Below are 57,671 nucleotides of genomic sequence, written 5' to 3' on the forward strand. Positions count from 1 at the left end.
CTGTTGCTGTCAAGTGGTTATTTTCAGATGTTTTCAAAGTTTCCTTTGTAACATCAACCACTTGCGCTTTCGATCTCTCGTTAGCGGGAGGCGAATTCTACAGCGTTACACGCTGCTGTCAACACCTCATTTCCTGCTTCGATGACTTGAAGCTGACACTGCCGAAGAACCATCCAACTCATTGAAACTCAAGGAGTTTTCCGTTTCGACTGCGCCGGAAGTGGGCGAATTATAGGCCGTTGGAATTCTGAGTCAAGGACTAATTCAGATTCAGGCCACCGATACCGGTTTCTTCTTATATAGACGAGGAATTCGACGCATCACTGCAGGTATGCGCAGCAGCATCAGACATATACCTATAGAGGCATAGATCGACCATTCCTTGAGGTCAGCCCGCACAATCCAGAGCATATGCAGCAAACCAAGCCCCAAAACCACATAGACCAGACGATGGAGCTTCTTCCAGCGCACACCCAAACGCCTCTGGCTGTAGCGATTTGAAGTCACCGCCAATACCAGCAAACACAGAAACCCCAGACTCCCGACAATAATGTAAGGCCGCTTGCGCAATTCCACGCCCAGCTGCGACCAGTCGAACCCCAACACGAAGGTCAAATAGGCACACAGGTGCAAGACTACATACGCAAAACACCACAAACCCAATTGACGGCGCACTGCAATCCAGCCTGCCCAGCCAGTGAGCTTCTGCATCGGCGTCATGCATAGCGTCACCAACAGCAGAATCAGCGTCCCCAATCCAAGCCGATCGACCAGCACCTTCCCCGGATCAGGCCCCAAAGCCAAACTCCAGGCTTCATACAGCCAAAACAGGGGCCAGACAGCAGCAGCAATAAAGACACTTACACGCCACAGACCTAGTCGCATCAGTAGTTCTTCCTGAGGTCGAGACCGGTATATAAAGAAGCAACTTCATCGGCATACCCGTTGAACATCCGGGTATCACGCACATTCGGACTAAACAGGCTGCTCGGCAAACGCCGCTCACGCGCCTGAGTCCAGCGCGGATGATCGACTTGCGGATTCACATTGGCATAGAAACCGTATTCATCAGCAGCAATGCTTTGCCATGTGGTCTTTGGCTGCTCTTCGACCAGACTGATCCGCACAATCGACTTAACGCTTTTGAAGCCATACTTCCAGGGCACCACCAAACGCAGCGGTGCGCCATTTTGATTGGGCAACTCGCGCCCATACATGCCCACCGCCAGTATCGCCAACGGATTCATCGCCTCATCCAGCCGCAAGCCTTCAACATAGGGCCAGTCAATCAACGCAAATCCCGAGCGCTGCCCCGGCATGACCTTTGGATCCTGCAAGGTTTCAAAACGTATGTATTTGGCTTTGGAGGTCGGCTCCACTTGCTTGAGCAATGCAGAGATTGGAAAACCGATCCACGGGATCACCATTGACCACGCTTCAACGCAGCGTAATCGGTAAATCCGCTCCTCCAACTGATAAGGCTTCATAAAATCTTCAAGGGCGTATCGCCCAGGCTTGCCCACCTCGCCATCCACCACCACCGTCCAGGGCTCTGTTTTCAAAGCGCCCGCGTTCTGAGCAGGATCTCCCTTGTCAGTGCCGAACTCGTAAAAGTTGTTGTAGTGGGTTGCATCCTTGAATGGCGTGATCGCCTCGTCCTTGACCGTGATTGCCTGCCACTTGGTCTGCGGCAGCTTCTCGGCAAACCAGCCCGGCGCCTTGCCCGGTTCTACACCGGCATAGCGGCCTGCATCATCTGCATTCGCCCAGCGCGGAATTGCACCCACAGCCAATCCGGCAAGGGAGCTACCCAGTAGTGCACGACGGGACAAATAGAAGGGTTCAGGCGTAACGTCCGACTCTTTGCAGTCGGACGCTTTAGGCAGCTTGATGAGCATGACAACTCCGTAGTATTGGAGGACTGATGCACCAATAGACTACGGAGTTCGGGAGAAATTACATCACTCTGCTGCTTTGTTACGGCGCAGACGCAACAAATACTGGATCGGCCCCGAGGCCGCATAGGCCAGGAAAGCCAGCAACAAGATGCGCGGCGGATCGCTGAACACAACAGCGAATACCAGGACTACAGCCAGGATCGCAACAAAAGGAACGCGCCCTTTCAAATCCAGCTCTTTAAAGCTGTTGTACTTGATGTTACTGACCATCAGCATGCCCGCGGCAGCTACCAGCAAGGCCACCAGGAACGACATTTTCGAACCCTGGATTCCGTAATCGCTGAACGCCCAGACAATACCCGCGACCACACCCGCCGCAGCCGGACTTGCCAGACCAATGAAGTAACGCTTGTCAGCCGTTCCAACCTGCGTGTTGAAACGCGCCAGACGCAACGCGGCACCAGCTACATAGATGAAGGCGACCATCCAGCCGACCTTGCCCATATCCCCCAGCGCCCAACCAAAAGCCAGCAAGGCAGGAGCAACACCAAAGGCAACCATGTCGGACAAGGAGTCGTATTCGGCCCCAAACGCACTTTCGGTATTCGTCATACGGGCCACACGGCCATCAAGACCATCCAGCACCATCGCTACAAAAATCGCGATAGCGGCAAAAGCAAAATACTTGCTGGCACCAGCAGCATCACCTGCACTCATTGCGCTTTGAGCGCTCATGGAGTTGATGATGGAATAAAAGCCGGCGAAAAGGTTCGCCGTAGTGAACAGGTTCGGCAGCAGATAGATACCACGATGCCGGACTTTGCGACCTTCAGCGTCATGCCCTTCTTCGACATGCTCATCGATAGGCAGCAGGCTATCGGCGTCAGAAGCCTGTTTTGGCTCTTCGGGACGTTCGCTCATGGACATTACCTTGCAACGATATGGAAAGTTTCAGTAGAGGCTTGCAGACCGAGACCGACCCGCAAACTATCCTGCTTTATACCAGAAGCCGCCGCTTAAACGAAAAAACGCGGCCTAGGCCGCGTTTTCTCTATAGGTTTTTTGCTTAGTTCTTGTCTTTGTCGACGATTTTGTTCGCGCCGATCCAAGGCATCATCGAGCGCAATTGGCCACCGATGACTTCGATACCATGGGCAGCGTTGTTACGACGCTTGGCGGTCATCGACGGGTAGCCAGTAGCACCCTCGCTGATGAACATCTTGGCATATTCACCATCCTGAATGCGCTTCAGAGCGTTGCGCATTGCCTGACGGGATTCAGCGTTGATGATTTCCGGGCCAGTGACGTACTCGCCGTACTCGGCGTTGTTGGAGATCGAGTAGTTCATGTTGGCGATACCGCCTTCGTACATGAGGTCAACGATCAACTTCAACTCGTGCAAGCACTCGAAGTAAGCCATTTCCGGGGCATAGCCCGCTTCAACCAGGGTTTCAAAGCCGGCCTTGACCAGCTCGACAGTACCGCCACACAGAACCGCCTGCTCACCGAACAGGTCGGTTTCAGTCTCGTCCTTGAAGGTCGTTTCGATGATGCCGGTACGACCGCCACCCACGCCCGCGGCGTAAGACAGTGCAACGTTTTTGGCGTTGCCGGATGCGTCCTGGTAGATCGCGATCAGGTCGGGAATACCGCCGCCCTTGACGAACTCGGAGCGCACAGTATGGCCCGGTGCTTTTGGCGCAATCATGATCACGTCAAGGTCAGCACGCGGAACAACCTGGTTGTAGTGGATCGCGAAGCCGTGGGAGAAGGCCAGTGTTGCGCCCTTCTTGATGTTCGGCTCGATTTCGTCCTTGTACAGCGCCGACTGGAACTCGTCCGGGGTCAGGATCATGACCAGGTCGGCAGCAGCAACAGCGCTGGCAACGTCAGTAACTTTCAGGCCATGAGCTTCGGCCTTGGCCACAGTGGCCGAACCTTTACGCAGACCAACAGTAACGTCTACGCCGGAGTCTTTCAGGTTGCACGCCTGGGCGTGACCCTGGGAGCCGTAACCGATAATGGCTACTTTCTTGCCCTGGATGATCGAAAGGTCGCAGTCTTTGTCGTAATAAACTTTCATGATTTTCCCTTATATCCAGGCCATTCAGGCCATTTACTAATTGTTAGTTATTAGATGCTGAGTACTTTGTCGCCGCGAGCGATGCCCGTGACGCCACTACGAACCGTTTCCAGGATCGACGCGGTACCAATCGACTGAATGAAGCTGTCGAGCTTGTCACTTGTACCGGTCAATTGCACGGTATACACACTGGCGCTGACATCAACGATCTGGCCACGGAAAATATCCGTAGTACGTTTAATCTCTGCGCGCTGTGCACCGGTAGCCTTGATCTTGACCAGCATCAACTCACGCTCGATGTGAGCGCTCTCCGACAGATCGACCAGCTTGACCACTTCGATCAGCTTGTTCAGGTTCTTGGTGATTTGTTCGATGACTTCATCGTGACCGACAGTGGTCAGCGTCAGACGCGACAAGGTCGGGTCTTCAGTCGGCGCCACGGTCAGGCTTTCGATGTTGTAGTTACGTTGCGAGAACAGACCGACAACGCGAGACAGGGCACCGGGTTCGTTTTCAAGAAGCAGGGAAATAATGTGCCGCATGATTAAGTACGCTCCGTCTTGCTCAGCCACATGTCGCGCATGGAGCCGTCTTTGATCTGCATCGGGTAAACGTGCTCACTGGTATCGACCTGGATATCCAGGAACACCAGGCGATCTTTCATGGCGAAGGCTTCTTCCATCTTCGGCTTCAGATCTTTCAGATCAGTGATGCGGATCCCCACATGCCCATACGCTTCAGCCAGCTTGACGAAGTCAGGCAGCGATTCCATATAGGAGTGCGAGTGGCGACTGCCGTAGTTCATGTCCTGCCACTGACGAACCATGCCAAGAACGCCATTGTTCAGGCTGATGATTTTTACTGGCAGGTCATACTGCAGGCAAGTCGACAATTCCTGAATGTTCATCTGAATACTGCCCTCGCCTGTCACGCAAGCAACGTCAGCGTCAGGAAAACTCAGTTTCACACCCATGGCTGCCGGGAAGCCGAACCCCATCGTGCCCAGGCCGCCGGAGTTGATCCAGCGATTAGGCTTGTTGAAGCGGTAATACTGAGCAGCGAACATCTGGTGCTGACCCACATCGGACGTTACATAAGCGTCGCCCTTGGTGACTTCGCAGAGCATTTCGATCACAGCTTGTGGCTTGATCTTGCTGCCGTCGCCCTTGTCATAAGGGAACAAACCTTTATCACCGCGCCACTCGTCGATCTGTTTCCACCAGCTGTTAACCGCTTCAGCATCCGGTTTCTCGCCAATGTCCTTGAGGATCGCGACCATTTCGCTCATCACGCTCTCCACCGGACCTACAATCGGCACGTCTGCCTTGATGGTCTTGGAGATGGATGCCGGATCGATATCCACATGGATGATCTTGGCGTTCGGGCAGAACTTGGAAGGGCCGTTGATGACACGGTCGTCAAAGCGCGCACCCACTGCCAGAATCACGTCAGCGTTATGCATCGCCATGTTGGCCGTGTAGCTGCCATGCATGCCGAGCATGCCGACGAACTGACGATCAGTGCCAGGGTATGCACCCAAGCCCATCAGCGTGTTGGTCACCGGCACATTGAGCATTTTGGCCAGTTCGGTCAAAGGTGCCGAACCGCCGCCCAGGATAACGCCGCCGCCTGCGTACAGAATCGGACGCTTGGCCGCCAGAAGCATCTCGGCTGCCTTGCGGATTTGCCCCGAGTGCCCGCGCACTGCCGGGCTGTAAGAACGCAATTTGGCTTTTTTCGGGAAAACGTATTCAAACTTTTCAGCCGGATTGGTCATATCTTTAGGGATATCGACCACGACCGGGCCAGGACGGCCGGATTGTGCGAGGTAGAACGCCTTTTTCATGACCTCCGGGATTTCCGAAGCATGCTTGATCATAAAGCTGTGCTTCACGATGGGCCGGGAGATACCGATCATGTCGGTTTCCTGGAAGGCATCGGTTCCGACCATGGTGCTGGGCACCTGACCGGAAATGATCACCATCGGGATGGAGTCCATGTAGGCGGTTGCAATACCGGTAATGGCGTTGGTCGCACCCGGCCCGGAAGTCACCAGTACTACACCGGCTTTACCGGTAGCACGGGCATAGCCGTCAGCCATATGGGTTGCCGCCTGTTCGTGGCGAACCAGGATGTGGGTAACGTCCGGCTCTTTGAACAGCGCGTCGTATACGTGAAGGAGAGCACCGCCCGGGTACCCGTAGATATATTTGACACCTTCGTCGCGCAAAAAGCGGACGAGCATCTCACCGCCAGATAAAAGCTCCACGTTGTTCACCTCTAAAACGCCAGAATACCGTCCACAAAAATGCGAACGGGTCTTAATAGGTTTACTTTTCAGCAGAGCATGAGCGACGGTGGTCGCCGACTACGTCAGCACTGACTGAGCAAGTATTGGGAGCGCCCCAAATGTTGCGGGGTTTTCCCACCCAGCGCGAGGTAACGCGTTGCGGGTGTAACAAGTCGGCGCGGGTGTGCGCCTCATGATCTGCTGAGAGAGCCTGCTTCTGGCAGTCCCTCTACAGCGGACTTTCGATTCTTCTGTTTCAGCCCCCCCAAGTCAAGCAGTAATTGCGCTTTTTTCCATCAAAGCGCATGAGAACGTAGAAGAATCTGGCTTGAGGAGGGATAAAACTCGCCTGAATGGCGCAAAGTGGTAGAAATATGCGCAAGACTGCCGAAAAAGTCGGCAGTCAGGCAATTAACCAGCGCTGACAATCAGTTGGTCGAACTTTTTCAGCGCTGAGCGCAGACCCAGACTCTCTTGCGGCCTGTCGGCATAAACCATCTCGGCCATCTCCAGAATCCCCGACACCTTTGGCAGTGGCAGATCCTGCTCCAGGATTTGTTTCATCCTTGTCAGGAAAATCCACTGCAACCACTGATGAAAGTCCAGGGTATCAACGGAAAATGGCTCAACGCTGCTCAAGGCTTCGGAGCCGGGGGACACTTCATCCCACCAGCCCTGCAAGCGCAATTCACGTTCAATAATCAGCAACTGGTCGGCAATCGACGCGAAACGTGGATCCATCAGAGACTCACCTTGGCTTTTTGACGGGCCAGTGCCGCGCCAGCCGCGTCGCCCTGCTTCTCACGGGCCTGGGCAATCAAGCCCCACAGGCTTGCCTGCAAGTCCGGACGTCCATTGGCAAAGGTCAGACCGCGACGGGCAAACTGCTCTGCCTGAGCGGCATCGCCCTGGGCCATACGGACCTGGGCCAGACGATAAAGCACCTGCGGTTCACGCGGCGCCACACGTTGCGCCCGCTCCAGACTCGACGAAGCGCCATTGAGGTCACCACTGGCCTGCTGCTGCTGAGCAGTGGTCAGCAGCGCCAATACCGGGCCATCCAGCTGCTCATCGGCAGCCAGTGCGCCACTGCTGGACGGAATACCGGAAGGAACGCCGCTCGGGATGATCGGTGCCGGGGCACTGTACGCAGTGTTTGGCGTATAGCTGCCAGTACTGATGGGCGCGGCAGCCGGGCCCGGGGTAATAGGCCCCGGAGTAAAGGGCTGGCTGCTGATCGGTGTCGAGACGCTAGCCCCGCCACCCGGGATCATTACCACCACGCCCGAATCCTCGGTAATCGTCCGCGGTTGCGCAGCCCGTTGCGCAGTAGCCTGTGGATAATTATTCGCCGTACGCTGGGACGAAACACGCTCGCTGTTCGATACCGGCACACCGGAGTCGACCACAGGGATCGAACCCTGTGGCACGCTGGCGCAACCATTGAGCAAAGCCAGGGCTGAAACAGCCGGAATCCACCACTTATTCACGTCAAACCCTCTTTGCTTAATTCAACCAGCCTTTGACCCAATCCATCACGGCATCGCCCGTCGCAGGCGCCTGGGCGCCACAACTGGCCCCCGCAGGTGGCTCACTGCCGCGAATATACGGCATCTGCACCGCGCCCGGGCAGCTGGCATCAGAGCCCTGCCCCGTATGCGGATCGATCCAGGCCTGAACAATGTTATCGGGCTGCGGCATGTCCAGCGGCAACGGATCGGCTTTATTCATAAAGCTGGTCCATACCTGCAAGGCGCCAGTGGCTCCGGTGAACGGCGTCTTGCCATTGTCATCGCGCCCCAGCCAGACCACTGCCAGCAAATCCTGGCTAAAGCCTGCAAACCAGCTGTCACGGGAATCGTTACTGGTACCGGTCTTGCCCGCCAGCGCCAGGCTTCGAGGCAGCACGTTATAAACCGAGCGCCCCGTACCTTCGCGCATGACATGTTGCATTGCATTCTGGATCAGGTAGATCGAACCCGGATCGAAGCGCTGCTGGATCTGAAACGGATAGCGTTTGAGCGGCTCACCTTCTGCCGTCAGGACACTGCGGATCCCGCGCATAGGCGTATTGAAGCCGCCGTTGGCCAGCGTCTGATACATCGTCGCCACTTCCATCGGACTCAGCGCGCCAGCTCCCAGCAACATGGACGGGAAAGCCGGAAACTCGCGTTCGACGCCAAGTCGCGCCAGGGTCTTGAGCACATTAGGCACGCCAACTTCCTGACCCAACCGGACTGTGCCCAGGTTGTAGGAGTTCATCATCGATTGATACAGAAAAACCGTCCCGTGAGAGCGACGGTCATAGTTCTGCGGCTTCCATACCTGCCCATCCGCCCCCTTGATCGACAGCGGATCATCCGACAGCCAACTGGTCAGGGTGTACTGGCTAGGCCGCTCAAGGGCAGTGAGGTATACCGCCGGCTTGATTAGCGAGCCAATGGGACGCACAGCATCCAGCGCGCGGTTAAAGCCCGCGTAGCCAGGTACGCGACTGCCAATAAGTGCCTGAACTTCGCCGGTTTCCGGATTGGTCACCACCATCGCCGCTTCGACTTCATCCGAGCCTTTACGCCCGGTAAGGCGTTTGAAGGTCTCACCGACGGCAGCTTCCGACTTCATTTGCAGGATCGGGTCGAAGCTGGTGAAAATGCGCAGCCCCTCTTCGGTCAAGTCTTCGTCGCGATAATCCTCGCGCAGCTGACGCTTGACCAAATCCAGGAAGCCCGGGAATGAACTGTCTGCAAGGCTGCCGCGTTTGGTCACGCCCAGTGGCATTTTCTTGGCTGCAGCCACCTGTTCAGCTGTCGCCACGCCCTGCTGTTCCAGCAGGTCGAGCACCAGATTGCGCCGCTCCAGCGCACGCTCAGGGTAACGACGCGGGTTATAGGCTGAAGGCCCTTTGACCATCCCCACCAACAAGGCCACTTGATGCAACTTGAGCTCGGCCAGCGGCTGGCTGAAGAAGAACTGACTGGCCAGACCAAAGCCGTGCACTGCGCGCTGTCCGTCCTGACCGACGAATACTTCGTTCAGATACGCTTCCAGAATCTCACGCTTGTCGTAGTGCAACTCCAGCAGCAGCGCCATCATGGCTTCGGTCAGTTTACGACTCAGGCTGCGCTCGTTGGTCAGGTAGAAGTTTTTGACCAGCTGTTGAGTCAGGGTACTTCCGCCCTGACGCATTTGACCGGATGACGTGTTCACCCACATCGCACGGGCGATCGATTTCGGCGACACACCAAAGTGATGATAGAAGTCCCGATCTTCCACGGTTACCAGTGTATCGAGCAGGAACGGTGGCACTTGATCAATATTGATCAGGATACGATCTTCAAGATTCTTCGGATAAAGGCCGCCAATCAGCAATGGTTCAAGGCGCACCACAGGCAACTTGGAACCGTTGGTCGCCGAAAGCCCGGCAACGTAGTCGCCAGAGAACCGCACCCGAACCTGCTGGGCTTGCTCGGTTCCTTCATAAAACTGGAACCCGCGCGTGTTGAGATCAACCGTATTGCCGTTAACCGCAGCAATACCGGGGCCACTGACCGCGCTTTCGCGGCGATAGCCCAGTGCATCGAGCTCTGTGAGGAAGTCGGTCTTGCTCAGCTTCTGGCCGACGAACAGCTCCAGCGGGCGGGCATAAACCTTGGCCGGAATGGTCCAGCGCTTGCCGGAGAACTTCTCCTGCACGACAGCATCGAGGTACATGGCAAAACCTGCCAGCACCACCAGGCCAACCAGACTGAGCTTGAGAGCCCAGCCCAGCCAAGGGCGCAGGCCGCCAGAAGGACGTTTTTTACGGGAACGAGGAGATCGGGTACGAGTCATGGCGCGAGATTATACGCACTTTGTTCATGTTCAACATGCGCAGCCCGGCGGTTTGCACTACCGCTGTCAGCAGCCATAATGGCGACCATTAATTTTCTAAACCTTGAAGGATCAACCGTGAGCCAGAACCTGATTGCCGCCCTGAAGAACCCGGACCTCTACCCGCATGAAGTCGATGGATTTCAGGTTATCGAGACGCACATCTCCTGGGTCATCCTCACCGGACCTTATGCCTACAAGATGAAAAAACCGGTCAATTTCGGCTTTCTTGATTTCACCGAGCTCAGCGCCCGCGAGCACTTCTGTAATGAAGAGCTGCGTCTTAACCAGCGCCTGACTGAAGGCCTGTACCTCGACGTACTGCCGATTACCGGTACCCCTGAAGCCCCCGTCCTGGGAGGCGAAGGTCCGGCGCTGGAATACGTGCTGAAAATGCGCCAGTTCCCGCAAAGCCAGTTGCTCAGCACATTGCAAGCCAATAGCGAACTGACTGCTGCCCATATCGACGAAATGGCCCAACAGATCGCCCGCTTCCACAGCCAGGCGCCTCTGGTTCCCCAGGAACACTACCAGGGCACGCCAGAAGCAGTGATGGATCCGGTTCGCCAGAATTTCGAGCAGATTCGCCCATTCCTTTCAGACAAAGCTGACTTGCTGCAGCTGGACGCGCTACAAGCCTGGGCAGAGGCAAGCTTCACCCGCCTGAAACCGCTCTTCGAACAGCGCAAGACCGAAGGCTTTATCCGTGAATGCCACGGTGATATTCACCTGGGCAACGCCACCATCATTGATGGCAAGGTCGTGATCTTCGACTGCATTGAATTCAATGAGCCCTTCCGCTTTACCGATGTGTATGCCGATACCGCTTTTTTGGCGATGGACCTTGAGGACCGTGGCCTGAAGTCCCTGGCTCGACGTTTTGTCAGCCAGTATCTGGAATTGACCGGCGACTACCAGGGGCTTGAGCTGCTGAACTTCTACAAAGCCTACCGCGCACTGGTTCGTGCCAAAGTCAGCCTGTTCAGCATGCCTGCCGAAGCCAGCCCGGTTCAACGCAAAGCCACGCTGCAGCAATATCGCAAGTACGCCAACCTGGCGGAAAGCTACAGCACGATTCCTTCTCGCTTCCTGACTATTACCCACGGCGTATCCGCTGTAGGCAAAAGCTCTGTGGCCATGCGTCTGGTCGAGTCCCTGGGGGCTATTCGTTTACGTTCTGACGTTGTGCGCAAGCAACTGTTCGGCCAGCAAACCGCCGAAAATGCGGTAGGCGACGGTATTTACAACGCAGACGCCAGCGTTGCGACCTACAACAAGCTCCACGAACTGGCCGGGACCGTGCTGCGGGCAGGTTTCCCCGTGGTCATTGACGCCACCTATCTCAAGCGCGAGCAGCGCGATGCCGCCGCCAAAGTGGCAGAGGCCACCGGCGTGCCATGCCTGATCCTCGATTGCACCGCGCCGGACGCAGTGATCGAAGGCTGGCTGGCACATCGTAAAAGCATTGGTACCGACCCCTCCGACGCGACCCTGGAAGTGGTCAAGGCACAACAAGCCAGCCGCGAGGCATTGAGCGCTGATGAAATTCTGCGCAGCAAGCGGGTTGAAACCCACAACAGCAAAAGCCTCGACACTCTGATTGCTGACATCCGTCAGCGCCTGCCAGGCCTGTAACTGCTCGGGCGTGCCGTGCATCCATAAAGGTTTCACGGCACGCCAGTAGTGGCACTATAGTGTCACCCAATTCCTGCAGGAGGCACCCTGATGAGCCGCCCTACATTGCTGAGTTCGGCGCTCTATGCGCTGCTCCACGAAGATGACATCGACGGCTTCAACCAGCAGCGACCTGCCGGTCCTGTCGACATGCGCGGCGGAGACTTTCGCGGACTGGATTTACGCGAGCTGAATGCCGATGCCGTGGATTTTACCGATGGCTACTTCCGTTCAGCCGACCTGCGCGGCCTGGATTTGCGTAACGCCTGTATTGAAGGGGCCAGCCTGGCGCACGCACAAATTTCGGGGGCGTACTTTCCGGTAGAACTGACGGCAGATGAGATTCTGATGTCAGTTAAGCTCGGCACCCGCCTGCGCTATCGCACCAGGTAAAGCAAATACGACACCTGCCTCTGGCCCTATCACAGCTGTCGACCGGGCAAGTCCATTCGATTCAAACGCTCTGCCCTCTGCCTCACAAGTCGGTGCAGACATTCCTTTAGCGCAATCCGTACGCCTCGTCTCTGGCTGCTAGTTCCAAAAACGACTATAGAACGGCGATTTTTCCGCCTAGCGCTACACTCTGTAGGAATCGTTTCGTCCCGTAAACGCTGAGCTCACGCCGTCGCAAGGAGGGCTGATGAACGATGAACTCCAGCATTTGAAAAATCTTGGAAAAACGTCGTCGCAATGGCTACACGCAGTGGGCATTCACAACGCTTCGGATTTGAAGCGCTTGGGTGCTGCCAATGCTTATCGGGCGGTCAAGGCCCGGGGCTTCAGAGCCTCAAAAGTGCTGCTGTACGCAATAGAAGGGGCATTACAGGATGTTCACTGGAACGATATTCCCGCAGAACGCAAAGAGGCGCTGAATCGGCAGGTGGAGCTTTTATCGGCTGGCAACAAAGGCTGAAACGACCATTTACAAAGACTTCCAGAAAAGCCAATAAACAGTTGTTGACATGGAAATGAGAATTGTTATGATTACGCCATCTGGTCGCGAGACCAGTCGATCTTCTGAAAGGCCCTTGGTTCGGACTCTCAGAAAATCTCCTCATCAGGCTAATCACGGTTATTTGACCCGGCTCTTGCCGGGTCTTTTTTTGCCTGTAAAAAAGCGCCTGGCCAGGCTCCTGACGCCCTCTGTCAACGGGCAATAATGACCGGGTGCCCAAGCTCGGGGTGTGGCTGCACAAGCACTTCCAGACCGAATACGGCCTTGAGCAACTCGGGCTGCAACACCACCTGCGGGCAATCCAGCGCACGCGGCCGCCCCTGTTCGAGCAAAAGCAGACGGTCGCAATAACGCGCGGCCAGATTCAAGTCATGCAGGATGATCAACACTGCCGCGCCGCGATCGGCAAAGGCACGAATCGCCTTCAACGTCGTGTGTTGATGCAAGGGGTCGAGCATTGAGGTCGGCTCATCGAGCAACAGCGTCTGGCCGCTTTGCCCCGGCCATAATTGCGCCAGCACCCGTGCCAGATGTACCCGCTGGCGCTCCCCTCCCGATAACGCCAGATAACTGCGCCCCGTCAAATGCTCAACATCCGCGGCGTGCAAGGCGGCCAGAATAATCTCGGTGTCACGAACGCGCCCGGTCTGATGTGGCAATCGGCCCATGCCCACCACCTCTTCGACACGAAAAGCAAAATCCAGGGTCGAGGTTTGCGGTAACACGGCAAGGCGCTGTGCCCGCTCTGCGCCCTTCCATTGACTCAAGTGCTGCCGGTCCAGCCAGACCTGCCCGGCGGTTGGCGCCAGCTCACCACACAACGCCGCCAGCAATGTGCTTTTACCTGCACCATTGGGCCCTAGCACCCCCAGCACTTCGCCCGGACGCACATCAAGGGTGACATCAGCCAGGACAACTTTTTGAGCGCGATGAATCTGCAAACCTTCTGTGCGCAGCATCAGTGGCGGCCCCGCAGCAGTAGATAAAGAAAGAAAGGAGCCCCGAGAAACGCAGTCACAATCCCGATTGGCAGCTCTGCGGGGGCCATGGCCAGCCGGGCGATCAGGTCGGCGAATAACAGCAGTGTCGCTCCCGCCAGCACGGACGCAGGCAATAGAACCCGATGATCGGGGCCGGCCAGCAATCGCACCAGGTGCGGCACCACCAACCCGATAAAGCCGATCATGCCTGCCGCGGCGACCGCAGCACCGACCCCAAGGGCCGTGCAAAACACCAGTTCGCGCTTCAGGCCTTCAACATTGATCCCCAAATGACTGGCTTCAGACTCGCCAAGCAACAATGCATTGAGCGCACTGGCCCGGCGCGGCAGCCACAAGGCAACACCCAGGGTGACAAACAATAATGGCCATAGCCGCGTGTAACTGGCGCCATTGAGGCTGCCCAGATTCCAGAATGTCAGCGTACGCAACGTCGCATCATCGGCCAGATAGGTGAACAGCCCTACCGCAGAGCCCGCCAGCGCCGTCAGCGCGATACCCGCCAGCAACATGACCGCAACATTGGTCTGACCGTTGCGCCGTCCCAGCCGGTACACCAGCGCCGTAACCCCCAGACCTCCCAGAAACGCGCACAGCGACAACAGATACGGCGCAAAAAATTCCGGCAGGCCGCCAAAAGCAGCACCACCGACAATCGCGATCGCCGCCCCCAGCGCCGCCCCACTGGAAACACCGACCAAACCGGGATCAGCCAGCGGGTTACGAAACAGCCCCTGCATGGCCACACCCGACAGCGCCAGCACTCCGCCAACCGCCAGCCCCAATAACGTCCGGGGTAGACGGATCTGCCCCAGAATCAACTCGGCCTGCTCCAGCCCCTCGCCTTGAACCGGTAGGCCGACCAATCGCAGTGCGGCCCGTAAAGTGTCAAATAACGGCAGGCTCACAGGCCCCAGCGCCAGCGATAACCAGATCGCCAACAAACACAACGCACTCAGGCCAATGAACAAGGTGCGAGGCTTGACCAGTGTCCTCATGGATTAACTGCACCTTCAGGGTAAAACTCAGCCGTCAGCTGCTTCAAACTGGCCGGCAGACGCGGCCCAAGGCCGCCCACCAGCAGCGTCGGGTCCAACTCGTAGACCCGACCGTTTTTGGCTGCTCGGATCGAAGCCAGAATCGGGTTTTCTTTCATCAGTGCTTTGCGGGCCTGTTCGCCGGTCAGGCTACGGTCTGCGAATACCAGGACCTGGGGGTTCAACCCGGCCAGCGCCTCGACCGAAAACGGCTTGTAGCCCGTGTGGGTGGCAAGGTTATGTCCGCCCGCCTGAGTCAGCAGCCAGTCCGCGGCCGTATCCTTGCCGGCGATCAAAGGCTTGCCCCCCGCATTCCCCAACAGCAACAGCACTCCGGGTGCCTCGTGAAGCGCTTTGATCCGGGTGACTTGCTGCTGATGCGCCTGCAGTTGCTGCTGGTAATCCTTGAACAGGTGTGCGGCTTGCGCCTCGTCACCCAACAAGCGCCCCAAGTGCTTGAGCGTAGCCTCCAGGCTTGCCAGGTCGGCCTGCGCCGAGAACATCTCAACCGGCACACCGGCACTGCGTATCTGCGCCAGAACGGGTGGCGGGCCCATTTCGTCGGTGCCTATCAACACATCCGGTTTCAAACTCAGAATCCCTTCTGCCGAGAGCTGACGTTGATAGCCGATGCTGGGGAGCGATTTAAGTGATTCAGGATGTTGGCTGGTGGTATCGACCCCAACCAATTTAGACTCAGCGCCCAATGCACTGACCCACTCAGAGAGTGCACCGCCAGCACTGACCCAGCGTTGTGGCAACTCGCCAGCCATGCCGGCATGACTGATCATCAGGCCTGCACAAAGCGTAATCAGGCGGGTACTCAAGCGCATACAGTGGGGTTCCTTGCTAAAGAGGGCTTAGGGCGGCAACACAATTGCCACACCGTGGAAACAGTAGATCGCAGAGCAAAGGGCTATTTGATAATTGTTTGCATTTGCACGTCAACCTCTAACCCGCTCTAACCCGCGTCATCGACCAATGGTTTAGGTGCGATTAAGGATAGTCATGAAGTTTTTATGCCCCTCGCAGACGCTGACTGAAGGTAGCAGCCGCGGCTTCGAGCACAATGGCACGCGCCTGTTCGCAATTCGCCGCGACGGCCAGGTATATGCCTACAAAAACCGTTGCCCGCATCGCGGTGTGCCTCTGGAATGGCAACCGGACCAATTCCTCGATGCCAGCGCCAGTCTGATCCAGTGCGCCACCCACGCCGCACTGTTTTTGATAGAAACGGGTGAATGCGTTGCCGGGCCTTGCGCCGGGCAATCCTTGACTGCCATTGACTGCCACGAGGACAGTCAGGGCATCTGGATCACCCTGCAGGCCTCAGAGGATGACTTCTAAGCGACGATCAACCACCACGGCATCGGACGTCAGGCTCACACCATAAGCCAGCACCTGTACCCCGGCAGCGACTGCCTCGCGCAATGCGGCTGCGTAGCCCGGGTCGATTTCTTCAGCCGGGCGTACCGCGTCGATTCCCGTGAGATTGACGCAATACAGCTGCACCGCACGTACGCCCTGGCGGGCCAGAGTCGCCAGCTCACGTAAATGCTTGGCGCCACGTTGCGTTACGGCATCCGGAAAAGCCGCTACCGGCGAGTCGTCAAATCCCAGGGTGACACTTTTAACTTCGACAAAGGCATAGCCGTCGGGGTACTCCAGCCGAAAATCAATCCGGCTGTTTTCCTGCCCGTAAGCCACTTCACGCTTGAGCGCGGTGAAGCCGTTGAGCTCTGTAATCACCCCCGCCAGCAGTGCTTCCTCGATCAAGCGATTGGCGCGCCCGGTGTTCACGCACGCCAGGCGTCCTTGCGGGGTTTGACTGATTTCCCAGGTCCCGGGAAGCTTGCGCTTGGGATCGTTGGAGCGACTGAACCAGACTTGCCCGCCCTCGACCATGCAATTGAGCATCGAACCGGTATTCGGACAATGGATGGTGATCAACTCGCCCGCAGCCGTTTCGATATCGGCCAGAAAGCGCTTGTATCGCTTGAGCAAACGCCCTTCTTCCAGCGCCGGAGAAAAGCGCATCAGCCTTTCCAGCTCTGCAGGCCACGAGCCAGCCGCTCAACGGCTTCCTGCAAGCGCGGCAGGCTTTGGGTGTAGGCAAAACGGACGTGGTGACCTGACTGGAAACGACCAAAATCCAGGCCCGGAGTAATGGCCACGTGCTCCGTTTCAAGGAAGTGCCGGCAAAATGCGAAGGCATCCCCACCAAACGCGCTGATATCGGCATACAGGTAAAACGCACCTTCCGGCTCTACGGCGATACCGAACCCCAGCTCTCGCAGCGCCGGCAGCAAAAAGTCGCGACGACGCCCGAATTCGGCCCGGCGCTCTTCCAGAATTGCCAGCGTTTGCGGCTCAAAGCAGGCCAGCGCCGCATACTGGGCCATGCTCGGAGCACTGATGTAGAGGTTCTGCGCCAGCTTTTCCAGGTCAGCCACAGCTTCCGGCGGCGCGACCAGCCACCCCAGCCGCCAGCCGGTCATACCGAAATACTTGGAGAAACTGTTGAGCACAAACGCACTGTCATCAACTTCCAGCACGCTGGCCGCATCACAGCCATAGGTCAGGCCGTGATAGATCTCGTCCACCACCAAATGCCCGTTACGCGCCTTGATTGCTGCCGATAACGAGGCCAGCTCATCACGGCTCAAAATCGTGCCGGTGGGGTTCGCCGGGGAAGCCACCAGCGCCCCGACACTGTCCTGGTCCCAATAGCGCTCAACCAAATCGGCTGTCAGTTGATAACGCACCTCCGGACCGACAGGTACGAGTTGCGCCGCCCCTTCAACCAGACGCAGGAAATGTCGGTTACACGGATAGCCCGGGTCGGCAAGCAGCCAGTGCTTGCCCGGATCCACCAGCAGGCTGCTGGCCAAAAGCAAGGCTCCGGAACCACCAGGGGTAATCAAAATGCGTGAAGAGTCGATGTCCAGACCGTAACGCTGCTGGTAAAACCCGGAAATGGCTTCGCGCAGTTCCGGCAAGCCGCGGGCCGCGGTGTAACGGGTTTTACCCGCGGCCAGCGCCGCCTGGCCGGCAGCAATGATCGGCTCAGCAGTGGTGAAGTCCGGCTCACCAATTTCCAGGTGAATCACATCGTGCCCCGCCGCCTGCAACTCGTTGGCACGCGCCAGCAATGCCATTACGTGAAACGGTTCGATCGCGCGACTGCGCGCACTGTAAGACTGAGCCATGAGCCTGCCTTCCTGGGTAAGCAAAAGCCCGATTCTACCCAAGCGCCGCCGCAAGGGAGAGTTAAATAGGCTCTTAGATTGCCAGTCAGTAGAACCAATCAGCGCAAGCATCGGTCATAGCTCGGCTAAAATTAATATTCAGCCACTAATCTCAAGCATCACAGGCTCTGCACATGGCCACTGGCAACGGGCTAGACAACCGGGAGTAGCGCGGCCCGATTTGATCTGGTAAGTTCGCCCGCTTGCAGCCGCAGGGCCGGCAGGTGTCGGTGATGTTGCAATCCTGCGCAATGGATTAGAAGAATGAGAGGCGGTCCATTTCATGCCCACACAAGCTAAGCAACAGAATAGTCAACTCAGCGGTTTCGAACCGTACGTTGAAAAGAAGGGCGAAGAGTACATGGGCGAACCCATGCGCAAACACTTCACCAAGATTCTGCAAAAGTGGAAACAGGACTTGATGCAGGAAGTTGACCGCACCGTTGATCATATGAAAGACGAAGCGGCAAACTTTCCTGACCCGGCCGACCGCGCTAGCCAGGAAGAAGAATTCAGCCTGGAACTGCGTGCCCGCGATCGCGAGCGCAAGCTGATCAAGAAAATCGACAAGACGTTGCAGTTGATCGAAGACGAAGAATACGGCTGGTGCGAATCCTGCGGCGTCGAAATCGGCATTCGTCGACTTGAAGCCCGTCCTACTGCCGACATGTGCGTAGACTGCAAGACCTTGGCTGAAATCAAGGAAAAACAAGTCGGCAAGTAATCGCCGGCCTGACCAGATGGGGCGTGCGAACGCCCCATTTTTGTTTCTGTAATTTGCGACTCCATCGCGGGAGCTGGCGCGCCAGCGGTGCGGACGGTTCTGCCTGTCTGCCCCCGGTGATACCTTCGCAGGCAAGCCCGCTCCCACAGAGGGTGCGCCCAGGATCCAAGTCATGACTGCCTCCTCGAACCCCTCCTACATCGGGCGCTTCGCCCCGACGCCCAGTGGCCATCTGCATTTTGGCTCACTGGTTGCCGCCCTCGCCTCCTATCTGGATGCCCGTTCTGTGGGCGGACGCTGGCTGCTGCGCATGGAAGACCTCGATCCGCCACGGGAAATGCCCGGCGCCCAGGCGGCAATTCTCGACGCCCTGGAGCGCTACGGCTTTGAGTGGGATGGCGAACTGGTGCGCCAGAGCGAACGTCACGACGCCTACGCCCAGGTGCTTGATCGACTATTCAGTCAAGGCCTGGCATATGCCTGCACCTGCTCGCGCAAACAACTCGAAGGCTACAACGGGGTTTACCCGGGGTTGTGCCGCAATGCCGGGCATTCCATGGAAAACGCAGCAATACGCTTGCGCGTCCCCGAACTGGTGTATGAATTTGAAGACCGGGTGCAGGGCTCCTTCGGCCAGCACTTGGGCCGTGAAGTCGGCGATTTTGTGATTCGCCGCCGCGACGGGCTTTATGCTTACCAATTGGCGGTGGTGCTCGATGATGCCTGGCAGGGCGTGACTGACATAGTGCGCGGGGCCGACTTGCTGGACTCCACACCGCGCCAGCTCTACTTGCAGGAACTGTTGGGCTTGTCGCAGCCGCGCTACCTGCATGTGCCGCTGATCGTGCAACCTGATGGCCACAAACTCGGCAAGTCGTATCGCTCGCCGCCCCTGACGGCCAGCCAGGCCACACCGCTGCTGCTTCGCGCATTACGTACCTTGGGCCAGGCCACCGATGATCGCCTCTGCCATGCCAGCCCCCGTGAAGTCCTCGACTGGGCTGTCACGCACTGGAATGCCAGCCTGATCCCGCGCACGCTCACCCTGGCCGAAGCGCAATTACGCTGACAGCCCTTGCAGGTTGCCAGCCATCCGTTACCATCGCCGCACGTTTTTGGGCATGCGGCCTGTAAAAGTGAGGGCGGGATGTATATCTATCGATTGGTCCTGTTGCTGGTTGTCGGGATCTACCTGTTTTCTCCCGCCATCATGGATTGGTGGATCGACGCCACGGGCGCCTGGTACAGGCCTTATCTGCTTTGGCTGATTCTGATCGTTGTGACCTTTATTCTGCAGAGCCAAAAAGATGCCGATGAGCTTTAGCCTGACCCAGATGATCCTCATCAGCGCCGCCTACCTGACGGTACTGTTTGGCGTTGCCTGGATCAGCGAACGCGGCATGATCCCGCGTGCAATCATTCGTCACCCACTGACCTACACCTTGTCCCTCGGCGTCTACGCCAGCGCATGGGCGTTCTACGGCACCGTCGGGCTGGCTTACGAGTACGGCTACGGCTTTTTATCCAGCTACCTGGGGGTCTCCGGGGCATTTCTGCTGGCGCCGGTGCTGCTTTACCCCATCCTCAAGATTACCCGCACCTACCAACTCTCATCGCTCGCCGACCTGTTTGCGTTCCGCTTCCGCAGCACCTGGGCCGGCGCCCTGACCACGATTTTCATGCTGATCGGCGTGTTACCGCTGCTGGCCCTGCAAATTCAAGCCGTGGCCGACACCATCAGCATCCTCACCCGCGAACCGGTGCAGCACCGCGTGGCCCTGAGTTTCTGTGCGCTGATCACCCTCTTCACGATTTTCTTCGGCTCGCGCCACATTGCGACCCGGGAAAAACATGAAGGTCTGGTGTTCGCCATTGCCTTCGAGTCGGTAGTAAAACTGATCGCCATCGGTGGCGTGGGCCTTTACGCGCTGTATGGCGTGTTCGATGGGCCGCAACAACTGGAAGTGTGGCTGCTGCAGAACCAGACGGCCCTCGCAGCCCTGCATACACCGCTGCAGGAAGGCCCGTGGCGCACCCTGCTGCTGGTGTTTTTTGCCTCTGCGATCGTGATGCCGCACATGTATCACATGACCTTCACAGAAAATCTCAACCCTCGCGGACTGGTCAGCGCCAGCTGGGGGCTGCCACTGTTCCTGTTGCTGATGAGCCTGGCTGTACCGCTGATCCTGTGGGCCGGCCTGAAACTGGGGGCTACCACCAACCCCGAATACTTCACCCTCGGCATCGGCATCGCCGCCAACAGCAAACCCCTGGCGTTACTGGCCTATGTGGGAGGGCTGTCAGCCTCAAGCGGCCTGATCATCGTCACCACACTGGCACTCTCGGGCATGGCCTTGAACCATCTGGTCCTGCCGCTCTACCAGCCCCCCGCCGAAGGCAATATCTATCGCTGGCTGAAATGGACCCGCCGGGCGCTGATCGTGGCCATCATCATGGCCGGTTATGGCTTCTACCTGCTGCTGGGGGCCGAACAGGATCTGGCCAACCTCGGCATCGTGGCCTTTGTTGCCACCTTGCAGTTCCTGCCCGGCGTGCTCTCGGTACTGTATTGGCCGACGGCCAACCGACGCGGATTTATTGCCGGCTTGCTGGCGGGGATTCTGGTGTGGATGGCCAGTATGCTGTTCCCGCTGATCGGCGATTTCCAGGGGTTCTACATCCCGTGGCTGAACATGATCTATGTGCTGGATGACACCAGCTGGCATATGGCAGCCATTGCCTCGCTGGCGGCCAACGTTCTGATGTTTACCCTGATTTCCCTGTTTACCAATGCCAGCCCGGAAGAAGCCAGTGCCGCCGAAGCCTGTGCCGTCGATAACGTGCGACGCCCGCAACGGCGTGAACTGCATGCAGCCTCGCCCCAGGAATTTGCCACTCAACTGGCCAAGCCGCTGGGGGCAAAGGCGGCGCAAAAAGAAGTCGAGCAAGCGCTGCGCGACCTGTTCCTGCCCTTCGATGAACGCCGCCCTTATGCCCTGCGCCGCCTGCGCGACCGGATCGAAGCCAACCTCTCGGGCCTGATGGGCCCCAGCGTGGCCCAGGATATGGTCGAAACCTTCTTGCCCTACAAGTCCGGCGGCGAAAACTATGTCACTGAAGACATTCACTTCATCGAAAGCCGGCTTGAGGATTACCACTCCCGTCTGACCGGCCTGGCCGCAGAGCTTGACGCCCTGCGCCGCTACCACCGACAGACATTGCAAGAGCTGCCGATGGGTGTGTGTTCACTGGCCAAGGACCAGGAAATCCTGATGTGGAACAAGGCCATGGAAGAGCTGACCGGTATCCCGGCACAGCGCGTGGTCGGTTCACGCATGAGTACCCTGGGCGATCCATGGCGCGAGCTGCTGCAAGGATTCATCAACTTGCCCGACGAGCACTTGCACAAGCAGCATCTGGCCCTCGACGGCCAGACCCGCTGGCTGAATCTGCACAAGGCGGCCATTGATGAACCGCTGGCCCCGGGCAATAGCGGCCTGGTGCTGCTGGTCGAAGACCTGACTGAAACCCAGATGCTCGAAGACAAACTGGTGCACTCCGAGCGGCTGGCCAGCATCGGCCGACTGGCTGCGGGCGTTGCCCACGAAATCGGCAACCCGGTCACGGGTATCGCTTGCCTGGCGCAAAACCTGCGCGAAGAACGCGAAGACGACAGCGAACTGACCGAGATCAGCAGCCAGATCCTCGAGCAGACCAAGCGCATCTCGCGCATCGTCCAGTCCCTGATGAGCTTTGCCCACGCCGGCAGTCACCAGCACAATGATGAGCCGGTCTGCCTGGCCGAGGTTGCCCAGGATGCGATTGGATTGCTGGCCTTGAACCGGCGTAATTTCGAAGTGCAGTTTTACAACCTGTGCGACCCCGATCACTGGGTCGATGGCGATCCTCAACGGTTGGCCCAAGTGTTGATCAACCTGCTGTCAAACGCCCGTGACGCCTCGCCCGCCGGCAGTGCCGTGCGAGTCAAAAGCGAAGCCAGCGAGCACACGGTCGACCTGATCGTGGAAGACGAAGGCACCGGCATTCCGAAGAACATCATCGATCGATTGTTCGAACCTTTTTTCACCACCAAGGACCCGGGTGAAGGCACAGGTCTGGGCCTTGCACTGGTCTATTCCATCGTTGAAGAGCATTATGGACAAATCACCATCGACAGCCCGGCTGACATTCAAAGCCAACGCGGAACCCGTATCCGGGTGACACTTCCGCGTCATGTCGAAGCGACGTCCGCTGTGAACTGAGACCGTCGAGAGAACCGAATCAATGCCGCATATTTTGATCGTCGAAGATGAAACCATCATCCGTTCCGCATTGCGCCGTTTACTGGAGCGTAACCAGTACCAGGTCAGCGAAGCCGGCTCGGTACAGGAAGCGCAGGAGCGCTTCAGCATTCCCTCGTTCGACTTGATTGTCAGCGACCTGCGCCTGCCAGGCGCTCCGGGCACCGAGTTGATAAAACTCGGGCAAGGCAAGCCGGTGCTCATCATGACCAGCTATGCGAGCCTGCGCTCGGCTGTGGATTCGATGAAAATGGGTGCCGTCGACTATATCGCCAAACCCTTTGATCACGATGAAATGCTGCAAGCTGTTGCGCGCATCCTGCGGGATCGCCAAAACCTCCAGAGCACGTCTGCCGAACGTCCTGCCAAGGCCGGCAGCACGGACAAAGGCACTGTGGATAACAGCAACGGCGAGATTGGCATCATCGGGTCCTGCCCGCCGATGCTGGACATGTACAGCAAGATCCGCAAAGTGGCGCCAACCGACTCCAATGTATTGATTCAGGGTGAGTCCGGTACCGGCAAAGAGCTGGTCGCCCGCGCCCTGCACAACCTGTCCAGGCGAGCCAAGGCACCGATGATTTCGGTGAACTGCGCAGCCATCCCCGAGTCATTGATCGAGTCCGAACTGTTCGGCCACGAAAAAGGCGCCTTCACCGGCGCCAGTGCGGGCCGCGCCGGGCTGGTAGAAGCTGCCGATGGCGGGACACTGTTCCTCGATGAAATCGGCGAGTTGCCCCTCGAAGCCCAGGCCCGCCTGCTGCGGGTACTGCAGGAAGGCGAGATCCGTCGTGTGGGCTCGGTGCAATCGCAAAAAGTGGATGTACGCCTTATCGCCGCGACCCACCGCGACCTCAAGAGCCTGGCCAAAGTCGGCCAGTTCCGCGAAGACCTCTACTACCGCCTGCACGTAATCGCTCTCAAGCTCCCGGCTTTGCGCGAGCGCGGGGCTGACGTCAACGAAATCGCCCACGCGTTTCTCGCCCGCCAAAGCGCTCGCGTCGGCCGCACCGACCTGAAGTTTGCCCCGGATGCCGAACGCGCCATCAGCCATTACTCATGGCCAGGTAACGTTCGCGAACTGGAGAACGCTGTAGAGCGGGCCGTCATTCTGTGCGAAAGCCCGGAAATCTCTGCCGAACTGCTGGGTATCGATATTGAACTGAGCGATTTGCATGACGATGACTTCATCGGCCTGGGCCCGCAGCAGAGCATCAGCAGCGGTAACACCAGCCTTGATCCGACCGAAGATCTGTCACTGGAAGACTACTTTCAGCACTTCGTGCTTGAGCACCAGGATCACATGACCGAGACCGAACTGGCGCGCAAGCTGGGCGTCAGTCGCAAATGCCTGTGGGAACGGCGCCAGCGGCTGGGCATCCCGCGCAGGAAAACCGGCGTCGCCAGTGAGGGGTAACAGGGTCAAAGGTGAAAAAACTGTTACCGCAGTTTAATCACGTAACAAAAGCCGGGTCTTACGGTAACGAAGACCCGGCTTTTTTTTGCCCTGAAAAAAGCAAAAACCCCGAAAACCCCTTATTTTGCTGGCCCGTACAAAAGTTGGCACGACACCTGCTATATGTATCCGTACAAGAACAATAAGAATCACAGCAGCACACAATAAAAATAAGACGTATCGGCTCACGCATAACAAAAACAACACGGCGGAGGCGCAGCTAACTGATTCTTTTGGAGAGGTGTTGTGATTGGGGCTTGCCCCATGGCTAGGCAGAGAACAACAAAAACTGCACTTAAAAAGCAGAGCCTGAACTAGTCGGATCACGGATCACATCAACACAGCGACCAAAGCAATCCGTTTGCTCTTATCTCCCGATTGGGAGGGTTACACAGGCAAGACCTTTGTAACCGGGGCGATCAACAAAAACAAAAAGCCCGCAATCAATAATAAAAATAGAGCACGCAACTACTTCTGGGGGAGCTTCGGCTCCCCTTGTAGTTTCTGCAATTCAGAAAAAACTTCCTCACAGGCTCTACTTCAGGCCTCTTGCAGCTATTTTCACTTGCTGCTTGCAGCTTCCCTCGCAAGAGCGGCTCAGCTTCCTACACCATCCCCTGACTAAATGCTAGAATCCCCGCCCATCATGCGGTCATTCTTCGTTTTGGCCGAACATTCCTTCAAACAGTGCATCCCATGCTGAAGAAGCTGTTCCAGTCACTCCGTTCCCCCAAGCGTCGCACGCAACAACTGCGCAGCACCCCTGAAGTGCTCAACAGCAGCCAGCACTCGCTGCAACGTGCCCAGTTCAGCCGGTACGCGGTCAATATCGTCGAACGCCTGCAGAACGCCGGTTATCAGGCCTATCTGGTCGGCGGTTGCGTACGCGACATGCTGCTCAACATCACGCCAAAAGACTTCGACGTCGCCACCAGCGCGACGCCCGAACAAGTGCGGGCCGAATTTCGCAATGCGCGAATCATCGGTCGCCGCTTTAAATTGGTGCATATCCACTTTGGTCGCGAAATCATCGAGGTCGCCACCTTCCGTGCCAATCACCCGCAAAACGACGAAGAGGAAGACAGCAACCAGTCCTCGCGTAATGAAAGCGGGCGCATTTTGCGCGACAACGTATACGGCACCCTTGAAGAAGACGCCCAGCGTCGTGACTTCACGATCAATGCCCTGTACTACGACCCGGTCAGCGAACGCATTCTCGATTACGCCAACGGCGTACACGATATTCGCAATCGCTTGCTGCGCCTGATTGGCGACCCGCAACAGCGTTACCAGGAAGACCCTGTACGCATGCTGCGAGCCGTGCGGTTTGCCGCAAAACTCAACTTTGGTATCGAAAAGCATACCGCGGCGCCAATTCGCGAACTGGCACCCATGCTGCGCGAGATCCCGTCGGCACGCCTGTTTGAGGAAGTGCTCAAGCTGTTCCTCTCGGGTAACGCTTGCGACACCTTCGAAATGCTGGTCGACCTTCAGCTGTTCGATCCTTTGTTCCCGGCCAGCGCCGAGGCACTGGAACATAGCCCGACTTACACCCATACCCTGATCAGCGAAGCCCTGCGCAACACTGACCTGCGCATCAAGCAAGGCAAGCCGGTTACCCCGGCATTCCTGTTTGCAGCCCTGCTCTGGCCTGCCCTGCCGGCTCGCGTGGAGTACTTGCAGGAACGTGGCATGCCGCCTATCCCTGCCATGCAGGAAGCCGCACACGAACTGATCGCCGAGCAATGCCAGCGCATCGCCATTCCCAAGCGCTTCACGATCCCGATTCGTGAAATCTGGGACATGCAGGAGCGTCTCCCGCGCCGCAGTGGCAAACGCGCCGACATGCTGCTCGACAACCCGCGCTTCCGTGCGGGCTATGATTTCTTGCTCTTGCGCGAAGTCGCGGGCGAAGAGACCCATGGCCTGGGCGAATGGTGGACCGAGTATCAGGACGCCAATGACAGTGGCCGTCGTGACATGATCCGCGACCTGAGCAACGCCAAGGAAGACGGCACCGGGCCCGCCCCGCGCAAGCGCCGCCGCACCAGCGCAACCAAGCGCAAACGCAGCGGCGCTGCGGACGAGTAAGCGATGGAACGGATCTATATCGGAATGGGCAGCAATCTGGCTGACCCGGCTGAGCAATTGCGCAGCGCCATACAAGCGCTGGCGCAATTGCCTGACTCCCGGTTCGCCGGAGTCTCAGCGTTCTATCAAAGCGACTCGTTGTTACCCGGTCAGCCGCGCTACACCAATGCGGTGGCAGCTATCGACTCTGAACTGGAACCCCTGGATTTACTCGATGCGCTACAAGCCATCGAGATCGACCAGGGCCGCGAGCGTCACGAACGCTGGGGCCCGCGCACACTGGACCTGGATATCCTGCTGTTCGGCGACCGACTGATCGACACCCCCCGCCTGAAAGTCCCGCACTATCATATGCAGGCCCGTCCTTTCGTGCTCTACCCGCTGGCCGAACTGGCACCCGCCACGCTCACCCTCGCCGATGGCCGTAGCCTCGCCCAACTATTGGCTGAGTGCCCTTTTGTCGGTCTGGAGCGCCTTCCCCCCATCGCTGAATCGAATCAACCGGCGCGGTAACACTCCGCCAGTAACACCCGGAATTGACTTCCCGTGTGCTCGTCACGACTATAGGCATCCCGCTGCCGTCCACTGGACGGCGCAATGTGAAAAGCAGGCTTAACAAGCACCCTCCATAAAGGTGTACCTGCCTATAACGATGAATCACGCGCGTTACTCGCAGTGGTTATCACACTGCCTGACGAGGATCCTTTTCATGCCAGCTATCACCCTGACCACCCTGCAAAGCCTTAAGCAAAAAGGTGAGAAAATCACCATGCTGACGTGCTATGACGCCACCTTCTCCCACGCCTGCAATCAGGCAGGTGTTGAAGTGTTACTGGTAGGCGATTCCCTGGGCATGGTTCTGCAAGGGCATGACAGCACTCTGCCAGTCACCACGGGCGAAATGGTCTACCACGTGGCTTGCGTCAAGCGCGGCAACCAGGACGCACTGATACTCGCGGACATGCCTTTCATGGCGAACGCGACGCTCGAGCAATCCTTGAACAACAGTGCCCTGCTGATGAAAGCAGGCGCACATATGGTCAAGGTAGAAGGCGCTTTGTGGCTCGCCGAATCGATTCGCGTGATGACCGAGCGCGGGATTCCGGTATGCGCGCACATGGGCCTGACCCCGCAGACAGTGAACGTACTGGGCGGCTACAAAGTCCAGGGCCGCAACGAAAACCAGGCGCGGCAGATGCGGGCCGATGCCATCGCCCTGGAACAGGCAGGCGCGGCCATGCTGCTGCTCGAATGCGTACCCAGTGAGCTGGCAAAAGAAATCACCCTCGCCGTAAAAATCCCGGTGATCGGCATTGGTGCAGGCAGCGACACCGACGGCCAGGTGCTGGTACTGCACGACATGCTGGGCCTGTCCCTGACCGGACGCGTCCCCAAGTTCGTAAAAAACTTCATGACCGGCCAACCCGATATCCAGTCAGCACTTGGCGCTTACGTGACTGAAGTCAAAGCCGTCAGCTTCCCTGGCACCGAGCACGGATTCTCTGCATGAACACTGTTAAAACTGTTCGCGAATTGCGCGCGGCCGTTGCCCGCGCGCGCCGCGAAGGCAAGCAAATCGGCCTGGTTCCAACCATGGGCAACCTGCACAGCGGCCACGCTGCGTTAGTCACCACCGCCGCTCAACAGGCGGACTTTGTAGTGGCGAGCATTTTCGTCAACCCGCTGCAATTCGGTGCCAACGAAGACCTGGATACTTATCCGCGCACCCTGGCCGCCGATCAGGAAAAACTCCTGCAGGCGGGCTGCCATTTGCTGTTTGCCCCAACCGTTGAAGAAATGTACCCCCATGGCATGACCGGGCTGACCCGTGTTACCGCGGCACAGCTGAGCAATGAACTGTGTGGCAGCCGCCGCCCGGGGCATTTCGACGGTGTGACCACAGTGGTCAGCAAGCTGTTCAACATGGTTCAGCCCGACCTGGCTATCTTCGGGCAGAAGGACTACCAGCAGCTGGCGGTTATTCGGGCCATGGTCCATGACCTGAACATGCCGCTCCAGATCATTGGCGAGCCCACCGTACGGGCCGACGACGGCCTGGCCCTGTCTTCGCGCAACGGATACCTGAGCCCGGAGCAGCGTGCCATAGCGCCTGAGTTGTATCGCCACCTCAAAGCAATGAGCAAAGCCATCAACGCAGGCGAACGCGACTTTGCAAAGCTGACCGCCCTGCATCGGGAACAAATCGAAGCTGCTGGCTTTCGCATGGACTACCTGGAAGTGCGCCATGGACAAACCTTGCTCCCGGCTCTGGCGACTGACCGCGACCTGGTGATTTTGGTGGCCGCGTTCCTGGGCACCACGCGCCTGATCGACAACGTGCATCTCAATCTCGACAGCGGGCTTTAACGGCACCGATTGTGTGGCCACCACACCACCACTGAAACGTTTCATCTTGTATAACAGAGCGGTGACAAAAGTTACGGCCTGTTGTCAGACAAAACCGAGACAGAAGCGGGCGCTAGGTTTACTGTAATCGCCCGACTTCTGACATAGATGCAGAAACAGACTGACCGAGCACCTCGACATTAACGAAGGTCTCGGTGTTCTCAGTGTCCAAAAGGCAGTTCAAGCAAAAGGATATTCGCAGCGATGGCGTACTACCGCACTCCTCAAGACGTTACCGCTCTGCCTGCCTGGCAAGCGTTGAAACTTCACCGTGCCGACATGCAAAATTTCAGCATGCGCGATGCATTCAATAGCAACCCGAAGCGCTTCGAGGATTTCACCCTCAGCAGCTGCGGTTTGTTTCTGGACTACTCGAAAAACCTGATCACCGATGAAACCCGCGACTTGCTGGTTAACCTGGCCAATGAGGTTGATCTCAAAGGCGCGATCAAGTCGTTGTTTGAAGGCGAAATCGTCAACGCCTCCGAAAACCGGCCTGCCCTGCATACCGCGTTGCGCCGCCCAGTGGCCGACAAACTGTCGGTAAGTGGCGTAAACATCATGCCCCAGGTGCATAAAGTTCTGAATCAAATGACCGAACTGGTCGGCCGGATTCACGATGGCCTATGGCGCGGTTACACCGAAAAGCCGATCACTGATGTGGTGAACATCGGTATCGGAGGCTCGTTCCTCGGCCCGGAACTGGTGTCCGAAGCGCTGCTGTCCTACGCCCAAAAAGGCGTACGCTGCCATTATCTGGCGAATATCGACGGCAGCGAGTTCCATGAACTGACTGCAAAGCTGCGTGCAGAAACCACCCTGTTCATCGTTTCGTCGAAATCCTTCAACACCCTCGAAACCCTGAAGAATGCCCAGGCCGCCCGTGCCTGGTACCTGGCGCAAGGTGGTTCGGAAGCCGAGCTGCACCGTCACTTTATCGCGGTGTCGAGCAACAATGCCGCTGCGGTAGCATTTGGTATTCGTGAAGAAAACATCTTCCCGATGTGGGACTGGGTTGGCGGTCGTTACTCGCTGTGGTCGGCCATTGGTTTGCCGATTGCCCTGGCCATCGGCATGTCCAACTTCAAAGAGCTGCTGTCCGGCGCCTACAGCATGGACCAACACTTCCAGAACGCACCGTTCGAGCAAAACATGCCCGTGCTGATGGCGGCGCTGGGTGTCTGGTATGGCAATTTCTGGGGAGCGCAAAGCCACGCCATCCTTCCCTATGACCATTACCTGCGAAACATCACCAAGCATTTGCAGCAACTGGATATGGAATCCAACGGCAAGAGCGTGCGCCAGGACGGCACTCCCGTGTCGACCGACACCGGCCCGGTAATCTGGGGCGGCGTTGGCTGTAATGGCCAGCATGCCTACCACCAGTTGCTCCATCAGGGCACCTTGTTGATTCCGGCCGACTTTATCGTGCCGATCGTCAGCTTCAATCCGGTTTCCGATCACCATCAGTGGCTGTACGCAAACTGTCTGTCGCAAAGCCAGGCGCTGATGCTGGGTAAAACCCGCGAAGAAGCCGAAGCGGAGTTGCGCGACAAGGGCCTGTCCGAAGAAGAGGTGCAAAAACTCGCACCGCACAAGGTGATCCCGGGCAATCGTCCGAGCAACACCATTGTGGTTGAGCGCATCAGCCCTCGTCGTCTGGGCGCACTGGTTGCGCTGTACGAGCACAAAGTCTTCGTGCAGAGCGTGATCTGGGGCATCAACGCCTTCGACCAGTGGGGCGTGGAGCTGGGCAAAGAGCTCGGCAAAGGCGTCTACAACCGCCTGACCGGCAGCCTTGAAGAGCCTGCTGACGATGCATCGACCCAAGGTCTGATCAACTACTTCCGCGGTCGTCACCGCGGTTGATTGATAGCCAGTCTCCCCGACTGGCCAGGGGCTGTTGACACATAGCTATCACGGCGACGTCAACGGCCCCTGGCACCCTCGAGGTATCATGGAATTTATCCGCCGCCCTATCGAACGCCAAATCATGAGCCTGACCGGGCTTTCACTTGGCCAGCTCGACCTCGAAACACCCCCGGGCGACCCCGGCCTGTTTGGCCCCGCTTCCATCAGCTGGCAAGTACATGGTGACTTCACCAGCATGCTGATTGGCGGTATCAGTGCCCTGATGCTTCAAGCCTTGCACCCGCTGGCATTGGCCGGGGTGTGGGACCACTCCAATTTTCGCCAGGACATGCTGGGACGGCTGCGGCGCACCGGGCAGTTTATTTCTGGCACCACGTTTGGCTCCACCAGGGACGCCAACTGGCTGATCGAAAAAGTACGCACCATTCACCTGCAAGTCACAGGCACCGGGCTTGATGGCCGGCCATATGCCGCCAGTGATCCGGAGTTACTGACCTGGGTGCATGTGGCCGAAGTCAGCAACTTCCTTGCGGCCCATATCCGTTACCGCAATCCGCATTTATCCGCCGCGGATCAAGACCAGTACTACGACGAGATTGCCCTGGTTGCCGAACGCCTGGGGGCGACCAACGTCCCGCGCTCCCGCCAGCAAATTGCCGACTATCTGGAGCGCGTGCGGCCACAGTTGCTGTGCGATGAACGCAGTCACGAGGTGATGTGCCTGCTGCTCAACGCGCCAGCCCCCAGCCTGCTTGCAAAACCCTTTGGTGCACTGATGATGCAAGCAGGGATTGATTTGCTCCCGGACTGGGCCAGTGATCAACTGGGCCTGCAGCAACAGCCCCTGACGCGAAAGCTGGTACGGGCAGGGGTTAGCAGTACTGCGCCGATTCTGCGCTGGGCCGTGCGTAATGGCTCGGTCCAGCGGGCGCGACGGCGTATGGGCCTAGGTTGAATACCATGCAGATCCTGTCTGCTGGCAAACCAGCTCCCACTGGCTGGCTACCGATCTTGTGGGAGCTGGCTTGCCAGCGATAACCAAACCCGCCTGTCTCCAGGCCTGACATTCCAATAATAATGAGGACTCCCGCAATGCAAGACGTCGTAATCGTTGCCGCTACCCGCACTGCCGTCGGCAGCTTCCAGGGCTCGCTGGCCCACGTACCCGCTGTTGATCTGGGCGCCGCAGTGATTCGTCGGCTGCTGGAAAAAACCGGCCTCGACGGCGCCCAGGTCGACGAAGTGATCATGGGCCAGGTACTGACCGCCGGTGCCGGACAAAACCCCGCGCGTCAGGCTGCGATCAAGGCCGGACTGCCGTTCGCCGTACCTGCAATGACCCTCAACAAGGTCTGCGGCTCGGGCCTCAAAGCTTTGCATCTGGCGGCGCAGGCCATTCGTTGCGGCGATGCCGAGGTGATCATTGCCGGCGGCCAGGAGAACATGAGCCTGTCCAACTACATCATGCCCGGCGCACGTACCGGTCTGCGCATGGGCCACAGCCAGATCATCGACACCATGATCAGTGACGGCCTGTGGGATGCGTTCAACGATTACCACATGGGCATCACGGCCGAGAACCTTGTGGATAAGTACGGCATCAGCCGTGAAGAGCAGGATGGGTTTGCCGCCCGCTCTCAGCAGAAAGCCGTAGAGGCCATCGAAACCGGGCGTTTTGTGGATGAAATCACGCCGATACTGATCCCGCAGCGCAAGGGTGATCCGATTGCCTTCGCCACCGATGAACAGCCACGCGCCGGCACCACCGCCGAGTCGCTGGCCAAGCTCAAGCCGGCCTTCAAAAAAGACGGCTCGGTCACCGCGGGCAACGCCTCCTCCCTCAATGACGGCGCTGCAGCGGTGTTGCTGATGAGCGCAACCAAAGCCAAAGCCCTGGGTTTGCCTGTGCTGGCCAAAATCGCCGCCTACGCCAACGCGGGTGTTGACCCGGCAATCATGGGCATTGGCCCGGTGAGCGCCACTCAACGTTGCCTGAGCAAAGCCGGCTGGAGTCTTGAGCAGCTGGACCTGATCGAGGCCAACGAAGCATTCGCGGCACAGGCACTGTCAGTCGGCAAAGAGCTGAACTGGGATGCAGACAAGGTCAACGTTAACGGTGGCGCAATTGCCATTGGCCACCCGATTGGCGCGTCAGGCTGCCGCATTCTGGTCACCCTGCTCCACGAAATGCTCAAGCGTGACGCTAAAAAAGGGCTCGCCACGCTGTGCATCGGTGGGGGCCAGGGTGTAGCCCTGGCAATCGAACGCGAATAACCAACAGCCTGAATGGGCTCGCGGTGAGCGTTGCCAAGGGTTGCGGTGCAACCCTTGGCTGCCTGCGGCAGCGACTACAAATGCCCGTTCTGTTAAACTGCCGCGCCTTATCTATCCCCCCAAGGCGCTTCGCATGTCTTCCTTGAATCAGGCGCTGCGCGCCGCCCTCGATAACCGTCAGGACTTATTGGCCGAGCTGCATGCTCAGGGCACTGATTGCTATCGCCTGTTCCACGGCAGTCAGGAAGGCGCCGGCGGCTTGACTATTGACCGCTACGGCCCGCAGCTACTGGTGCAAAGCTTCCACCAGAGTCTTGAGCGCGATGATTTGCTGCAACTGCACGGGGCAATCAACCAGCACCTGGGGCTGGAGTTACTGCTGGTTTACAACGACCGTTCCCGGGGCAACTCGCGCATCGATCGCGAAGATACCCTGTACCGCGCCGAAGACGCCGCTCTTGCAGATCTGGTGGGCCATGAATGGGGGCTGAACTACCGAGTGCGTGGCCGCCATGCCGGCCAGGACCCGCTGCTGTTTCTAGACCTGCGCAATGCTCGCGGCTGGGTCAAACAACATAGCGCCGGCAAAAGCGTGCTCAACCTGTTCGCCTACACCTGTGGCGTGGGTCTGAGCGCCGCAGCCGGCGGTGCCAGTGAGGTCTGCAATCTGGATTTTGCCGAAGGCAACCTGGCGGTGGGTCGTGAAAATGGCCTGCTGAACCCTGAACTGAAAAAGATGAAGTTCGTCCAGTCCGACTACTTTGCCGCCATCCGCCAACTGGCCGGGTTGCCGATCATTCAGCGTCGTCACAAGCTGCCGTCCTACCCGCGTCTGGATCAGCGGGAATACGACCTGGTGCTACTGGACCCACCAGCTTGGGCCAAGAGCGCTTTCGGTACAGTCGATCTGTTGCGTGACTACCAGAGCCTGCTAAAACCCGCCGTACTGGCCACTGCGCCAGATGGCGTGCTGATCTGCTGCAACAATCTGGCAAAAGTCAGCATGGACGACTGGCGCGAGCAGGTATTGCGCTGTGCCGAAAAAGCCGGCCGCCCGGTACGCGACTGGCAAGTACTGAGCCCGGCCAGCGACTTCCCGTCACTGGACCAGCAGCCGCCGCTCAAAACCCTGATTTTGCAGTTTTAACCAGAACCCAAAAAGCCAGACCCCGCTTAAAATATGGTGCTTGTCTCGGAACCAGAAACGCGTGCCATACTCCAAGGCACCTTGGCCACCAATAGACGAAGCCCCACATGACCAAAGGATTGATCCGCGCCATTGGCGCAGTGCTGGTAGCGATTGCACTCTATAGCCTGCTGGGCTTCCTGATTTTACCCGGTATCGGTCTGCGTATCGTCAACCAGCAACTGGCCAACTACGCCACAGTACCGGCCAGACTCGACCGTCTGGAGTTCAATCCATTTACCCTTGAGCTCACACTGTGGGGGTTGCAAGTCGGCGAGCCGGGCAAGCAGCAAGCCGGGTTTGACCGTCTCTATGTCAATCTGCAATCAGACAGCGTGTGGACCAAAGCCTTGCACCTGGCCGACGTGCAGCTGGACAAGCCCAAAACCGAGGTGCTGTTCAACAAGGACGGCACGCTCAATCTGAGCCAGCTGTTCAAATTGCCTGCCAGCGAGCCCAAGCCCGACGAGCCGGAAAGCAAACCCTTCCCGCTGCGCATCGACAATATAAAACTGGCTGACGGCTATCTGCACTTCGTCGATATGCGTCCCAGTGAGCCCATAGAGTTTCTCTACGACTCAATGAACTTTGAGTTGAAAAACCTCAGCACCCTACCCGACGACAACGCTGAAATGACGCTGGTGGCTGCCGGCCCCGAGGGCGGCAGAGTCGACTGGAGCGGCAAGCTGAGCCTGGTGCCGATTACGTCCCAGGGCAAACTCAAAGTCACCGACGCCAAAATGAAAGCCTGGTGGCCCTATGTCCGCGATTCGGTGCCGCTGGTACTCGAAGACGGCATTCTGAATTTCAGCACCGACTACACCCTGGATCTGGCCAAAGATACCGAGATGGTGTTGAGCAATGCCTCGGCCAGCATCGCGCCGTTCAGGATCAATGCCCCGGATGGCCGCCCGCTGGCGCGTCTGGAGCGACTTGATGTGAGCGACACCACGGTGGACCTGGCTAAACAGAAAGTGGTTGTCGGCAAGATCCAGAGCAAGAACCTGGAAACCTGGGCCGCTCGCGAGAAGGATGGTCAGCTTGACTGGCAAAAACTGTTTGCCGAGCAACCCGCAAAAACCGCACCCAAAACCAGTGACCCTGTCACTGTTGAAGCCCCCAAACCAGGCCCGGCTGCGCCGAGCAAACCATGGCAGGTGCTGCTCAAGGATGTTGAACTGCGCGACTATCGGGTGCACCTGGCCGACAAGCAGCCAAGTACCCCGGTAGCACTGGATATCGGCCCCCTGAACCTGGACCTGAAAAACTTCGACAGCCTGAACCGGTCGCCGTTTAACCTCAGGCTCGACACCGGCGTTGGCAAACAAGGCCAGCTCACTGCCATCGGTGATGTGAACCTGAATCCGGTCAGCGCCGCACTCAAGGTCACCACCAAAGACATCGATCTGCGGGTGGCCCAGGCCTATATCGACCCGTTCATGCGCCTTGAGCTGCGTAGCGGCATGCTCGGCAGCGACCTGGCAGTCAACCTCAAGAGCACAGAACCGCTGGCTTTCACCGTTGAGGGTCGTGCCCAGGTCGATCAACTGCACACTCTGGACACCCTGAAAAACCGGGACTTCCTCAAGTGGCAGCGGCTGGTGCTGGAAGATGTCAAATACCGGCACGGCGACAGCCTGTCGATCAGCAAGGTCAATCTGACACAGCCCTATGTGCGCTTCATGATCAACGATGATCGCACCACCAACGTGGACGACCTGTTGATCCCGCAACCGGCCAGCAGTGGCGCGAAAGGCGCTGCCGGGCCCGCGGCGAAACAGGATAAGCCGCTGGGCATCTATGTCGGCGGTATCGCGATCAATGATGGTTCGGCCAATTTCGCCGACTTCAGTCTGACCCCCAACTTCGCCACGGCCATTCAGCAACTCAACGGCCAGATCGGCACCATTGACAGCCGTGATGCCAAACCTGCCAGGGTTGATATCTCGGGCAAGGTTGACCGCTATGCACCGGTTACGATCAAGGGCAGTGTCAATCCATTCGATCCAATGGCCAGCCTGGACATTGCCACCAGCTTCAAACGCGTCGAGCTGACTACGCTGACCCCCTACTCCGGCAAGTTTGCCGGTTACCGGATCCGCAAGGGCCGCCTCAATCTTGATCTGCATTACCTGATCACCAAGGGTCAGCTCAAGGCTGAAAACAAGGTTGTCATCGAGCAATTGCAGCTGGGGGAGAAAGTCGACAGCCCGGATGCGGTGAACCTGCCCCTGAAACTGGCGATTGCCTTGCTCAAGGATTCAGACGGCACCATCTCCATCGAGTTGCCGGTGACCGGAGACCTGAACAACCCGCAATTCAGCGTAATGCCCATAGTCTGGCAAACCTTGCGCAACCTTGTGGTCCGAGCCGCTACAGCGCCCTTCAACTTCATTGGCGGGCTGGTCAGCGGCGGTGGCGCCGAAGACCTGGGCACGGTGTCATTCGCGCCAGGATCAAGCGAGCTGAGCCCTGAAGCGCAAAAAGCCCTGGACACCCTGGCCCAGGCGCTGAAAAAACGTCCGGGCCTGCGCCTGGAAATCGAAGGCACCGCCGCGCAAAGCAGTGACGGTCCGCATATTGCCCAGGATCGTCTTGAGCGCGAATACCAGTACACCTACTACAAGATTCTCCAGCGCAAGGGAGAAAAGGTGCCGGCTCAGGCTTCGCAGCTCAAGGTCCCGGATGATGAAAAAGGTCCATTACTGGAAGGGATTTACCGGGCCCGCCTGAAACAGCAGCCGCCTGCCGAGTGGGCTGATCTGAGTCGCGATGAACGTGCGGCCAAGATGAGTGCAGCGCTGGTGGACTTCTGGAGCAAAAGTGAAGTTCTGCTCCGCCAACTGGGGCAGGATCGTGCCAGTACCATCAAGGACTATCTGGTGGACCATGGCCAACTGGCGGATGACCGCGTGTACTTTATCGATGCCACCCTGGGTCAGGCAGAGAGCGATGGCCGGGTAATTACCCCGCTGCATCTGGACAGCGAGTAAAGCCCTCTCCTGGCTTGCTCGCGATGGCGGCTCTGCGGCCTGGATGAGGTACCGCACAGGCCGGATCGCGGGCAAGCTCGCTCCTGCTAGGTTTGCGCACTATTCCTTCGCCCAAATAGAACAGCCCCCGACGCAAGCGCCGAGGGCTGTAATGACCACATCCGTGTGGTCGTCGCATGAACCTGTATTCAAAGCCAGCAGGTGATCTTTCAATCACCTGCTCCGGCTTTCCCCCGGTTCCACGAATTGGGGTGTCTTACTCAGCTTTCAGGCCATCGGCCGAAACTGCCTGAACACCTTTAACTTTCTTGGCAATTGCAACTGCCATCTCTTTCTGTGCGTCGGTTACCGCTACAGTCGAGGATAGCGAAACCACGCCTTTATTGGTTTCTACTTTGATGTCAGTACCTGGAATGCCTTTTTCAGTCAGCAGGTCAGATTTAACTTTGGTTGTGATCCAGGTGTCAGAAGTAGCTTCTTTGGCTTTAGTCATTTCGCCAGCAGCGACAACCATAGGGGTCTGTGCAGTCGATTGAGCAGCAAATGCGGCGTTGGCCATGGTCAGGGTCAGGGTCAGAGCGGTAGCAGTTGCAGCAGCGATAGCAAACTTCTTCATACGAGTAACTCCTGTCTTCTTTAAAATCTGCGCCATCTCATGGCAGCAGGGTTACCTATACTGTTGCAGGGCTTATGCCAACTTTCTGAAATTAAAAAAACCTTATAAATCAATAACTTATAATCAATCAAAAATTCAAGGGTCGTGCAGTTTGCATGACTGCCCGTCAATCTGCATGCAAGTTGCGGCTTTTTGCTTAATGGCAGTTGGCCTTGAATCTGCCAGCTTTCTTGCAGGCATAAAAAAAGGATCCCGAAGGATCCTTTTTTCAACGCCGGTTTCGGGGGCTATTAAGCTTCCGAAGCCTTGGCAGCTGCTACGTCCTTGATGGAGAGCTTGATACGGCCGCGGTTGTCCACGTCCAGTACCAGTACTTCCACTTCCTGACCTTCTTTCAGAATGTCAGTCACTTTCTCGACACGAGCATCGCTCAGCATGGAGATGTGCACCAGGCCGTCTTTGCCTGGCAGGATGTTTACGAATGCGCCGAAGTCGACGATGCGCTCAACCTTGCCGGTGTAGATCTTGCCGATTTCGGCTTCTGCGGTGATGCCCAGAACGCGCTGACGCGCCGCTTCTGCTGCTTCCTTGGTTTCGCCGAAGATCTTGATCGAACCGTCGTCTTCGATATCGATCGAAGCCTTGGTTTCTTCGCAGATTGCACGGATGGTCGCGCCGCCTTTACCGATGACATCACGGATTTTGTCGGTGTCGATCTTCATCGCAATCATGGTCGGAGCGTTGGCCGACAATTCGTTGCGAGATACGGCAATGATCTGGTTCATCTGACCCAAGATGTTCAGGCGAGCGTCCAGGGCCTGGCCCAGTGCGATCTCCATGATTTCTTCGGTGATGCCTTTGATCTTGATGTCCATCTGCAGCGCGGTAACACCTTTAGCGGTACCTGCTACTTTGAAGTCCATGTCGCCGAGGTGATCTTCGTCACCCAGGATGTCGGTCAGAACTGCGAATTTCTCGCCTTCTTTAACCAGACCCATGGCGATACCGGCAACCGGTGCTTTCATCGGCACACCAGCGTCCATCAGTGCCAGGGAAGCGCCGCAGACCGAAGCCATGGAGCTGGAACCGTTGGACTCGGTGATTTCCGATACAACACGGATGGTGTACGGGAATACGTCAGCAGCAGGCAGCATGGCCTGAACCGAACGACGGGCCAGACGGCCGTGACCGATTTCGCGACGACCGGCGCCACCCATGCGACCACACTCACCTACCGAGAACGGCGGGAAGTTGTAGTGCAGCATGAACGGGTCTTTCTTCTCGCCTTCCAGGGTGTCCAGCAGTTGTGCATCACGGGCAGTACCCAGAGTTGCAACGACCAGAGCCTGAGTTTCACCACGGGTGAACAGAGCCGAACCGTGGGTCTTTGGCAGAACGCCAACTTCGATGTTCAAAGGGCGAACGGTTTTGGTGTCACGGCCATCGATACGCGGCTTGCCGTTAACGATGTTTTCGCGAACGGTGCGGTATTCGATTTCGCCGAATGCAGCTTTGACTTCAGCAGAAGTCGGCTGGCCTTCTTCACCGGACAGCTTGGCAACAACCTGGTCTTTCAGTTCGCCCAGACGTGCATAACGCTCGTGCTTGACGGTCAGGGTGTAAGCCTGGGAGATCGCTTCGCCGAACTCGGCGCGGATAGCGGCCAGCAGAGCGGTGGCTTCTGGAGCAGGAGCCCAGTCCCAAGTCGGTTTTGCAGCTTCGGCAGCCAGCTCTTTAACAGCCTGGATCACTACCTGGAATTCGTCGTGGGCGAACAGTACCGCGCCCAGCATCTGGTCTTCGGTCAGCTCTTTGGCTTCCGATTCAACCATCAATACAGCTTCCGAAGTACCGGCAACAACCATGTCCAGGCTGGAAGCGGCCAGTTGCTCGTAAGTCGGGTTCAGCAGGTAGCCAGTGCTTTCGTGGTAAGCAACGCGGGCGGCGCCGATCGGACCATCAAAAGGAATACCGGAGATTGCCAGAGCAGCCGAGGTACCGATCATCGCAGCGACGTCCGGATCGGTTTTCTTGCTGGTGGACAGAACGGTGCAGACAACCTGCACTTCGTTCATGAAGCCTTCTGGGAACAGCGGACGGATCGGACGGTCGATCAGACGCGAAGTCAGGGTTTCTTTCTCGGAAGGGCGACCTTCACGCTTGAAGAAACCGCCCGGGATTTTACCCGCGGCGTAGGTTTTTTCTTGGTAGTGAACAGACAGAGGGAAGAAGCCCTTGCCTGGATCAGCTTGCTTGGAGCCGACAACAGTCACCAACACGCTGACGTCGTCGTCAACGGTGACCAATACTGCGCCGGAGGCCTGACGGGCGATACGGCCAGTCTCGAGGGTGACGGTCGACTGACCGAACTGGAATTTTTTGATAACCGGGTTCACGGTGTCCTACCTTCTTTGTGGCTCTTGGGGAACGGGTTTCTTGCGAAATACTGACGCAATGTCGGGTATTGACCCGACTCAGATGCTTACGAAAGCGGACGGCACGGTGAGCTTTCGTAAGAATCCGGCTGGCCCAGATAAAACTTGAGGCTGGAAGCCTGCCGTACACCTGCGGGAAACCCGCAGATACACGACAAACGACCAGCCTCTAGCAACATCGCTATTAGCGACGCAGACCCAGGCGAGCGATCAGCGTTTTGTAACGCTCAACGTTCTTGCCTTTGAGGTAGTCCAGCAGCTTGCGACGCTGGTTTACCATGCGGATCAGACCACGACGGGAGTGGTGGTCTTTTTTGTTTTCTTTGAAGTGACCTTGCAGCGTGTTGATGTTAAAGGTCAGCAGTGCAACCTGCACTTCTGGAGAACCTGTATCACCTGGAGCTTGCTGGTAGTCAGCTACGATTTCTGCTTTATGTTCGATTGTCAGTGCCATGGGGCATTTCCTTTCATTAGGGTTCTGCTTGCGAACAAGACAGATCCAATAGGCCGAGGACAAATCCTCGTATTTATAAGTGAGGAGTGACCGTGCCTAATAACAGCCACCCTCGTTCCAGTCTGGCCAAAGAGTATTACATCTCGAGCCAGCCTGTTCCGGTCATTCTGACCGAATCAGTCGACGCGGCGCGATGCGCCCGTCTTCGCTCACTTCACCGATACCGATAAAGCGACCGTTGTGATCTTGTACCCGCACCATGCCGAACTTCGGAGCATCCGGAGCGCGTACCGGTTGGCCATTAAGCCAATAGAATGCGCTGTGTTCCGAGAAGTGCAGCAAAGGCCAGTCCAGCAAACCGCTGTCCGATGGCATCAGGAAGCGGTCAACCGCTTCGTTTCCGCCTTCGGCATGCACAGCTTCCAACTCTTCCAGAGTGACCGTTTGGGCCAGGCTGAAAGGTCCGGCGTGTGTACGACGCAGCTCTGCAACGTATGCACCGCAACCCAGTTGCTCACCAATATCTTCCACCAGGGTACGGATATAGGTGCCTTTGGTGCAGTCGACGGACAAGCGCGCAGTGTCGCCTTCGCTGGCCAGTAATTCGAGGCGGGTAATAGTAACAGAACGCGGTTCGCGCTCCACCACTTCGCCTGCACGAGCCAACTTGTAAAGCGGCTGGCCGTCACGCTTGAGTGCAGAGTACATCGGCGGTATCTGACTGATTTGCCCACGGAATTTGGGTAAAACAGCTTCAATATCGGCGCGACCAACGGTCACCGGACGCGTCAGCAAAACATCGCCTTCGGCATCCGCTGTGGTCGTGGTCTTGCCCAATTGCATCAGGGTTTCATAACCCTTGTCGGAATCGAGCAGGTATTGCGAAAACTTGGTGGCTTCGCCAAAGCACAGCGGCAATACGCCACTGGCCAATGGATCGAGGCTACCGGTGTGCCCTGCCTTCTCGGCATTGAGCAGCCAGCGGACTTTCTGCAGGGCCGCATTGGAGGTGAATCCAAGCGGCTTGTCGAGCAGGATGATACCGCTGACGTTACGACGGATACGCTTGACCTGAGCCACCGGTTACTCCTTGGTGTCTTCGGGAGCGGTGCCTTCAGGATGCTGATTGTCTTCAGCCACTGCACGCTCAATCAAGGCGGACAGGTGCGCACCACGCACGACACTTTCATCGTAGTGGAAGTGCAGTTGCGGAACGCTGCGCAGTTTCATTTCACGCGCCAGTTGCATGCGCAGGAAACCCGCTGCCGAGTTCAGCACCTTGACGGTCTGGGCGATGTCTTCAGCGTTGTCCTGGCCCATCACGGTGATGAAGATCTTGGCGTGACCGACGTCACGGCTGACTTCAACAGCGGTAATTGTAACCAGACCCACGCGTGGATCTTTGACTTCACGACGGATCAGCTGTGCCAGCTCGCGCTGCATCTGATCGCCAATACGTTGGGTACGGCTATATTCTTTTGCCATGTCTTGTTACCTGTTACTCACCCATGGGAAACCCATGCGGTCTGAAAGCGGCAAACGCCCGGCCAGACAGAAGCCGGACCGGGCGTTGCGTTTAGAGTCCAGGCCGGGCACAAGGCATTTGCATGCCCTGGCTCGTCCTCGCTCTTGAGGCTCGCGATTTAGAGGCTGCGAGCAACCTGGACCTTCTCGAACACTTCGATCTTGTCACCGACTTTAACGTCGTTGTAGCTCTTGACGCCGATACCGCATTCCATGCCGGCACGTACTTCGGCAGCGTCATCCTTGAAGCGGCGCAGGGATTCCAGCTCGCCTTCGAAGATAACGATGTCATCACGCAGTACGCGGATTGGACGGTTACGGTGAACAACACCTTCCAGCACCATACAACCTGCGATAGCACCGAACTTAGGCGAACGGAATACGTCACGCACTTCAGCGATACCCAGGATGTTCTCGCGAACGTCGCTGCCAAGCATGCCGGTAAGGGCTTTCTTGACGTCTTCGATGATGTCGTAGATGACGTTGTAGTAACGCATGTCCAGGCCTTCTTGCTCGACAATCTTGCGCGCGCCAGCATCAGCACGAACGTTAAAGCCGAACAGTACAGCGTTGGATGCCAGTGCCAGGTTAGCGTCGCTCTCGGTGATACCACCGACACCGCCGCCCACTACGCGCACTTGCACTTCGTCGTTACCCAGGCCGCTCAGAGCGCCCTGCAGAGCTTCCAACGAACCACGGACGTCAGATTTGAGGACGATGTTAAGCGTCTTCTTCTCTTCCTGGCCCATGTTCTCGAAGATGTTTTCCAGCTTGCCTGCGTGAGCACGAGCCAGTTTCACTTCGCGGAACTTGCCTTGACGGAACAGGGCAACTTCACGCGCCTTCTTCTCGTCAGTCATTACGCTCATCTCGTCGCCAGCATCTGGCGTACCGTCCAGGCCGAGAATCTCGACAGGGATGGATGGACCGGCTTCCTTGATGGATTTGCCGTTCTCGTCGAGCATGGCGCGGATGCGGCCGTAGTTGGAACCGACCAGAACCATGTCGCCTTGGCGCAGGGTACCGTCTTGAACCAGAACAGTCGCAACCGGACCGCGGCCTTTGTCCAGACGGGACTCAACTACTACGCCACGGCCAGGAGCCGATGGAGTTGCCTTGAGTTCCAGGACTTCAGCTTGCAGCAATACGGCTTCGAGCAAGTCGTCAACGCCGGTACCCATTTTCGCCGAAACCGAAACAAACGGAGTGTCGCCACCCCATTCTTCCGACGTTACGCCGTGAACGGACAACTCGCTGCGGATGCGATCGAGATCAGCGCCCGGCTTGTCGATTTTGTTCACTGCAACAACCAGCGGCACGCCAGCAGCTTTCGCATGCTGAACAGCTTCGATGGTCTGCGGCATTACGCCGTCATCTGCAGCAACAACCAGAATCACGATGTCAGTCGCCTTGGCACCACGAGCACGCATTGCGGTAAACGCAGCGTGACCCGGGGTATCGAGGAACGTGACCATGCCGCGTTCGGTTTCAACGTGGTATGCACCGATGTGCTGAGTAATACCACCGGCTTCGCCAGCAGCTACCTTGGCACGACGGATGTAGTCGAGCAGGGACGTTTTACCGTGGTCAACGTGACCCATTACGGTCACAACCGGAGCACGGGAGAACGACTCGCCTTCGAACTTCAGGGACTCGGCCAGGGAATCTTCCAGGGCGTTGTCGCTTACCAGAGTCACTTTGTGGCCCAGTTCTTCAGCAACCAGTTGAGCAGTTTCCTGATCAAGTACCTGGTTGATGGTTGCCGGAGTACCCAGCTTGAACATGAACTTGATGACTTCAGCAGCCTTGACCGACATCTGTGCAGCCAAATCGCCGACAGTGATGGTCTCGCCAATCTGTACGTCACGAACTACAGGGCCGGTTGGGCTCTGGAAACCGTGAGCGTTACGCTTCTTCAGCTTGCCCTTGCCACGACCACCGCGACGGAAGCTATCGCTTTCTTCATCGGAAGAGCGCGGAGCAACACGTGGAGTCGGTGCTTTTTCTTTAACCGATGCGCGATGCGGTGCGTTCTTGCGATCGCCGTCACCACTGCCGCGACGATTGTTATCGTCTGCGCGTGGTTTGTCCGGGCGACGCTGTTCGTCACGTTTACGTGCATCAGCGGCTGGCGCAGGTGCTGCAGCCGGTGCAGCCTGCACAGGTGCAGGAGCAGCGACAGCCGGAGCTGCTGCAGGAGCAGAGGTAGATGCAGGCTGACGGCGCGCGTCTTCTTCGGCGCGACGCTTGGATTCTTCTTCAGCCTTCTGACGTGCGGCATTTTCTACTGCACGACGCTCATCCATCTCACGCTTGCGCTCGGCTTCGATTTCTTCCGGGCTGCGTTGTACGAAAACTTTCTTCTTGCGTACTTCAACACTAATGCTTTTGCTGCCAGCTACACGCAGGGTACTGGTGGTTTTACGCTGCAAAGTGATCTTGCGCGGTTCTTCCACTTTAGCCTTGTGGCTGCTTTTCAGGTGAGTCAGCAGAGCCTGCTTCTCACTGTCGGTCACATTCTGCTCGGCGGCGTTGTGCGGCAGACCTGCCTCACGCATCTGCTGCAACAGGCGCTCAACCGGTGTTTTGACCTCATCGGCCAGTTGTTTCACCGTGACTTGCGTCATGCATTTCTCTCCTCAGGCCGCGCCTAATTACTCGAACCAATGGGCTCGGGCGGCCATGATCAACTTGCCGGCACGATCAGAGTCAATGCCGTCGATGTCGAGCAGGTCGTCAATAGACTGCTCGGCCAGGTCTTCGCGGGTAATTACGCCGCGCACCGCCAGTTCCATCGCCAAATCCTTGTCCATACCCTCAAGCGAGAGCAGGTCTTCGGCCGGATGGGCGTCTGCCAGCTTTTCCTCAGTAGCGATGGCTTTAGTCAACAAACGATCCTTGGCTCGAGCGCGAAGCTCGTTGACGGTATCTTCGTCAAAGCCATCGATGTTGAGCATTTCCTCCACCGGTACGTAGGCAATCTCTTCCAGGCTAGTAAAGCCTTCATCTACCAGTACCTGCGCCAGGTCTTCATCAACTTCAAGCTCTTCGATGAAGTTGCGCAGGATGTCGCCGGTTTCTGCTTGCTGCTTAGCCTGGATGTCCGATTCGGTCATCACGTTCAGGGTCCAGCCGGTCAACTGGCTGGCCAAACGTACGTTCTGACCGCCGCGACCAATCGCCTGGGCCAGATTGTCTGCGCCAACGGCGATGTCCATGGCATGGGCATCTTCGTCGACGATAATCGCCGCTACTTCTGCTGGCGACATTGCGTTGATCACGAACTGCGCCGGGTTGTCATCCCAAAGGACGATATCCACTCGCTCTCCGCCCAATTCGCCGGACACTGCCTGGACGCGCGAACCGCGCATACCGATGCAGGCACCTTGCGGATCAATGCGTTTGTCTTTGGAGCGAACGGCTATTTTAGCGCGAGATCCAGGATCGCGGGAGGCCGCCATCACTTCGATCAGGCCTTCGGAGATTTCTGGAACTTCAATACGGAACAGCTCGATCAACATCTCCGGCGCGGTACGCGACAGGATCAGTTGAGGACCGCGGTTCTCGGTACGAATTTCTTTCAGCAGTGCGCGAAGGCGTACGCCAACACGGAAAGTTTCACGCGAGATGATGTCTTCACGAGCCAGCAACGCTTCTGCGTTGTTACCCAGATCGACGATCACATTGTCACGTGTCACCTTTTTAACGGTACCCGAAATAATTTCGCCCAGACGCTCACGATAGGCATCGACTACTTGAGCACGCTCGGCTTCGCGGACTTTCTGCACGATTACCTGTTTGGCAGTCTGTGCAGCAATCCGACCGAATTCGATAGAATCGATTTTTTCTTCGATAATATCGCCGGCTACAGCGCCTGGCTGTTTCGCCTGGGCCTGGTCTACCGCCAACTCGATTGCTGGATCATCCAGATCTTCGTCTTCGACCACAGTCCAGCGACGGAAAGTCTCATAATTACCGGTGTGGCGATTGATTTCCACACGCAGATCGACTTCGTCTTCAAAACGCTTTTTAGTAGCGGTGGCCAGAGCCAGCTCCAGCGCTTCAAAAATAACGTTTGCCGGTACGCCCTTTTCATTGGACACCGACTCAACAACCAGCAGTACTTCTTTGCTCATCGTACGCCTCGCCTTTCGCAAGCCATTGGATCCGCGGGATCCGCGTCTCAGTCAAAACTGGGAATAATGTTGGCCTTGTCGATCATATCGATCGGCAACAGGAATTCATGGTCTTCAACTTGCACCACGATGTCCTGCTCCTCTACGCCGCGCAGAAGGCCCTGAAAGTTACGTCGCCCTTCAAAAGGCGAGCGCAGCTTGATCTTCACTTGCTCACCGACATATTTCGCGAACTGTTCAAGAGTGAACAGCGGGCGTTCCATGCCAGGAGAAGAGACTTCAAGGGTGTATTCAACAGCGATAGGATCTTCGACATCCAGAACACCGCTGATCTGACGACTGACAATTGCACAGTCATCCACCAATACGCCGCCTTCCTTGTCGATATACACACGCAACATTGAATGGCGGCCTTGAGCCGAAAATTCAATACCCCAGCATTCATAGCCAAGGGCCACGATCACCGGGGCCAGCAAGGCCTGCAACTCTTCTAGCTTGCTCGACACTTGAACCCCCTAGTGCATGTTTGTGCATGCTGTGCAAAATGAAAAAATGGGCGAAGCGCCCATCTCTGAAACGTCGTTGAATACCGACGCTATAAAGTGTCCAGCTAACAAAAAGCCCCTAATAAGGGGCTCCGCTAAAACTGGTTGCGGGAGCCGGATTTGAACCGACGACCTTCGGGTTATGAGCCCGACGAGCTACCAGACTGCTCCATCCCGCGACAAAGCTGGAGCGGAAGTATACGGTTGATCCTTTTCAGGGTCAATCCAACCTTCCACATACAAGAAAGCCCGCTACTGCGGGCATTCTTGATAATTGGTACCGAGAAGGGGACTCGAACCCCTACACCCTATGGGCACAACCACCTCAAGGTTGCGTGTCTACCAATTCCACCACCTCGGCAATACTACAGTTACATCATGAAACCCGTTTTACTTTTGCTCTTGAGCTGGAGGTACGTCAGTCGCAGGAGTTGCCGACTTTTGCTCTTGAAGCACCGGAACATCATCTGAAGCCGGCTTTTGCACTGGAACTTCCAAAACCGCTGGATTTGGCAAACCTACTTGAGTCAGCTGTTCAGCTTTCTCTTTAGCAAAGTAACCTAACCCCAAGCTGGTTATGAAAAAACCTGCGGCAAGTATAGCAGTAAACTTACTAAGAAAGGTAGAGGAACCTTGGCTTCCGAACACAGTATTTGATGCACCTGCGCCAAAAGAAGCTCCAGCATCCGCTCCCTTACCCTGTTGCAGCAAAACCAGGGCAATTACACCCAAAGCTGTCAGCAGATGAAAAACAGTTACGACGTTATCCAGCATTTTCAGTTTCCTGCGGCACGAATAATCGCACCGAACTCATCTGCATTCAGGGAAGCCCCGCCAATGAGTCCCCCATCGATATCCGGCATGCTGAACAGTTCGACCGCATTGGCCGCCTTCACGCTGCCGCCGTATAGAAGCCGCACACCTTGCGCGACTTCAGAATTCTTTTGCGCCAACTGTGCGCGAATGGCCGCATGCACATCTTGCGCTTGCTGCGGTGATGCAGTCAGCCCGGTACCAATGGCCCAGACCGGCTCATATGCAATCACTGCATTTACAAAAGCCTCAATACCAAATGCGTCAATCACGACATCCAGTTGACGCCCTACCACTTCAAGGGTTTGCCCGGCTTCGCGCTGCTCCAGGGTTTCCCCTATACACAACACCGGCGTCAGACCAGAAGCCTGAACTGCTGCAAACTTGCGATTGAGGGTCTCATCCGACTCACCCAGAATCAGGCGACGCTCAGAGTGACCTACAAGCACCAATGCGCAACCCGCATCCTGCAACTGACTCGAAGAAATCTCCCCGGTCAGAGCGCCCTGCTTTGCTTCAACCGCAGCATTCTGAGCACCAACCGAAATTGGCGCGCCTTGTAAGCCTTTGATCACACGATCAATGAACAGGTCAGGCGGGAATACTGCAACATCAACACTGCCAGGCAAGGACAGATCACGCAGACCAACGATCAGCTCAGCGACGCTGGCGCAGGTACCGTGCATCTTCCAGTTACCAGCTACCATCATGCGACGCATGCTTTACCTCGTCGGTCAAAGTGGGCGCAGATGTTACCCAACCACATCCGCGCTGGCAAGTCGAATTCAGGCACAAACTTCACTTACTAGTTTTGCCAGCTCATCGGCATAGCCGCGAACCATATTTTCATCGTCACCTTCGACCATTACGCGCACCAGAGGCTCGGTACCCGACTTGCGCAGCAATACACGCCCACGCCCTTTCATGGCTTCAGTGACTCGTGCGCAGGCCTCTTTGACGGCCGGGTGCTCGACCGGGTCAACACCACCACCAAACCGCACATTTACCAGCACCTGCGGACATTTACGCAACGCCTGACGCGCCTGGGCCAGACTGTCGCCACGGCGACGCAACGCCAGCAGCACCTGCAGGGCAGCGATAATCGCATCACCGGTGGTCGTATGCTGGAAGCACACGATATGCCCCGAGTTCTCACCACCCACCTGCCAGTCGCGCTCTTGCAGGCCTGCAATCACATAGCGATCCCCGACATTGGCCCGAACGAAGGGAATGCCCAGGTCATCCAGCGCCAATTCAAGCCCGAGATTACTCATCAGCGTGCCGACGACACCACCTTGCAATTTGCCACGCTCATGCAAGTCGCGGGCAATGATGAACAGCAACTCATCACCATCAACAATCGCGCCCGTGTGATCAACCATCAGCACCCGGTCACCGTCGCCATCAAACGCGATACCCAGGTCCGCGCCCTCAGCCAGGACTGCAGCCTGCAACTGCCCCATATGGGTCGAGCCGCAATCATGGTTGATGTTCAAACCATTAGGCTGAGCCGACAACACAGTGACTTGTGCACCCAGCTCCTTGAAAACACTTGGCGCAACCTTGTAGGTCGCACCATGGGCGCAATCAATAACGATCTTCAGATCGCTGAAGTTGGTACTGCTCGGCACACTGCTCTTGCAGAATTCGATATAGCGACCCGGCGCATCATTGATACGCGACACCTTACCCAGCTTGTCGGAGTCAACGACGGTCATCGGAGTGTCCAGCAACTCCTCAATCATCAACTCGACGTCATCAGGCAACTTGGTGCCATCCCCCGAGAAGAACTTGATACCGTTATCGTCGTGGGGATTGTGCGAAGCACTGATCACAATGCCCGCTTCCGCATGGAAGGTGCGCGTCAGATAAGCAATGGCCGGAGTAGGCATTGGCCCCAACAGCATCACATCGGCACCGGCCGCAGACAGACCGGCCTCTAGCGCGGACTCGAACATATAACCGGAAATGCGCGTGTCCTTGCCTACCAGGATGCGACATGCACCCTTGCTGCGGAACGCCATACCCGCCGCCCAACCCAGCTTGAGCATGAAGTCAGGGGTAATTGGATAAACGCCGACCCGACCACGAATACCGTCGGTGCCAAAATATTTCTTAGTCATAAGTGCTCCATCATTCTTAGTCGGCGGACTCTACCGCTGCGATCATCCGTACCACATCAACTGTTTCGGCAACGTCATGGACACGCAATATTCGCGCACCCTTGGTCACGGCCAGCGCTGCCAGAGCCAAACTGCCATACAGTCGCTCTGTAACCGGCCGATTCAGCGCCTGCCCAATCATGCTTTTACGCGAAACACCTACCAGCAATGGTCGACCCAGTGCATGCAGGGCCTCCATGTGCTTAAACAAACTCAGGTTGTGCTGCAACGTCTTGGCGAAACCAAATCCCGGATCCAGCACTATGCGCTCAGACGCAATCCCGGCAGCGGCGCATTGCGCCATGCGTTCAGCAAGAAATGCCGACACCTCACCGACCAGATCAGTGTAATGCGGGTTGTCCTGCATATCCCCGGGCTCGCCGAGCATATGCATCAGGCATACCGGAAGACCTGTGGCTGCAGCAGCCTGCAGGGCACCTTCGCGGCGCAATGAGCGCACATCATTAATCAGGCCGGCGCCAAGGCGCGCAACCTCAGTCATGACGATGGGCGCGGAGGTATCGACCGAAATGATGACATCAAGTTCACGACTGATGCGCTCGACAACAGGCGCCACCCGATCAAGCTCTTCCTGTGGCGAAACCACCGGAGCACCGGGGCGAGTTGACTCACCGCCGACATCAATCAGGGTTGCCCCCGCAAGAACCATTGCCTGCGCATGGCGCATTGCCGCATCCACCGCAGCGAAGCGACCGCCATCAGAAAAGGAATCAGGGGTGACATTGAGAATGCCCATCACGTGCGGATGGGCCAAATCAAGAACCCGGTTGCCGCAAGGCAACCGGGTTGAGGGCTGAACAAAAGTCATTTCAAGCCTTATTGATCAGCAGCTGGGCCGCCGATAGGTGTTTCCGGGCGCTCGGTCTTGTCCAGGGTTGGAGCAGTCGGGGTACCCGAGCCACCACCTTCCCAGTCACGCGGCTCCCGTGGCGGGCGCCCCGCCATGATGTCGTCGATCTGATCGGCATCGATCGTTTCGTACTTCATCAAGGCATCAGCCATGGCTTCCAGCTTGTCACGATTGTCGGTCAGGATCTGCTTGGCAGTGCCATAGCACTGATCAATGATGCTGCGCACTTCGGAGTCGATCAGCTTGGCTGTCTCGCCCGAAACGCTCGAGCTCTGACCACCGCCACGCCCCAGATACGACTCTTCGTCTTCGGCATACATCAGCGGGCCCAATTTCTCGGACAGGCCCCATTTGGTGACCATGTTCCGGGCAATCTGGCTCGCACGCATGATGTCGTTGGACGCACCGGTAGTCACACCGTCAAAGCCCAGGGTCATCTCTTCAGCAATACGGCCGCCATAGAGCGAGCAGATCTGGCTGATCAGAGCACGCTTGGACAGGCTATAACGATCCTCTTCCGGCAGGAACATGGTGACGCCCAGGGCGCGACCACGAGGAATGATCGAAACCTTGTAAACCGGGTCGTGCTCAGGCACAACGCGACCAACAATGGCATGACCCGCTTCGTGATAAGCCGTGTTGCGCTTTTCTTTGTCCGACATGACCATCGATTTGCGCTCTGCGCCCATCATGATCTTGTCTTTAGCCAGCTCAAATTCTTTCATTTCCACAACACGCTTACCGGTGCGCGCTGCAAACAGGGAAGCTTCGTTCACCAGGTTGGCCAGGTCAGCACCCGAGAAGCCCGGAGTACCACGCGCAATCACGCCTGGCTGGACATCATCGCCCATCGGAACTTTGCGCATGTGCACCTTGAGAATCTGCTCACGGCCACGAATGTCCGGCAAGCCAACCACGACCTGACGGTCAAAGCGGCCTGGACGCAACAGCGCAGGGTCGAGCACGTCCGGACGGTTGGTGGCGGCAATCACAATGATACCGTCATTCATCTCAAAGCCGTCCATCTCAACCAGCAACTGGTTAAGGGTTTGCTCACGCTCATCATGACCGCCGCCCATACCGTTACCACGGTGACGGCCGACAGCATCGATTTCATCGATAAAGATGATGCAAGGTGCGTGCTTTTTCGCCTGTTCGAACATGTCACGAACACGACTGGCACCAACACCGACGAACATTTCAACGAAGTCCGAACCGGAAATCGTGAAGAACGGCACCTTGGCTTCGCCAGCAATCGCCTTGGCGATCAAGGTTTTACCGGTACCCGGCGGGCCAACCATCAGCACACCACGGGGAATTCGACCGCCCAGACGCTGGAACTTGCCCGGATCGCGAAGGAATTCCACCAGTTCGCCTACTTCTTCTTTCGCTTCGTCACAACCGGCTACGTCAGCCAGGGTCGTTTTGACCTGGTCTTCCGATAGCAGTCGCGCCTTGCTCTTGCCAAAGCTCATCGGTCCGCCTTTACCGCCGGCACCGCCCTGCATCTGACGCATGAAGAACATGAAGACAGCGATGATCACCAGAATCGGGAAGCTCGCAACGAGCAATTGAGTCCAGATGCTTTGCTGCTCAGGCAGCTTGCCCTCAACGGTCACATGGTTATCAACCAGATCACCGATCAAACCGTTGTCCTGAATAGCCGGACGGATGGTTTTGAAGGAATCGCCATCGCTGCGTTTGCCGGTAATCACGTAGCCGTCCACGGCAACGCGCTCGACCTTGCCATCCTTAACTTGCTGGATGAAGTCGGAATAGTTGAGGGTTTGTGGCTCGTTTGGACTGGAGAAGTTGTTCATCACTGTCACCAGGACAGCTGCGATGATCAACCACAGGATCAGATTCTTTGCCATATCGTTCAATTAGCTACCCTCTGAAGCAAGCCCCGCTACTGAAGCGTGCTTCGCATGATATTCACCGGCATAACTTACTACATTGCCTACAACCCTTGCAGGCTCCGTCTGTAACCCTTTGTGAAACTTTGACTACACAATATTCTTTATGTGGGATCTGTAAAGCGATACAAAAAAACCTATCACCCTATTCAGAGACGCTCATCACTGGCAGATCCGGCGATTCCACGAAAGCCGCGGCCCAGCAAATATTGCTCACGGGACCTGTCTCGCGAAGAAGACGGCTTGCGCATCTGCACCTTATCAAACAGCTTGCGAATGTCTTTGTGGTATTCGTCGAAGCCTTCACCCTGGAAGACCTTGATCAAAAAATCACCACCGGGCCGCAAGACACGTCCGGCAAGATCCAGTGCCAATTCGCACAAGAACATCGCCCGAGGCATGTCAACAGCTGCCAATCCACTCATATTGGGGGCCATATCCGAAATCACAAGGTCTACCTGCGTATTTCCGACAGCTTCAAGAATCTGGGCAAGTACGTGATCTTCGGTAAAGTCACCCTGGATAAAGGTCACATCAGGAATGCTGTCCATCTCCAGGATGTCCGAAGCGATCAGTCGCCCCTGACCGCCGATCAGACGGCTGGTGACCTGCGACCAGCCACCCGGGGCGGCCCCCAGGTCAATAACAGTCATGCCCGGGCGAATAATGCGGTCACGTTCCTGGATCTCCAGCAACTTGTAGCTGGCACGCGAACGATACCCGTCTTTTTGCGCCATTTTGACGTATGGGTCGTTGAAATGCTCTTTCAGCCAGTTAAGGCTAGTCTTGGAACGGGCCACGGGCCACCTCAAAAAAATAAACGGGTCGTGATTAACTGGGCGGTCCCGGACTCCCTCGGGTAAACTGGCCGCCGCTTTTTACAAGATCAGACACAGGGGTCAGATTATGCCGCTCACTCAAGAGCAGAAGAAACAGTACAAATCCATTGGCCACCATCTGAAACCAGTATTGACTGTGGCTGATAATGGTTTGACTGAGGGTGTTTTAGCCGAACTCGAACGCGCATTGGGCGATCACGAGTTGATTAAAATCAAAGTCAACATCCTGGATCGCGAATCCCGCCTGGAGGCCATTGCAGAACTGTGCAAGGCAGGCAAAGCGGAATTGGTGCAGGTTATCGGCAAAATGGCGCTTCTTTACCGCAAGAACGTCAATGTTAACAAGCAACTGTCGAACATCCATCGTTTCAAGTGATGCCGACAAGGGTCAAGGGTGCGCTTTGCGCGCCCTGACACTCTTGCCTGGCCAATAGCAAAAACTGCCCGCGCAACGCATCAGGCAGCCAGAACCAGCCATCGCAACACATCCCGCCAGCAGACTGCATCAAATAGTGCTCGCCGCTTATCGGCCACACTACGCGACACATTGATCAACAGCGACACCACAGCATACAGCCCGGCACCGCCAAAAAATTCTGTGTGCAACAAGCATCAGCCGCCAACCCGGATATCCGGGCCGGCCGCCAAAGCAGTGCGCCCGCACGAAGCGGGCGCCTTTTCTCAGATGTGACGTACTTCGACAATCTCGTACTCAATGACGCCGCCCGGTGTTTTCACCGCAACCACATCACCTTCTTCCTTGGCAATCAAGGCACGAGCAAGTGGCGAACCTACGGAGATTTTTCCGAGTTTGAAGTCAGCCTCATCCTCACCGACGATCTGATAAGTCACGCGCTCGTCAGTTTCAACGTTCGCGATCTCGACCGTCGTGCCGAAAATCACCTTGCCGGTATGAGGAATCGCCGCCACATCAATAACCACTGCGTTCTGCAGACGGCCCTCGATATCACGGATACGCGCCTCAGACATACCTTGCAGCTCACGAGCGGCATGGTACTCAGCATTTTCCTTGAGGTCGCCCAGTTCGCGCGCCGTACCGATTTCCTTGCTCAGCTTTGGCCGAACAACCTTGGTCAGGTGTGCAAGCTCTTCTTCCAGGGCTTTATGGCCCTGGACCGTCATTGGGTATTTGATCATGCCTTCAATCCTGCGTGTAGATCCTGCAAGCTGCGTACGGTTTTTTCAGGACCGAATTTAAGCGCTTCGCAGATCGCTTCGCCAGCAGCAATAGTCGTGGTGCAGTAGATTTTGTGCTGCAGAGCGTTGCGGCGAATGGAGTAAGAGTCAGCAATCGACTGACGACCTTCGGTCGTATTGATGATCAGGCTGACTTCATCATTTTTGATCATATCGACAACGTGCGGACGACCTTCGGTCACCTTGTTCACCCGGCGTACTTTCAGACCCGCCGCCTCGATGAACTTGGCAGTGCCAACGGTCGAAACAATCTCGAAGCCCAGGCTGATCAGATCACGTGCAACACCCGCCACCAAAGGCTTGTCGTCGTCACGTACGCTGATGAACGCAGTACCGCCGGTAGGCAGAACCTCGCTGGCACCCATTTGAGCCTTGGCAAAAGCTTCACCGAAGGTATCGCCCACGCCCATCACTTCACCGGTGGACTTCATCTCAGGGCCGAGAATCGGGTCAACACCAGGGAATTTGGCGAACGGGAAGACCGCCTCTTTCACGCTGTAGAAGTTTGGAATGATTTCTTTAGTGAAACCGATTTCCTTCAGAGTTTTACCAGCCATCACCCGAGCCGCGATCATCGCCAGGGAAACACCGATGCACTTGGATACGAAAGGAACTGTACGCGAAGCACGCGGGTTCACTTCGATCACGTAGATATCTTCGCCCTGCAGAGCAAGCTGCACGTTCATCAGGCCGACAACGCCCAACTCCAGAGCCATTTTCTTGACCTGTTCACGCATCTCGTCCTGGATATGCAACGGCAGCGAGTACGGTGGCAGCGAGCATGCGGAGTCACCGGAGTGAACACCTGCCTGCTCAATGTGCTGCATGATCGCGCCGATCACTACGTCAGTTCCGTCGCAGACGGCATCAACGTCCATTTCGATTGCACAGTTCAGGAAGTGATCCAGCAGCACCGGGCTGTCGTTGGACACTTTCACCGCATCGCGCAGGTAACGCTTGAGCTCGTCTTCTTCGTAAACGATTTCCATCGCCCGGCCGCCCAACACGTAGGAAGGACGAACCACCAGCGGGTAACCGATTTTGGAGGCAGCACGAATGGCTTCGTCTTCGCTGCGCACAGTGGCGTTTGGCGGCTGACGCAGGTTCAGACGCTCAACCATTTGCTGGAAGCGCTCACGGTCTTCTGCACGGTCGATAGCATCAGGGCTGGTACCAATGATCGGCACGCCTGCTTCTTCCAGCGCACGGGCCAGTTTCAACGGGGTCTGGCCGCCGTACTGGACGATCACGCCCTTCGGCTTCTCGACACGTACGATTTCCAGCACGTCTTCCAGGGTCACGGATTCGAAGTACAGACGATCCGAGGTGTCGTAGTCAGTGGAAACAGTTTCCGGGTTGCAGTTGACCATGATGGTTTCGTAACCATCGGCACGCAACGCCAGAGCCGCGTGAACGCAGCAGTAGTCGAACTCGATACCCTGACCGATACGGTTCGGACCACCACCCAGAATCATGATCTTGTCACGATCCGAAGGGTTGGCCTCGCACTCTTCCTCATAGGTCGAGTACATGTAAGCCGTGTCGGTCGCAAACTCGGCTGCGCAGGTGTCAACGCGCTTGTAAACCGGGAACACTTCCAGCTTGTGACGATGGCGACGCAGGTTCTTCTCGGTCACACCCAGCAGTACAGCCAGACGTGCGTCAGAGAAGCCTTTGCGCTTGAGGCGATACATGGCATCGCGATCAATCGAAGACAGCGCCATGGTCTTGATCTTCTCTTCGTCCTTGATCAGATCTTCGATCTGCACCAGGAACCAAGGGTCAATCATGTTCATGCCGAAGATGTCTTCTACGGTCATGCCCGCACGGAATGCGTCAGCCACGTACCAGATACGCTCGGCACCCGGCACAGTCAGCTCGCGCTTGAGCACCGCCATGCTTTCCGGGTTGCTCAGGTCCAGCTTTGGATCAAGACCGCTAACACCCACTTCCAGACCGCGAAGGGCTTTCTGCAAGGATTCCTGGAAAGTCCGGCCAATGGCCATGACTTCACCAACCGACTTCATCTGAGTTGTCAGGCGCGCATCGGCTTTAGGGAATTTTTCGAAAGCAAAGCGCGGCAGCTTGGTCACGACGTAGTCGATGGACGGCTCGAAGGACGCCGGAGTAGCGCCACCGGTGATTTCGTTCTGCAATTCGTCCAGGGTGTAACCGATCGCCAGCTTGGCAGCGATACGCGCAATCGGGAAACCGGTGGCTTTCGAAGCCAGCGCCGAAGAACGCGAAACACGCGGGTTCATCTCGATCACAACCATACGGCCAGTGTCCGGGCAAATGCCGAACTGCACGTTGGAACCACCGGTCTCAACGCCGATCTCACGCAGTACCGCCAGCGAGGCGTTACGCATGATCTGGTATTCCTTGTCCGTCAGGGTCTGTGCCGGAGCAACAGTGATCGAGTCACCGGTGTGCACGCCCATCGGGTCAAAGTTTTCGATCGAGCAAACGATGATGCAGTTGTCCTTTTTGTCGCGGACAACCTCCATTTCGTACTCTTTCCAGCCGATCAGGGATTCGTCGATCAGCAGCTCTTTGGTCGGCGACAGGTCCAGACCACGAGCGCAGATTTCTTCGAACTCTTCACGGTTGTAAGCGATACCGCCACCGGTGCCGCCCATGGTGAACGATGGACGGATGATGCACGGGAAGCCCAGCTTTTCGAGGACCGCATTGGCCTCTTCCATGCTGTGGGCGATACCGGAGCGCGGGCAATCCAGACCGATGGACTTCATCGCCTTGTCAAAACGCGAACGGTCTTCAGCCTT

The 57,671-nt window shown here is 57.1% G+C and carries 49 protein-coding genes and 2 tRNA genes (1 of these 51 running past the window's edge); 19 read left to right on the forward strand and 32 right to left on the reverse strand.

Translation table 11 applies throughout. The annotated features are described in order from the left end of the window. Positions 1 to 270: 270 nt before the first annotated feature. From msrQ to mrcB, 9 genes are all read right to left on the reverse strand, one after another. Complete coding sequence (gene msrQ, locus WG29040_RS20690; protein WP_127196809.1) at positions 271 to 885, reverse strand: protein-methionine-sulfoxide reductase heme-binding subunit MsrQ; 615 nt, start codon at positions 883 to 885, stop codon at positions 271 to 273. Next, positions 885 to 1,898, reverse strand: a complete 1,014-nt coding sequence (gene msrP, locus WG29040_RS20695) for a protein-methionine-sulfoxide reductase catalytic subunit MsrP (protein WP_127196810.1) — start codon at positions 1,896 to 1,898, stop codon at positions 885 to 887. Before msrP ends, msrQ begins: the two co-directional genes overlap by 1 nt. Before the next feature lie 63 nt (positions 1,899 to 1,961). Further along, the gene (gene pssA / locus WG29040_RS20700) at positions 1,962 to 2,819 is read right to left on the reverse strand and encodes a CDP-diacylglycerol--serine O-phosphatidyltransferase (RefSeq protein ID WP_003439714.1); all 858 of its coding nucleotides are present in this window, start codon (positions 2,817 to 2,819) and stop codon (positions 1,962 to 1,964) included. A gap of 145 nt (positions 2,820 to 2,964) precedes the next feature. Next, positions 2,965 to 3,981: a ketol-acid reductoisomerase gene (gene ilvC, locus WG29040_RS20705; RefSeq protein ID WP_003439711.1), complete on the reverse strand. Its 1,017-nt coding sequence runs from the start codon at positions 3,979 to 3,981 to the stop codon at positions 2,965 to 2,967. Between the two features lie 50 nt (positions 3,982 to 4,031). Beyond that, positions 4,032 to 4,523: an acetolactate synthase small subunit gene (gene ilvN / locus WG29040_RS20710; RefSeq protein ID WP_003439709.1), complete on the reverse strand. Its 492-nt coding sequence runs from the start codon at positions 4,521 to 4,523 to the stop codon at positions 4,032 to 4,034. 2 nt (positions 4,524 to 4,525) lie between these two features. Continuing rightward, entirely contained in the window at positions 4,526 to 6,250 is a 1,725-nt protein-coding gene (locus tag WG29040_RS20715) for an acetolactate synthase 3 large subunit (protein ID WP_010656977.1), read from the reverse strand. A 432-nt stretch (positions 6,251 to 6,682) separates the two neighbouring features. Next, positions 6,683 to 7,012 (reverse strand): YqcC family protein, encoded by a 330-nt coding sequence (locus WG29040_RS20720; protein WP_127196811.1) that lies wholly within the window; start codon positions 7,010 to 7,012, stop codon positions 6,683 to 6,685. Beyond that, on the reverse strand, positions 7,012 to 7,761 hold the full coding sequence (locus WG29040_RS20725; protein WP_003439704.1) for a M48 family metallopeptidase: 750 nt from the start codon (positions 7,759 to 7,761) through the stop codon (positions 7,012 to 7,014). The genes WG29040_RS20720 and WG29040_RS20725 overlap by 1 nt, the downstream gene beginning before the upstream one ends. A 16-nt stretch (positions 7,762 to 7,777) precedes the next feature. Then, on the reverse strand, positions 7,778 to 10,102 hold the full coding sequence (gene mrcB / locus WG29040_RS20730) for a penicillin-binding protein 1B (RefSeq protein ID WP_003439701.1): 2,325 nt from the start codon (positions 10,100 to 10,102) through the stop codon (positions 7,778 to 7,780). Positions 10,103 to 10,219: 117 nt separating this feature from the next. On the opposite strand from mrcB, the gene WG29040_RS20735 reads away from it, so the two are divergent. From WG29040_RS20735 to WG29040_RS20745, 3 genes are all read left to right on the forward strand, one after another. Next, a complete protein-coding gene (locus WG29040_RS20735; RefSeq protein WP_010656974.1) occupies positions 10,220 to 11,776 on the forward strand; it encodes a bifunctional aminoglycoside phosphotransferase/ATP-binding protein in 1,557 nt (518 codons plus the stop codon). Between the two features lie 90 nt (positions 11,777 to 11,866). Continuing rightward, a complete protein-coding gene (locus WG29040_RS20740) occupies positions 11,867 to 12,208 on the forward strand; it encodes a pentapeptide repeat-containing protein (protein ID WP_003439697.1) in 342 nt (113 codons plus the stop codon). A gap of 247 nt (positions 12,209 to 12,455) precedes the next feature. Next, positions 12,456 to 12,728 (forward strand): TfoX/Sxy family protein, encoded by a 273-nt coding sequence (locus tag WG29040_RS20745; protein ID WP_003439695.1) that lies wholly within the window; start codon positions 12,456 to 12,458, stop codon positions 12,726 to 12,728. Positions 12,729 to 12,961: 233 nt separating this feature from the next. Here WG29040_RS20745 and WG29040_RS20750 read toward each other — a convergent pair whose 3' ends face one another. From WG29040_RS20750 to WG29040_RS20760, 3 genes are read right to left on the reverse strand one after another with little or no spacing between them, the layout of a single operon-like run. Beyond that, entirely contained in the window at positions 12,962 to 13,729 is a 768-nt protein-coding gene (locus WG29040_RS20750) for a heme ABC transporter ATP-binding protein (RefSeq protein ID WP_010656972.1), read from the reverse strand. After that, positions 13,729 to 14,712, reverse strand: a complete 984-nt coding sequence (locus tag WG29040_RS20755; protein ID WP_165439510.1) for an iron ABC transporter permease — start codon at positions 14,710 to 14,712, stop codon at positions 13,729 to 13,731. The genes WG29040_RS20750 and WG29040_RS20755 overlap by 1 nt, the downstream gene beginning before the upstream one ends. 50 nt (positions 14,713 to 14,762) lie before the next feature. Next, the gene (locus WG29040_RS20760; protein WP_003439686.1) at positions 14,763 to 15,638 is read right to left on the reverse strand and encodes a hemin ABC transporter substrate-binding protein; all 876 of its coding nucleotides are present in this window, start codon (positions 15,636 to 15,638) and stop codon (positions 14,763 to 14,765) included. 175 nt (positions 15,639 to 15,813) lie between these two features. Between WG29040_RS20760 and WG29040_RS20765 the strand changes: the two genes are divergently transcribed. Further along, the gene (locus WG29040_RS20765; RefSeq protein ID WP_127196812.1) at positions 15,814 to 16,152 is read left to right on the forward strand and encodes a Rieske (2Fe-2S) protein; all 339 of its coding nucleotides are present in this window, start codon (positions 15,814 to 15,816) and stop codon (positions 16,150 to 16,152) included. Here WG29040_RS20765 and sfsA read toward each other — a convergent pair. After that, positions 16,135 to 16,842, reverse strand: a complete 708-nt coding sequence (gene sfsA / locus WG29040_RS20770; protein WP_127196813.1) for a DNA/RNA nuclease SfsA — start codon at positions 16,840 to 16,842, stop codon at positions 16,135 to 16,137. The genes WG29040_RS20765 and sfsA overlap by 18 nt on opposite strands. Then, entirely contained in the window at positions 16,842 to 18,014 is a 1,173-nt protein-coding gene (locus tag WG29040_RS20775) for a pyridoxal phosphate-dependent aminotransferase (protein WP_003439674.1), read from the reverse strand. The genes sfsA and WG29040_RS20775 overlap by 1 nt, the downstream gene beginning before the upstream one ends. A gap of 322 nt (positions 18,015 to 18,336) precedes the next feature. On the opposite strand from WG29040_RS20775, the gene dksA reads away from it, so the two are divergent. The 14 genes from dksA (at position 18,337) to WG29040_RS20850 (ending at position 37,356) form a co-directional block, all read left to right on the forward strand. Then, positions 18,337 to 18,777 carry an RNA polymerase-binding protein DksA gene (gene dksA / locus WG29040_RS20780; RefSeq protein ID WP_003439669.1) on the forward strand — a complete coding sequence of 147 codons (441 nt, stop codon included), beginning with the start codon at positions 18,337 to 18,339 and terminating at the stop codon, positions 18,775 to 18,777. 172 nt (positions 18,778 to 18,949) lie between these two features. After that, a complete protein-coding gene (gluQRS, locus tag WG29040_RS20785) occupies positions 18,950 to 19,846 on the forward strand; it encodes a tRNA glutamyl-Q(34) synthetase GluQRS (protein WP_127196814.1) in 897 nt (298 codons plus the stop codon). A gap of 78 nt (positions 19,847 to 19,924) precedes the next feature. Next, entirely contained in the window at positions 19,925 to 20,101 is a 177-nt protein-coding gene (locus WG29040_RS20790) for a hypothetical protein (RefSeq protein ID WP_003176118.1), read from the forward strand. Further along, complete coding sequence (locus WG29040_RS20795; RefSeq protein ID WP_029612818.1) at positions 20,085 to 23,039, forward strand: sensor histidine kinase; 2,955 nt, start codon at positions 20,085 to 20,087, stop codon at positions 23,037 to 23,039. The genes WG29040_RS20790 and WG29040_RS20795 overlap by 17 nt, the downstream gene beginning before the upstream one ends. A gap of 22 nt (positions 23,040 to 23,061) precedes the next feature. Further along, positions 23,062 to 24,495, forward strand: coding sequence for a sigma-54 dependent transcriptional regulator (locus WG29040_RS20800; RefSeq protein ID WP_003439663.1), 1,434 nt, complete (start codon positions 23,062 to 23,064; stop codon positions 24,493 to 24,495). A gap of 735 nt (positions 24,496 to 25,230) precedes the next feature. Then, positions 25,231 to 26,625, forward strand: a complete 1,395-nt coding sequence (locus tag WG29040_RS20810) for a polynucleotide adenylyltransferase PcnB (RefSeq protein WP_003439661.1) — start codon at positions 25,231 to 25,233, stop codon at positions 26,623 to 26,625. Between the two features lie 3 nt (positions 26,626 to 26,628). Further along, positions 26,629 to 27,138 carry a 2-amino-4-hydroxy-6-hydroxymethyldihydropteridine diphosphokinase gene (gene folK / locus WG29040_RS20815; protein ID WP_029612816.1) on the forward strand — a complete coding sequence of 170 codons (510 nt, stop codon included), beginning with the start codon at positions 26,629 to 26,631 and terminating at the stop codon, positions 27,136 to 27,138. 196 nt (positions 27,139 to 27,334) lie between these two features. Then, the gene (gene panB / locus WG29040_RS20820) at positions 27,335 to 28,135 is read left to right on the forward strand and encodes a 3-methyl-2-oxobutanoate hydroxymethyltransferase (RefSeq protein WP_003439657.1); all 801 of its coding nucleotides are present in this window, start codon (positions 27,335 to 27,337) and stop codon (positions 28,133 to 28,135) included. Further along, on the forward strand, positions 28,132 to 28,992 hold the full coding sequence (gene panC, locus WG29040_RS20825) for a pantoate--beta-alanine ligase (RefSeq protein WP_003439655.1): 861 nt from the start codon (positions 28,132 to 28,134) through the stop codon (positions 28,990 to 28,992). The genes panB and panC overlap by 4 nt, the downstream gene beginning before the upstream one ends. 243 nt (positions 28,993 to 29,235) lie before the next feature. Beyond that, positions 29,236 to 30,900 carry a glucose-6-phosphate isomerase gene (gene pgi, locus WG29040_RS20830; protein ID WP_003439653.1) on the forward strand — a complete coding sequence of 555 codons (1,665 nt, stop codon included), beginning with the start codon at positions 29,236 to 29,238 and terminating at the stop codon, positions 30,898 to 30,900. A gap of 88 nt (positions 30,901 to 30,988) precedes the next feature. Beyond that, entirely contained in the window at positions 30,989 to 31,858 is an 870-nt protein-coding gene (locus tag WG29040_RS20835) for an oxygenase MpaB family protein (RefSeq protein WP_127196815.1), read from the forward strand. Positions 31,859 to 31,995: 137 nt separating this feature from the next. After that, positions 31,996 to 33,177: an acetyl-CoA C-acetyltransferase gene (locus WG29040_RS20840; protein WP_003439649.1), complete on the forward strand. Its 1,182-nt coding sequence runs from the start codon at positions 31,996 to 31,998 to the stop codon at positions 33,175 to 33,177. A gap of 133 nt (positions 33,178 to 33,310) precedes the next feature. After that, a complete protein-coding gene (locus tag WG29040_RS20845) occupies positions 33,311 to 34,324 on the forward strand; it encodes a class I SAM-dependent rRNA methyltransferase (RefSeq protein WP_127196816.1) in 1,014 nt (337 codons plus the stop codon). Positions 34,325 to 34,431: 107 nt separating this feature from the next. After that, positions 34,432 to 37,356: a DUF748 domain-containing protein gene (locus WG29040_RS20850; RefSeq protein WP_127196817.1), complete on the forward strand. Its 2,925-nt coding sequence runs from the start codon at positions 34,432 to 34,434 to the stop codon at positions 37,354 to 37,356. Between the two features lie 256 nt (positions 37,357 to 37,612). Here the strand turns inward: WG29040_RS20850 and WG29040_RS20855 are convergent, their stop codons facing one another. The 16 genes from WG29040_RS20855 to rlmE form a co-directional block, all read right to left on the reverse strand. After that, complete coding sequence (locus WG29040_RS20855; RefSeq protein ID WP_127196818.1) at positions 37,613 to 37,972, reverse strand: BON domain-containing protein; 360 nt, start codon at positions 37,970 to 37,972, stop codon at positions 37,613 to 37,615. Positions 37,973 to 38,262: 290 nt separating this feature from the next. Beyond that, positions 38,263 to 40,368 carry a polyribonucleotide nucleotidyltransferase gene (gene pnp, locus WG29040_RS20860; protein WP_003439642.1) on the reverse strand — a complete coding sequence of 702 codons (2,106 nt, stop codon included), beginning with the start codon at positions 40,366 to 40,368 and terminating at the stop codon, positions 38,263 to 38,265. A 223-nt stretch (positions 40,369 to 40,591) separates the two neighbouring features. Beyond that, positions 40,592 to 40,861 (reverse strand): 30S ribosomal protein S15, encoded by a 270-nt coding sequence (gene rpsO, locus WG29040_RS20865; RefSeq protein ID WP_003439639.1) that lies wholly within the window; start codon positions 40,859 to 40,861, stop codon positions 40,592 to 40,594. A 162-nt stretch (positions 40,862 to 41,023) separates the two neighbouring features. Continuing rightward, positions 41,024 to 41,941 (reverse strand): tRNA pseudouridine(55) synthase TruB, encoded by a 918-nt coding sequence (gene truB, locus WG29040_RS20870; RefSeq protein ID WP_003439625.1) that lies wholly within the window; start codon positions 41,939 to 41,941, stop codon positions 41,024 to 41,026. Between the two features lie 3 nt (positions 41,942 to 41,944). Beyond that, positions 41,945 to 42,346, reverse strand: a complete 402-nt coding sequence (gene rbfA / locus WG29040_RS20875) for a 30S ribosome-binding factor RbfA (RefSeq protein WP_003439623.1) — start codon at positions 42,344 to 42,346, stop codon at positions 41,945 to 41,947. 158 nt (positions 42,347 to 42,504) lie between these two features. After that, positions 42,505 to 45,012 (reverse strand): translation initiation factor IF-2, encoded by a 2,508-nt coding sequence (gene infB, locus WG29040_RS20880; protein ID WP_003439621.1) that lies wholly within the window; start codon positions 45,010 to 45,012, stop codon positions 42,505 to 42,507. 27 nt (positions 45,013 to 45,039) lie between these two features. Then, positions 45,040 to 46,521, reverse strand: coding sequence for a transcription termination factor NusA (gene nusA, locus WG29040_RS20885; RefSeq protein ID WP_003439619.1), 1,482 nt, complete (start codon positions 46,519 to 46,521; stop codon positions 45,040 to 45,042). 47 nt (positions 46,522 to 46,568) lie between these two features. Further along, on the reverse strand, positions 46,569 to 47,027 hold the full coding sequence (gene rimP / locus WG29040_RS20890) for a ribosome maturation factor RimP (RefSeq protein ID WP_003439616.1): 459 nt from the start codon (positions 47,025 to 47,027) through the stop codon (positions 46,569 to 46,571). Positions 47,028 to 47,168: 141 nt separating this feature from the next. Next, positions 47,169 to 47,245, reverse strand: a tRNA-Met gene (locus WG29040_RS20895). 96 nt (positions 47,246 to 47,341) lie between these two features. Next, positions 47,342 to 47,427: transfer RNA gene (locus WG29040_RS20900), tRNA-Leu, on the reverse strand. Between the two features lie 29 nt (positions 47,428 to 47,456). Beyond that, positions 47,457 to 47,840 (reverse strand): preprotein translocase subunit SecG, encoded by a 384-nt coding sequence (gene secG / locus WG29040_RS20905; RefSeq protein WP_003439612.1) that lies wholly within the window; start codon positions 47,838 to 47,840, stop codon positions 47,457 to 47,459. Positions 47,841 to 47,842: 2 nt separating this feature from the next. After that, positions 47,843 to 48,598, reverse strand: coding sequence for a triose-phosphate isomerase (tpiA, locus tag WG29040_RS20910; protein ID WP_003439609.1), 756 nt, complete (start codon positions 48,596 to 48,598; stop codon positions 47,843 to 47,845). Between the two features lie 66 nt (positions 48,599 to 48,664). Then, the gene (gene glmM / locus WG29040_RS20915; RefSeq protein ID WP_003439606.1) at positions 48,665 to 50,002 is read right to left on the reverse strand and encodes a phosphoglucosamine mutase; all 1,338 of its coding nucleotides are present in this window, start codon (positions 50,000 to 50,002) and stop codon (positions 48,665 to 48,667) included. A 16-nt stretch (positions 50,003 to 50,018) separates the two neighbouring features. Beyond that, the gene (folP, locus tag WG29040_RS20920; RefSeq protein ID WP_003439604.1) at positions 50,019 to 50,870 is read right to left on the reverse strand and encodes a dihydropteroate synthase; all 852 of its coding nucleotides are present in this window, start codon (positions 50,868 to 50,870) and stop codon (positions 50,019 to 50,021) included. A gap of 8 nt (positions 50,871 to 50,878) precedes the next feature. Then, positions 50,879 to 52,786, reverse strand: coding sequence for an ATP-dependent zinc metalloprotease FtsH (gene ftsH / locus WG29040_RS20925; RefSeq protein ID WP_003439601.1), 1,908 nt, complete (start codon positions 52,784 to 52,786; stop codon positions 50,879 to 50,881). Between the two features lie 191 nt (positions 52,787 to 52,977). Continuing rightward, the gene (rlmE, locus tag WG29040_RS20930) at positions 52,978 to 53,628 is read right to left on the reverse strand and encodes a 23S rRNA (uridine(2552)-2'-O)-methyltransferase RlmE (RefSeq protein WP_003439598.1); all 651 of its coding nucleotides are present in this window, start codon (positions 53,626 to 53,628) and stop codon (positions 52,978 to 52,980) included. Between the two features lie 106 nt (positions 53,629 to 53,734). Between rlmE and yhbY the strand changes: the two genes are divergently transcribed. Then, entirely contained in the window at positions 53,735 to 54,043 is a 309-nt protein-coding gene (yhbY, locus tag WG29040_RS20935) for a ribosome assembly RNA-binding protein YhbY (protein ID WP_003439595.1), read from the forward strand. Positions 54,044 to 54,348: 305 nt separating this feature from the next. Here yhbY and greA read toward each other — a convergent pair whose 3' ends face one another. Both greA and carB read right to left on the reverse strand, forming a co-directional pair. Continuing rightward, positions 54,349 to 54,825 (reverse strand): transcription elongation factor GreA, encoded by a 477-nt coding sequence (gene greA, locus WG29040_RS20940; protein ID WP_003439592.1) that lies wholly within the window; start codon positions 54,823 to 54,825, stop codon positions 54,349 to 54,351. Continuing rightward, a protein-coding gene (gene carB, locus WG29040_RS20945) for a carbamoyl-phosphate synthase large subunit (RefSeq protein ID WP_003439590.1) crosses the window boundary here: on the reverse strand, positions 54,822 to 57,671 show its 3' portion. It continues 372 nt past the right edge of the window; the window shows 2,850 of its 3,222 coding nt (coding positions 373-3,222); its start codon lies off the right edge, out of view; the stop codon is at positions 54,822 to 54,824. Before carB ends, greA begins: the two co-directional genes overlap by 4 nt.

The organism is Pseudomonas sp. PAMC 29040, assembly GCF_003994535.1.
GTDB lineage: Bacteria > Pseudomonadota > Gammaproteobacteria > Pseudomonadales > Pseudomonadaceae > Aquipseudomonas > Aquipseudomonas paraversuta.

Bases quoted from the DNA above. Each gene is read 5' to 3' on its own strand.
- msrQ (WP_127196809.1), bottom strand. From the start codon at position 885: ATGCGACTAGGTCTGTGGCGTGTAAGTGTCTTTATTGCTGCTGCTGTC.
- msrP (WP_127196810.1), bottom strand. From the start codon at position 1,898: ATGCTCATCAAGCTGCCTAAAGCGTCCGACTGCAAAGAGTCGGACGTT.
- pssA (WP_003439714.1), bottom strand. From the start codon at position 2,819: ATGAGCGAACGTCCCGAAGAGCCAAAACAGGCTTCTGACGCCGATAGC.
- ilvC (WP_003439711.1), bottom strand. From the start codon at position 3,981: ATGAAAGTTTATTACGACAAAGACTGCGACCTTTCGATCATCCAGGGC.
- ilvN (WP_003439709.1), bottom strand. From the start codon at position 4,523: ATGCGGCACATTATTTCCCTGCTTCTTGAAAACGAACCCGGTGCCCTG.
- WG29040_RS20720 (WP_127196811.1), bottom strand. From the start codon at position 7,012: ATGGATCCACGTTTCGCGTCGATTGCCGACCAGTTGCTGATTATTGAA.
- mrcB (WP_003439701.1), bottom strand. From the start codon at position 10,102: ATGACTCGTACCCGATCTCCTCGTTCCCGTAAAAAACGTCCTTCTGGC.
- WG29040_RS20740 (WP_003439697.1), top strand. From the start codon at position 11,867: ATGAGCCGCCCTACATTGCTGAGTTCGGCGCTCTATGCGCTGCTCCAC.
- WG29040_RS20745 (WP_003439695.1), top strand. From the start codon at position 12,456: ATGAACGATGAACTCCAGCATTTGAAAAATCTTGGAAAAACGTCGTCG.
- WG29040_RS20750 (WP_010656972.1), bottom strand. From the start codon at position 13,729: ATGCTGCGCACAGAAGGTTTGCAGATTCATCGCGCTCAAAAAGTTGTC.
- WG29040_RS20760 (WP_003439686.1), bottom strand. From the start codon at position 15,638: ATGCGCTTGAGTACCCGCCTGATTACGCTTTGTGCAGGCCTGATGATC.
- WG29040_RS20765 (WP_127196812.1), top strand. From the start codon at position 15,814: ATGAAGTTTTTATGCCCCTCGCAGACGCTGACTGAAGGTAGCAGCCGC.
- sfsA (WP_127196813.1), bottom strand. From the start codon at position 16,842: ATGCGCTTTTCTCCGGCGCTGGAAGAAGGGCGTTTGCTCAAGCGATAC.
- WG29040_RS20775 (WP_003439674.1), bottom strand. From the start codon at position 18,014: ATGGCTCAGTCTTACAGTGCGCGCAGTCGCGCGATCGAACCGTTTCAC.
- dksA (WP_003439669.1), top strand. From the start codon at position 18,337: ATGCCCACACAAGCTAAGCAACAGAATAGTCAACTCAGCGGTTTCGAA.
- gluQRS (WP_127196814.1), top strand. From the start codon at position 18,950: ATGACTGCCTCCTCGAACCCCTCCTACATCGGGCGCTTCGCCCCGACG.
- WG29040_RS20790 (WP_003176118.1), top strand. From the start codon at position 19,925: ATGTATATCTATCGATTGGTCCTGTTGCTGGTTGTCGGGATCTACCTG.
- WG29040_RS20795 (WP_029612818.1), top strand. From the start codon at position 20,085: ATGCCGATGAGCTTTAGCCTGACCCAGATGATCCTCATCAGCGCCGCC.
- WG29040_RS20800 (WP_003439663.1), top strand. From the start codon at position 23,062: ATGCCGCATATTTTGATCGTCGAAGATGAAACCATCATCCGTTCCGCA.
- WG29040_RS20810 (WP_003439661.1), top strand. From the start codon at position 25,231: ATGCTGAAGAAGCTGTTCCAGTCACTCCGTTCCCCCAAGCGTCGCACG.
- folK (WP_029612816.1), top strand. From the start codon at position 26,629: ATGGAACGGATCTATATCGGAATGGGCAGCAATCTGGCTGACCCGGCT.
- panB (WP_003439657.1), top strand. From the start codon at position 27,335: ATGCCAGCTATCACCCTGACCACCCTGCAAAGCCTTAAGCAAAAAGGT.
- panC (WP_003439655.1), top strand. From the start codon at position 28,132: ATGAACACTGTTAAAACTGTTCGCGAATTGCGCGCGGCCGTTGCCCGC.
- pgi (WP_003439653.1), top strand. From the start codon at position 29,236: ATGGCGTACTACCGCACTCCTCAAGACGTTACCGCTCTGCCTGCCTGG.
- WG29040_RS20835 (WP_127196815.1), top strand. From the start codon at position 30,989: ATGGAATTTATCCGCCGCCCTATCGAACGCCAAATCATGAGCCTGACC.
- WG29040_RS20840 (WP_003439649.1), top strand. From the start codon at position 31,996: ATGCAAGACGTCGTAATCGTTGCCGCTACCCGCACTGCCGTCGGCAGC.
- WG29040_RS20845 (WP_127196816.1), top strand. From the start codon at position 33,311: ATGTCTTCCTTGAATCAGGCGCTGCGCGCCGCCCTCGATAACCGTCAG.
- WG29040_RS20850 (WP_127196817.1), top strand. From the start codon at position 34,432: ATGACCAAAGGATTGATCCGCGCCATTGGCGCAGTGCTGGTAGCGATT.
- WG29040_RS20855 (WP_127196818.1), bottom strand. From the start codon at position 37,972: ATGAAGAAGTTTGCTATCGCTGCTGCAACTGCTACCGCTCTGACCCTG.
- rpsO (WP_003439639.1), bottom strand. From the start codon at position 40,861: ATGGCACTGACAATCGAACATAAAGCAGAAATCGTAGCTGACTACCAG.
- rbfA (WP_003439623.1), bottom strand. From the start codon at position 42,346: ATGGCAAAAGAATATAGCCGTACCCAACGTATTGGCGATCAGATGCAG.
- infB (WP_003439621.1), bottom strand. From the start codon at position 45,012: ATGACGCAAGTCACGGTGAAACAACTGGCCGATGAGGTCAAAACACCG.
- nusA (WP_003439619.1), bottom strand. From the start codon at position 46,521: ATGAGCAAAGAAGTACTGCTGGTTGTTGAGTCGGTGTCCAATGAAAAG.
- secG (WP_003439612.1), bottom strand. From the start codon at position 47,840: ATGCTGGATAACGTCGTAACTGTTTTTCATCTGCTGACAGCTTTGGGT.
- tpiA (WP_003439609.1), bottom strand. From the start codon at position 48,598: ATGCGTCGCATGATGGTAGCTGGTAACTGGAAGATGCACGGTACCTGC.
- glmM (WP_003439606.1), bottom strand. From the start codon at position 50,002: ATGACTAAGAAATATTTTGGCACCGACGGTATTCGTGGTCGGGTCGGC.
- folP (WP_003439604.1), bottom strand. From the start codon at position 50,870: ATGACTTTTGTTCAGCCCTCAACCCGGTTGCCTTGCGGCAACCGGGTT.
- ftsH (WP_003439601.1), bottom strand. From the start codon at position 52,786: ATGGCAAAGAATCTGATCCTGTGGTTGATCATCGCAGCTGTCCTGGTG.
- yhbY (WP_003439595.1), top strand. From the start codon at position 53,735: ATGCCGCTCACTCAAGAGCAGAAGAAACAGTACAAATCCATTGGCCAC.
- greA (WP_003439592.1), bottom strand. From the start codon at position 54,825: ATGATCAAATACCCAATGACGGTCCAGGGCCATAAAGCCCTGGAAGAA.